Source organism: Synechococcus sp. N19 (assembly GCF_900474045.1).
Classification (GTDB): Bacteria; Cyanobacteriota; Cyanobacteriia; order PCC-6307; family Cyanobiaceae; genus Parasynechococcus.
Genome location: NZ_UCNR01000009.1, coordinates 53,865 through 108,014, shown reverse-complemented (window position 1 = coordinate 108,014; position 54,150 = coordinate 53,865). Strand labels below are relative to the sequence as shown.

60 protein-coding genes, 1 tRNA gene and 3 pseudogenes (2 of these 64 running past the window's edge) are annotated in these 54,150 nt (G+C 60.1%); 36 read left to right on the top strand and 28 right to left on the bottom strand.

Annotated elements, in window-relative coordinates; all coding sequences use genetic code 11:
• The 5 genes in view from era to larB are tightly spaced (at most 48 nt apart) and all read left to right on the top strand, a layout consistent with a single transcriptional unit that may run on beyond the window.
• On the top strand, positions 1-249 hold the end of the coding sequence (era, locus tag DXY02_RS05640; RefSeq protein WP_114988415.1) for a GTPase Era. The gene continues 687 nt to the left of window position 1, outside the view; 249 of the gene's 936 nt are visible here — the last part of the coding sequence; the start codon falls outside the window, past its left edge; its stop codon occupies positions 247-249.
• Between the two features lie 37 nt (positions 250-286).
• A complete protein-coding gene (locus DXY02_RS05635) occupies positions 287-748 on the top strand; it encodes a phycobiliprotein lyase (protein ID WP_114988414.1) in 462 nt (153 codons plus the stop codon).
• 6 nt (positions 749-754) lie between these two features.
• Positions 755-1,960, top strand: coding sequence for a tRNA (guanosine(37)-N1)-methyltransferase TrmD (trmD, locus tag DXY02_RS05630; RefSeq protein ID WP_114988413.1), 1,206 nt, complete (start codon positions 755-757; stop codon positions 1,958-1,960).
• Positions 1,961-2,008: 48 nt separating this feature from the next.
• A complete protein-coding gene (locus DXY02_RS05625) occupies positions 2,009-2,404 on the top strand; it encodes a TIGR03792 family protein (protein WP_244276167.1) in 396 nt (131 codons plus the stop codon).
• Positions 2,401-3,075 carry a nickel pincer cofactor biosynthesis protein LarB gene (gene larB / locus DXY02_RS05620; protein ID WP_114988411.1) on the top strand — a complete coding sequence of 225 codons (675 nt, stop codon included), beginning with the start codon at positions 2,401-2,403 and terminating at the stop codon, positions 3,073-3,075. Before DXY02_RS05625 ends, larB begins: the two co-directional genes overlap by 4 nt.
• Before the next feature lie 4 nt (positions 3,076-3,079).
• Here the strand turns inward: larB and DXY02_RS12455 are convergent, their stop codons facing one another.
• The 5 genes from DXY02_RS12455 to DXY02_RS05600 all read right to left on the bottom strand — a co-directional run bounded on the left by DXY02_RS12455 (position 3,080) and on the right by DXY02_RS05600 (position 6,656).
• The gene (locus DXY02_RS12455; RefSeq protein ID WP_170951347.1) at positions 3,080-3,238 is read right to left on the bottom strand and encodes a hypothetical protein; all 159 of its coding nucleotides are present in this window, start codon (positions 3,236-3,238) and stop codon (positions 3,080-3,082) included.
• Between the two features lie 98 nt (positions 3,239-3,336).
• Positions 3,337-4,281 carry a DUF1517 domain-containing protein gene (locus DXY02_RS05615; protein ID WP_114988410.1) on the bottom strand — a complete coding sequence of 315 codons (945 nt, stop codon included), beginning with the start codon at positions 4,279-4,281 and terminating at the stop codon, positions 3,337-3,339.
• A gap of 18 nt (positions 4,282-4,299) precedes the next feature.
• A complete protein-coding gene (gene thiS / locus DXY02_RS05610) occupies positions 4,300-4,518 on the bottom strand; it encodes a sulfur carrier protein ThiS (protein WP_114988409.1) in 219 nt (72 codons plus the stop codon).
• 3 nt (positions 4,519-4,521) lie between these two features.
• The gene (locus DXY02_RS05605) at positions 4,522-5,580 is read right to left on the bottom strand and encodes a thiamine phosphate synthase (protein WP_114988408.1); all 1,059 of its coding nucleotides are present in this window, start codon (positions 5,578-5,580) and stop codon (positions 4,522-4,524) included.
• A gap of 134 nt (positions 5,581-5,714) precedes the next feature.
• The gene (locus DXY02_RS05600) at positions 5,715-6,656 is read right to left on the bottom strand and encodes a bifunctional riboflavin kinase/FAD synthetase (protein WP_114988407.1); all 942 of its coding nucleotides are present in this window, start codon (positions 6,654-6,656) and stop codon (positions 5,715-5,717) included.
• 54 nt (positions 6,657-6,710) lie between these two features.
• Here DXY02_RS05600 and DXY02_RS05595 point away from each other — a divergent pair, with 54 nt between their 5' ends.
• Positions 6,711-7,271, top strand: a complete 561-nt coding sequence (locus DXY02_RS05595; protein WP_114988406.1) for a DUF3611 family protein — start codon at positions 6,711-6,713, stop codon at positions 7,269-7,271.
• Here the strand turns inward: DXY02_RS05595 and surE are convergent.
• A complete protein-coding gene (surE, locus tag DXY02_RS05590) occupies positions 7,256-8,065 on the bottom strand; it encodes a 5'/3'-nucleotidase SurE (RefSeq protein ID WP_114988405.1) in 810 nt (269 codons plus the stop codon). The genes DXY02_RS05595 and surE overlap by 16 nt on opposite strands.
• A gap of 71 nt (positions 8,066-8,136) precedes the next feature.
• Between surE and pheS the strand changes: the two genes are divergently transcribed.
• The 4 genes from pheS (at position 8,137) to DXY02_RS05570 (ending at position 11,265) form a co-directional block, all read left to right on the top strand.
• Positions 8,137-9,144, top strand: a complete 1,008-nt coding sequence (pheS, locus tag DXY02_RS05585) for a phenylalanine--tRNA ligase subunit alpha (protein WP_114988404.1) — start codon at positions 8,137-8,139, stop codon at positions 9,142-9,144.
• A gap of 88 nt (positions 9,145-9,232) precedes the next feature.
• Positions 9,233-10,141 carry an NAD(+) kinase gene (locus DXY02_RS05580; RefSeq protein ID WP_006851915.1) on the top strand — a complete coding sequence of 303 codons (909 nt, stop codon included), beginning with the start codon at positions 9,233-9,235 and terminating at the stop codon, positions 10,139-10,141.
• A complete protein-coding gene (locus DXY02_RS05575) occupies positions 10,138-10,815 on the top strand; it encodes a winged helix-turn-helix domain-containing protein (RefSeq protein ID WP_114988403.1) in 678 nt (225 codons plus the stop codon). Before DXY02_RS05580 ends, DXY02_RS05575 begins: the two co-directional genes overlap by 4 nt.
• Positions 10,816-10,821: 6 nt before the next feature.
• Positions 10,822-11,265: a DUF192 domain-containing protein gene (locus DXY02_RS05570; protein WP_114988402.1), complete on the top strand. Its 444-nt coding sequence runs from the start codon at positions 10,822-10,824 to the stop codon at positions 11,263-11,265.
• On the opposite strand, the gene cbiE is transcribed toward DXY02_RS05570, so the two are convergent.
• Positions 11,249-12,532, bottom strand: a complete 1,284-nt coding sequence (cbiE, locus tag DXY02_RS05565; RefSeq protein WP_114988401.1) for a precorrin-6y C5,15-methyltransferase (decarboxylating) subunit CbiE — start codon at positions 12,530-12,532, stop codon at positions 11,249-11,251. The genes DXY02_RS05570 and cbiE overlap by 17 nt on opposite strands.
• 32 nt (positions 12,533-12,564) lie before the next feature.
• On the opposite strand from cbiE, the gene DXY02_RS05560 reads away from it, so the two are divergent.
• The 3 genes from DXY02_RS05560 to DXY02_RS05550 all read left to right on the top strand — a co-directional run bounded on the left by DXY02_RS05560 (position 12,565) and on the right by DXY02_RS05550 (position 16,463).
• The gene (locus tag DXY02_RS05560; protein ID WP_114988400.1) at positions 12,565-13,638 is read left to right on the top strand and encodes a sulfotransferase; all 1,074 of its coding nucleotides are present in this window, start codon (positions 12,565-12,567) and stop codon (positions 13,636-13,638) included.
• A complete protein-coding gene (locus tag DXY02_RS05555) occupies positions 13,635-13,877 on the top strand; it encodes a hypothetical protein (protein WP_114988399.1) in 243 nt (80 codons plus the stop codon). Before DXY02_RS05560 ends, DXY02_RS05555 begins: the two co-directional genes overlap by 4 nt.
• 87 nt (positions 13,878-13,964) lie before the next feature.
• The gene (locus DXY02_RS05550; RefSeq protein WP_114988398.1) at positions 13,965-16,463 is read left to right on the top strand and encodes a GH116 family glycosyl hydrolase; all 2,499 of its coding nucleotides are present in this window, start codon (positions 13,965-13,967) and stop codon (positions 16,461-16,463) included.
• Here the strand turns inward: DXY02_RS05550 and DXY02_RS05545 are convergent.
• Complete coding sequence (locus DXY02_RS05545; RefSeq protein WP_137024418.1) at positions 16,382-17,224, bottom strand: helix-turn-helix domain-containing protein; 843 nt, start codon at positions 17,222-17,224, stop codon at positions 16,382-16,384. The two genes, DXY02_RS05550 and DXY02_RS05545, sit on opposite strands and share 82 nt — an antisense overlap.
• Positions 17,225-17,432: 208 nt before the next feature.
• Here DXY02_RS05545 and DXY02_RS05535 point away from each other — a divergent pair, with 208 nt between their 5' ends.
• Both DXY02_RS05535 and ribD read left to right on the top strand, forming a co-directional pair.
• Positions 17,433-17,921 carry a DUF3122 domain-containing protein gene (locus DXY02_RS05535; RefSeq protein WP_114988395.1) on the top strand — a complete coding sequence of 163 codons (489 nt, stop codon included), beginning with the start codon at positions 17,433-17,435 and terminating at the stop codon, positions 17,919-17,921.
• Entirely contained in the window at positions 17,921-18,985 is a 1,065-nt protein-coding gene (ribD, locus tag DXY02_RS05530; RefSeq protein WP_114988394.1) for a bifunctional diaminohydroxyphosphoribosylaminopyrimidine deaminase/5-amino-6-(5-phosphoribosylamino)uracil reductase RibD, read from the top strand. The genes DXY02_RS05535 and ribD overlap by 1 nt, the downstream gene beginning before the upstream one ends.
• A 2-nt stretch (positions 18,986-18,987) precedes the next feature.
• Here the strand turns inward: ribD and DXY02_RS05525 are convergent.
• Positions 18,988-19,149: pseudogene (locus tag DXY02_RS05525) on the bottom strand (ion channel); the annotation flags it as partial.
• 132 nt (positions 19,150-19,281) lie between these two features.
• Positions 19,282-19,938 carry an SOS response-associated peptidase gene (locus DXY02_RS05520; RefSeq protein WP_114988393.1) on the bottom strand — a complete coding sequence of 219 codons (657 nt, stop codon included), beginning with the start codon at positions 19,936-19,938 and terminating at the stop codon, positions 19,282-19,284.
• An 84-nt stretch (positions 19,939-20,022) separates the two neighbouring features.
• Between DXY02_RS05520 and ftsH the strand changes: the two genes are divergently transcribed.
• From ftsH to DXY02_RS12925, 8 genes and pseudogenes are all read left to right on the top strand, one after another.
• A complete protein-coding gene (gene ftsH / locus DXY02_RS05515) occupies positions 20,023-21,897 on the top strand; it encodes an ATP-dependent zinc metalloprotease FtsH (protein ID WP_114988392.1) in 1,875 nt (624 codons plus the stop codon).
• Positions 21,898-21,942: 45 nt separating this feature from the next.
• Positions 21,943-22,899 (top strand): ornithine carbamoyltransferase, encoded by a 957-nt coding sequence (argF, locus tag DXY02_RS05510; protein WP_114988391.1) that lies wholly within the window; start codon positions 21,943-21,945, stop codon positions 22,897-22,899.
• A gap of 2 nt (positions 22,900-22,901) precedes the next feature.
• The gene (locus tag DXY02_RS05505; RefSeq protein WP_244276165.1) at positions 22,902-23,219 is read left to right on the top strand and encodes a hypothetical protein; all 318 of its coding nucleotides are present in this window, start codon (positions 22,902-22,904) and stop codon (positions 23,217-23,219) included.
• 11 nt (positions 23,220-23,230) lie between these two features.
• The gene (locus DXY02_RS05500) at positions 23,231-23,455 is read left to right on the top strand and encodes a hypothetical protein (protein ID WP_114988389.1); all 225 of its coding nucleotides are present in this window, start codon (positions 23,231-23,233) and stop codon (positions 23,453-23,455) included.
• Between the two features lie 67 nt (positions 23,456-23,522).
• Positions 23,523-24,146, top strand: a complete 624-nt coding sequence (gene lexA, locus DXY02_RS05495; RefSeq protein WP_114988630.1) for a transcriptional repressor LexA — start codon at positions 23,523-23,525, stop codon at positions 24,144-24,146.
• 60 nt (positions 24,147-24,206) lie between these two features.
• Positions 24,207-24,279 (top strand) — tRNA-Ala (locus DXY02_RS05490).
• Between the two features lie 395 nt (positions 24,280-24,674).
• On the top strand, positions 24,675-24,893 hold the full coding sequence (locus DXY02_RS05485) for a hypothetical protein (protein WP_114988388.1): 219 nt from the start codon (positions 24,675-24,677) through the stop codon (positions 24,891-24,893).
• Positions 24,894-24,896: 3 nt separating this feature from the next.
• Positions 24,897-26,102, top strand: a pseudogene (locus tag DXY02_RS12925) (VapE domain-containing protein).
• Positions 26,103-27,440: 1,338 nt separating this feature from the next.
• On the opposite strand, the gene DXY02_RS05465 reads toward DXY02_RS12925, so the two are convergent.
• On the bottom strand, positions 27,441-27,692 hold the full coding sequence (locus tag DXY02_RS05465) for a DUF1651 domain-containing protein (RefSeq protein ID WP_244276191.1): 252 nt from the start codon (positions 27,690-27,692) through the stop codon (positions 27,441-27,443).
• 468 nt (positions 27,693-28,160) lie between these two features.
• Here DXY02_RS05465 and DXY02_RS05460 point away from each other — a divergent pair, with 468 nt between their 5' ends.
• Complete coding sequence (locus DXY02_RS05460; RefSeq protein ID WP_114988383.1) at positions 28,161-28,733, top strand: phage major capsid protein; 573 nt, start codon at positions 28,161-28,163, stop codon at positions 28,731-28,733.
• Positions 28,734-28,815: 82 nt separating this feature from the next.
• Positions 28,816-29,133 carry a DUF3303 domain-containing protein gene (locus DXY02_RS05455; protein WP_114988629.1) on the top strand — a complete coding sequence of 106 codons (318 nt, stop codon included), beginning with the start codon at positions 28,816-28,818 and terminating at the stop codon, positions 29,131-29,133.
• A 781-nt stretch (positions 29,134-29,914) separates the two neighbouring features.
• On the opposite strand, the gene DXY02_RS05445 is transcribed toward DXY02_RS05455, so the two are convergent.
• On the bottom strand, positions 29,915-30,610 hold the full coding sequence (locus DXY02_RS05445) for a ParA family protein (protein ID WP_114988381.1): 696 nt from the start codon (positions 30,608-30,610) through the stop codon (positions 29,915-29,917).
• 3,589 nt (positions 30,611-34,199) lie between these two features.
• Here DXY02_RS05445 and DXY02_RS12450 point away from each other — a divergent pair.
• Positions 34,200-34,427, top strand: a complete 228-nt coding sequence (locus DXY02_RS12450) for a hypothetical protein (RefSeq protein ID WP_170951489.1) — start codon at positions 34,200-34,202, stop codon at positions 34,425-34,427.
• 358 nt (positions 34,428-34,785) lie between these two features.
• Here DXY02_RS12450 and DXY02_RS12825 read toward each other — a convergent pair whose 3' ends face one another.
• Complete coding sequence (locus tag DXY02_RS12825; RefSeq protein WP_114988375.1) at positions 34,786-35,073, bottom strand: hypothetical protein; 288 nt, start codon at positions 35,071-35,073, stop codon at positions 34,786-34,788.
• 99 nt (positions 35,074-35,172) lie between these two features.
• On the opposite strand from DXY02_RS12825, the gene DXY02_RS05410 reads away from it, so the two are divergent.
• Positions 35,173-35,445, top strand: a complete 273-nt coding sequence (locus tag DXY02_RS05410; RefSeq protein WP_114988374.1) for a DUF1651 domain-containing protein — start codon at positions 35,173-35,175, stop codon at positions 35,443-35,445.
• Between the two features lie 39 nt (positions 35,446-35,484).
• Here DXY02_RS05410 and DXY02_RS13195 read toward each other — a convergent pair whose 3' ends face one another.
• The 3 genes and pseudogenes from DXY02_RS13195 to DXY02_RS13190 form a co-directional block, all read right to left on the bottom strand.
• Entirely contained in the window at positions 35,485-35,649 is a 165-nt protein-coding gene (locus DXY02_RS13195; RefSeq protein ID WP_114988373.1) for a DUF4278 domain-containing protein, read from the bottom strand.
• A gap of 828 nt (positions 35,650-36,477) precedes the next feature.
• A complete protein-coding gene (locus tag DXY02_RS12445; RefSeq protein WP_170951488.1) occupies positions 36,478-36,621 on the bottom strand; it encodes a hypothetical protein in 144 nt (47 codons plus the stop codon).
• A gap of 439 nt (positions 36,622-37,060) precedes the next feature.
• A pseudogene (locus DXY02_RS13190) lies at positions 37,061-37,305 on the bottom strand (DUF3104 domain-containing protein).
• A gap of 371 nt (positions 37,306-37,676) precedes the next feature.
• Between DXY02_RS13190 and DXY02_RS05395 the strand changes: the two are divergent.
• The gene (locus DXY02_RS05395) at positions 37,677-37,835 is read left to right on the top strand and encodes a metallothionein (protein ID WP_114988628.1); all 159 of its coding nucleotides are present in this window, start codon (positions 37,677-37,679) and stop codon (positions 37,833-37,835) included.
• A gap of 629 nt (positions 37,836-38,464) precedes the next feature.
• Here the strand turns inward: DXY02_RS05395 and DXY02_RS12440 are convergent.
• The gene (locus DXY02_RS12440) at positions 38,465-38,878 is read right to left on the bottom strand and encodes a hypothetical protein (RefSeq protein WP_170951487.1); all 414 of its coding nucleotides are present in this window, start codon (positions 38,876-38,878) and stop codon (positions 38,465-38,467) included.
• A gap of 27 nt (positions 38,879-38,905) precedes the next feature.
• Between DXY02_RS12440 and DXY02_RS05385 the strand changes: the two genes are divergently transcribed.
• The 4 genes from DXY02_RS05385 to DXY02_RS05365 all read left to right on the top strand — a co-directional run bounded on the left by DXY02_RS05385 (position 38,906) and on the right by DXY02_RS05365 (position 42,297).
• Positions 38,906-39,757: an AAA family ATPase gene (locus DXY02_RS05385; protein ID WP_170951486.1), complete on the top strand. Its 852-nt coding sequence runs from the start codon at positions 38,906-38,908 to the stop codon at positions 39,755-39,757.
• A gap of 749 nt (positions 39,758-40,506) precedes the next feature.
• Positions 40,507-40,980, top strand: coding sequence for a hypothetical protein (locus tag DXY02_RS12130; protein WP_137024412.1), 474 nt, complete (start codon positions 40,507-40,509; stop codon positions 40,978-40,980).
• Positions 40,980-41,603: a hypothetical protein gene (locus tag DXY02_RS05370; RefSeq protein ID WP_206749628.1), complete on the top strand. Its 624-nt coding sequence runs from the start codon at positions 40,980-40,982 to the stop codon at positions 41,601-41,603. The genes DXY02_RS12130 and DXY02_RS05370 overlap by 1 nt, the downstream gene beginning before the upstream one ends.
• A gap of 490 nt (positions 41,604-42,093) precedes the next feature.
• Positions 42,094-42,297, top strand: a complete 204-nt coding sequence (locus DXY02_RS05365) for a hypothetical protein (protein WP_114988367.1) — start codon at positions 42,094-42,096, stop codon at positions 42,295-42,297.
• A gap of 1,089 nt (positions 42,298-43,386) precedes the next feature.
• Here the strand turns inward: DXY02_RS05365 and DXY02_RS12435 are convergent.
• The 3 genes from DXY02_RS12435 to DXY02_RS05350 all read right to left on the bottom strand — a co-directional run bounded on the left by DXY02_RS12435 (position 43,387) and on the right by DXY02_RS05350 (position 45,386).
• Complete coding sequence (locus DXY02_RS12435; protein WP_170951485.1) at positions 43,387-43,560, bottom strand: hypothetical protein; 174 nt, start codon at positions 43,558-43,560, stop codon at positions 43,387-43,389.
• A gap of 41 nt (positions 43,561-43,601) precedes the next feature.
• Positions 43,602-43,832, bottom strand: a complete 231-nt coding sequence (locus DXY02_RS05355; protein WP_244276162.1) for a DUF3104 domain-containing protein — start codon at positions 43,830-43,832, stop codon at positions 43,602-43,604.
• A 447-nt stretch (positions 43,833-44,279) separates the two neighbouring features.
• Complete coding sequence (locus tag DXY02_RS05350) at positions 44,280-45,386, bottom strand: site-specific integrase (RefSeq protein ID WP_206749627.1); 1,107 nt, start codon at positions 45,384-45,386, stop codon at positions 44,280-44,282.
• A gap of 661 nt (positions 45,387-46,047) precedes the next feature.
• On the opposite strand from DXY02_RS05350, the gene DXY02_RS05340 reads away from it, so the two are divergent.
• Positions 46,048-46,239, top strand: a complete 192-nt coding sequence (locus tag DXY02_RS05340; RefSeq protein ID WP_114988364.1) for a hypothetical protein — start codon at positions 46,048-46,050, stop codon at positions 46,237-46,239.
• Between the two features lie 361 nt (positions 46,240-46,600).
• On the opposite strand, the gene DXY02_RS05335 is transcribed toward DXY02_RS05340, so the two are convergent.
• The 5 genes from DXY02_RS05335 to gloB form a co-directional block, all read right to left on the bottom strand.
• Complete coding sequence (locus DXY02_RS05335; protein WP_114988363.1) at positions 46,601-46,843, bottom strand: hypothetical protein; 243 nt, start codon at positions 46,841-46,843, stop codon at positions 46,601-46,603.
• An 18-nt stretch (positions 46,844-46,861) separates the two neighbouring features.
• A complete protein-coding gene (locus tag DXY02_RS05330; protein WP_114988362.1) occupies positions 46,862-47,068 on the bottom strand; it encodes a hypothetical protein in 207 nt (68 codons plus the stop codon).
• 274 nt (positions 47,069-47,342) lie between these two features.
• Complete coding sequence (locus tag DXY02_RS05325) at positions 47,343-47,570, bottom strand: DUF3136 domain-containing protein (protein ID WP_006850228.1); 228 nt, start codon at positions 47,568-47,570, stop codon at positions 47,343-47,345.
• A 45-nt stretch (positions 47,571-47,615) separates the two neighbouring features.
• Complete coding sequence (locus tag DXY02_RS05320) at positions 47,616-48,041, bottom strand: RidA family protein (RefSeq protein ID WP_244276161.1); 426 nt, start codon at positions 48,039-48,041, stop codon at positions 47,616-47,618.
• 31 nt (positions 48,042-48,072) lie between these two features.
• Entirely contained in the window at positions 48,073-48,822 is a 750-nt protein-coding gene (gene gloB / locus DXY02_RS05315) for a hydroxyacylglutathione hydrolase (protein WP_114988361.1), read from the bottom strand.
• 40 nt (positions 48,823-48,862) lie between these two features.
• On the opposite strand from gloB, the gene hisG reads away from it, so the two are divergent.
• From hisG to DXY02_RS05300, 3 genes are read left to right on the top strand one after another with little or no spacing between them, the layout of a single operon-like run.
• Positions 48,863-49,513 carry an ATP phosphoribosyltransferase gene (hisG, locus tag DXY02_RS05310; RefSeq protein ID WP_114988360.1) on the top strand — a complete coding sequence of 217 codons (651 nt, stop codon included), beginning with the start codon at positions 48,863-48,865 and terminating at the stop codon, positions 49,511-49,513.
• Positions 49,513-51,291 carry an ABC transporter ATP-binding protein gene (locus DXY02_RS05305; RefSeq protein ID WP_114988359.1) on the top strand — a complete coding sequence of 593 codons (1,779 nt, stop codon included), beginning with the start codon at positions 49,513-49,515 and terminating at the stop codon, positions 51,289-51,291. The genes hisG and DXY02_RS05305 overlap by 1 nt, the downstream gene beginning before the upstream one ends.
• 14 nt (positions 51,292-51,305) lie before the next feature.
• On the top strand, positions 51,306-51,791 hold the full coding sequence (locus DXY02_RS05300) for a GNAT family N-acetyltransferase (protein ID WP_114988625.1): 486 nt from the start codon (positions 51,306-51,308) through the stop codon (positions 51,789-51,791).
• Positions 51,792-51,800: 9 nt separating this feature from the next.
• On the opposite strand, the gene DXY02_RS05295 is transcribed toward DXY02_RS05300, so the two are convergent.
• The 3 genes in view from DXY02_RS05295 to DXY02_RS05285 are tightly spaced (at most 1 nt apart) and all read right to left on the bottom strand, a layout consistent with a single transcriptional unit that may run on beyond the window.
• A complete protein-coding gene (locus DXY02_RS05295) occupies positions 51,801-52,490 on the bottom strand; it encodes a TIGR04283 family arsenosugar biosynthesis glycosyltransferase (protein WP_114988358.1) in 690 nt (229 codons plus the stop codon).
• Complete coding sequence (locus tag DXY02_RS05290) at positions 52,478-53,119, bottom strand: TIGR04282 family arsenosugar biosynthesis glycosyltransferase (RefSeq protein WP_114988357.1); 642 nt, start codon at positions 53,117-53,119, stop codon at positions 52,478-52,480. The genes DXY02_RS05295 and DXY02_RS05290 overlap by 13 nt, the downstream gene beginning before the upstream one ends.
• Before the next feature lies 1 nt (position 53,120).
• A protein-coding gene (locus DXY02_RS05285) for a trypsin-like peptidase domain-containing protein (RefSeq protein ID WP_244276189.1) crosses the window boundary here: on the bottom strand, positions 53,121-54,150 show its 3' portion. The gene runs 98 nt beyond the window's last position; the window shows 1,030 of its 1,128 coding nt (coding positions 99-1,128); the start codon falls outside the window, past its right edge; its stop codon occupies positions 53,121-53,123.

Here is a 54,150-nt window from a genome sequence, read left to right as displayed (position 1 = left end):
CCGGCCAAGGGCAAGGGTGCGGGACGCACGGCCGTCTTGGCCACGGTTCTGGTGGAACGGAAGAGTCAAAAGGGGATCCTGATCGGCAAAGGCGGAGCGATGCTCAAGACGATCGGCCAGGGGGCGCGGCTGCAGATGCAGGTGCTGATTGATGGGCCGGTGTATCTGGAGCTGTTCGTCAAGGTGGTGCCTGATTGGCGCAGCAAACCGGCCCGATTGGCGGAGCTGGGTTACACAGGGGATCAATAACAAGAAGCGCCTGCCCCACGGCTGAGAGGATGGGTGCATGAGTGAACAAGCCTTTCCCCCGGAAGACCCTGGCTCCTTTCTGAGCCTCTGCGACGGGGAGTGGATGAGCCTGCGCAGTTGCTTTGAGCTGGCTGCCGGTGGTGATGACGAGTGGCACAGCAGTGAACGGGGTGAACTCACCGTTCGCTGCGTGAGCGAGCAGGGGGCTCTCGGCCAACTGCAGGTGCAGGCCCCTGGTGGAACCAGCAGCACCCTCACCTTCGCCGCTGATGGACAGCTGATCCTCGATGGTGATTCCCCAGGCAACTGGAGGTTCTGGCCTGACGGCAGCATGGAGCTGAACCTCAACCGGGCTGACGGCGTGCAGGTTCAGGAGCGGATCTGGTTCACGCGGGCGAATCTGCGCCTGCGCAGCACCACGGCGGTGGATGCTCAGGGAACACCGGTGCAGGGCAGTTTCTGCACGGACATCCGCAGGGTGTCCAAACCCGCGGCCTGAGGCGGCATGGCCCCCTACCGCCTTGATGTGGTGAGCCTGGCGCCGCAGGCGTTTGCTCCTCTGCTGGAGCTGGGGGTGATCGGTCGTGCCTTCAACGCGGGCATTGCCGAGTTGCATCTGCACAACCCCAGGGACTTCGCCACGGATCGCCATCGCAAGGTGGACGACGAGCCTTACGGGGGCGGTGCCGGCATGGTGCTCAAGCCCGAGCCGGTGTTCGCCGCGATGGAGGCGATTCCCCGCAGTCCCCGCAGCCGGGTGCTGTTGATGTCACCGCAGGGGCGTCCCCTGCAGCAGGCGGATCTGCAGCGTTGGTCCAGTGACCACGATCAACTGGTTTTCCTCTGCGGTCACTACGAGGGCTTCGACGAGCGGATTCGCGGCCTGGCCGATGAGGAGGTGTCGATGGGTGATTTCGTCCTCACCGGTGGTGAGCTGCCGGCGATGACGGTGATCAACGGTGTTGTGCGCCTGCTGCCCGGCACGGTGGGGACCGCCGATTCCCTGGTGGAGGAAAGCCACAGTGCACTCCTCCTGGAACACCCGCATTACACCCGCCCCGCCGACTTCCGCGGCATGACCGTTCCGGATGTGCTGCGCAGTGGCGACCACGGTGCCATCGCCCGATGGCGCCAGGAGCAGCGGGAGCAGCGCACCCGCGAGCGGCGGCCCGATCTGTTTGCCCGCTGGCAGACCGCGACAATGGATGCCCCTTCAGATCCCGGCATGGAGCTGCGCATCGGCAACGGATACGACATCCATCGGCTGGTGCCCGGACGGGCCCTCATCCTCGGGGGTGTGACCCTGGACCATCCCGATGGTCTTGGCCTAGATGGCCACAGCGATGCCGATGTGCTTGTGCATGCGGTGATGGATGCGCTGCTCGGGGCCCTCGCCCTCGGTGACATCGGCAAGTATTTCCCCCCCACCGATCCCCAATGGCAAGGGGCCGACAGCTTGAAGCTGCTGGATCAGGTGGTGACGCTGGTGAAGGAGCGCGGCTGGTCGGTGGTGAACATCGATGCGGTGGTGATCGCTGAGCGCCCCAAGCTCAAGCCGCACATCACCGAGATGAGCAGCCGAATGGCGTCTGCGATCGGCATCGCCCCCGATGCCGTGGGTGTAAAGGCCACCACCAATGAAGGCATGGGTCCGGAGGGACGGGAAGAGGGCATTAGTTGCCAGGCTGTGGCCCTGTTGCAGCGGAGCTGAACCGTGCATCGCCTCCGGTCTGTTCTGCCTAGGGTCATCGCACCTTGTTTGGCGCTGGTTCTCTTGTTGGGCGGGCTTTCGGAGACAGAGGTGCGGGCAGAGTGCGACCCGACACGTGGTGACGTGGTGGCTGTGGTGGAGCACCTGAGGCTGCAGGTCCCCCGGGAGAGCCGTGAGCAGTGGATGGCGGCGGAACGCGGCAGCTGGGAGCCTTGGCTGAAGCAACAGCCGGGTTTTCTGGGCCGTGATCTGTTCTGGGATCCGGCCACTGAAGAGGGAACGTTGCTGATTCGTTGGAGCAGTCGTAAGGCATGGAAATCGATCTCCATGGCCGAGGTGGAGACTGTTCAGGAGCGCTTTGAGACCTTGGCCCGCGAGCAAACAGGACAGCGCCAGGGCAACCCATTCCCGCTGGTGTTTGAAGGGGAACTGTTGCCGCAGTGACCACCCCGGATGCTCGCCTCGATCTGCGGCGCCGTCAGCGCTTGGGCATGGTCGAGGCCGTGTGGGGGGAACACAAGACAGCCGATCAGATCATCGCCATCCTTGAAAGCTTTGCCGCTGCAGGAGAACTGGGTCTGGTGACCCGGGTGGATCCCGAAAAGGCGGCACGGGTGTGTGAGGCGTTACCAGCGGTGGAGCTGCATGCCGACGCTCGCTGCCTCACCCTGGGTGCATTGCCTCCTGTGCCTGCGTCACCGGCTGCGGTGGCGGTGCTCAGCGGAGGCAGCAGTGATCGCACGGTGGTGGCGGAGGTCAGCTTGGCCCTGCGTTGCCACGGCATCGGCGTGGATTCTGTGATGGATGTGGGGGTGGCTGGATTGCACCGCTTGTTGGATCAACTGCCCCGTCTGGCCACGGCGCGGATCCTGATCGCCTGCGCGGGAATGGAGGGTGCGTTGCCGACGGTGCTGGCTGGTCTGGTGCCGCAGCCGGTGATCGGCGTCCCGGTTTCGGTTGGCTATGGAATCAGTGCAGGGGGACGAACCGCTTTGGAAGGCATGCTCGCCAGCTGTGCCCCAGGCTTGACGGTGGTGAATATCGACAACGGCTACGGCGCAGCCATGGCTGCATTGCGGATGCTCCGCGGCTGTGCCCCGGACACTTCAAGCTGAGGCTTCAAGCCGCAGCGGAAGGATCGATCTGGCCGAGACGCTGCAGCTCAGCACTGTTGTGATCGCACTCCACCTGCTGAAGCGCATGCACAAGAGCATCCAGATCAGCCCGAGCCAGCTCACCGTCCTGTTGCCATTGCATGGAGCGGGGGTCGGGAGCCAACGCTGTAGGTGCGCAATCTGATAAGGCCAAGTTAGGCCTGATTGCTGGGGAGAAATACTCAGAAAACCTGTAGATGAGCCACGAATGGCTCTGGCATCTCAGAGGTGTTGGAGGTTGGGGTAAGCCGTCACCAGGTCGTTGGCGCTCAGCACATCTCCGCGACCTTCCGGTTGCCAGATCACTTCGAGGGCCATGAGTTCACTGGAGGCTGTGGAACCAAGAATGCGCAGGGTCTGGCGCAGATCTTCTCCGGTGTCGACTCCGGCGAGCTTGGCCGATGCCGTGGAGGCCACCAGCAAGGTCACAACGATGAATTCGTTGGTGGCATCAGCGTCTCCAGTGCTGTTGCTCGTGTCCGTGGTCCGCTGTCCGCCGACGTTGCTGGTGAGCTCAGCGTCCAGCTTGCTGCGCTCGTTCATCGAGAGGCGATTGAACGTCGATTCAGCCGAACTGAAGGGAACACTGCCGCTCTCGGCATTGGCGTAAACCCAGAGGTCCGGTTGGCGCAGCAGGGCCAGGGTTGTCTCCTGCAGCAGTCTTTGCAGACCGGCGGAACTGCTGGTGTCTGAAGAGGCGGCCAAGGAGCGCAGATCGTCCTGCAGGGATTTGGCACTGGCCAGCAGGCCCACCTGCACCTGAATCATGTTCACGTTGCGCGGCATGGCCGGCGCTGCAGCAGCACCACCGATCGAGGGGGCATTGCCAACGCCACGAATGGCGTTCACCAGCACGCCTGCGACCGCCATCAGGATCAGCAGACCAAACAGCCCGCCCCCACCGAAGCCGAAGATGGGGATGAGGAAGGGAAAGCCCATCCCGCCGCCGCGGTAGCCACCGCCGTAGCTGCCACCCCGGTAACTCCCACCGGATCGCGGCATCGAAGGAGCGCGGAAACTGCCCCCTCCCATGCGCCCACCGCGGGCGGCATCAGCCGGCTGTGCCTGGAACAGGCAGAGCCCCACAATCACCAGCGGCAACAGGAGCGATGCGAGCAGTCGTCGGGATCGTGTCAACAGTCGGGGAGTGGCCACAGCAGCGCCCACAGCATTGTCCTGGCGACTCTAGGAACCACCACCAACGATGGTGACGATCTCAAGGGTGTCGTCATCCTTCACCACGATGCTGTCCCAGCGGCTGCGGGGTGCGATCACACCGTTGTGCTCGGCCACCACCAGCTGGGGGTTGTTGGCCAGCAAGGCAACAACCGCCGCCAGGCTGGCGGGATCCGGTGCTGGATCCAGCACGCGGGTTTCACCGTTGACCATCAGGGTGAGAGGCATGGCTCAGAACGTGGCGTGGTCCAGCTGCTGGAGCAGTTGCCGCGAGGCCAGACCGCTGTCATCTGCGTGCATGATCGCGCCGATCACTGCCGCGCGCTGGCCACCTGCCGTGAGCAGTGCGGGCAGGTTGGCCGAGGTGATTCCTCCGATGGCGAAGACGGGGCGTTGGCTGATCGCAGTGGCCTGCGCCAGGAGCTCCATACCAACAGGCTTCCGCTCGGGTTTGACGGCCGTGCAATGGATCGGGCCAAATCCGAGATAGTCGATTGGCTCCTGCTGAGCCTGATGAACCTGATCGATGCTGTGGGTGCTGCGGCCCAGCAGACGACCAACGCCCAACAGATCGCGGGCCACCTCGCTGGGCATGTCGTCCTGGCCCAGGTGCACCCCATCCGCATCCACCGCCAGGGCCAGGTCCACACGGTCATTGATGAACAACAGCGCCCCGAAGCGGTTGCAGAGCTGCCTGAGCTGCTGAGCTTCCCGCAGGCGTTCGCGGTCGTTCCCCGCTTTGCAGCGGTACTGCACCATCCCAACGCCGTTCCGCAGGGCGGCCTCCACCCGATCGGTCAGGTCATCGCAGGGGGTCGTGATCAGGCAGAGGCGAGCGTCCTTGAGTTTGTTGCGTCGCCGTGCTCCCAGGGTGGCGTTGAGGCAGGTCACCTCCAGGTCGTAAAGCCCGTAGCGGATCGCTGCGGCTTCAGCAGCCAGCGCAGGATCGATGGTGCGGCCGTACTCCTCCAGCACCCGCAACGCCTCCTGCACCCGGGCGCAGTTGGCCGCCACCACGTGGTCGGGGCTGTGGCGATCGAGTTGGGCCGGATGCTCCAGTCCGGCGCCGGTGTCGGTGCTGGTGGAGCGGGCCTGCTTGTAGCTGTCGTGATGCAGTCGCCCCAGCCGTTGACGCCAGTCCTTGAGGCGCACCACCAGATCCTGTTGCTCCAGCCCGAAGCGGCACCAGTCCTCAACCACCCTCAGGCCTTCCCGGGCACGGTCGAGGTTGGCGTCGATCAGGCGTGCCACCCGTGGATCCAGGGATGTCTCGCTTGGGGTTGGATTCATGGCACCCTGTGGGCAACGGTTTCGGCGTCGGTCATGGAGAACGGTGGTTCTGAGAGCACCATGCACGTTCTGGTCTGGGGAATCGTCCTTCTCGGCGGCATCGGCGTGTTCATCGTCTGGGGTCTGGTGAATGCCTATCCGACCGTGGCCTGAGAGCCGGTCTGAAGAATCTCGCGGGCCTGGGCTGCGTCGCGGCCTATCTGGCTGCTGAGCTCTTCGAGGCCGCTGAATTTGGTCTGGCCGCGCAAGCGCTGCACCGGCTCGACGCCCAGCTCCCGGCCTTCCAGTTCCAGGCTCTGATCAAGCAGGTGCACCTCCACGGCTGAAGGGGACGTGGGGTCGATCGTGGGTTGGGGCCCGAGGTTCATCACGGCTGGCAGCCGATCGCCATCCCCATCCAGTTGGGCCCAGGCGGCGTAGACGCCAAGCCCTGGCAAGGCCTTACGGCCATCCACCTGGAGATTGGCGGTGGGCCAGCCCAGTTCACGCCCCAGGCCTCGGCCCCGCACCACCCGTCCCTGAAAGCGGTAGGCCCGGCCCAGCAAGGCTTTGGCGGTAGTGAGGTCAGCCTGGTCGAGGGCCGCGCGGATGCGGCTGCTGCTCATCCGGCCCTCTTGGTCTTCAACGATCGGCACCACCTTCACCTCAACGCCGCTGCGAGCCGCCAGCCGTTCCAGCATCTCGGCGTCACCGCGCCGCTGATGACCGAAGCGGAAGTTGGTGCCCACGGCAATGCGCCGGGCCTGAAGTGTGTTCAGCAGCACGCTGGTGACGAAGTCCTCCGCACTCAGTTGAGCCAGCTCGCGGGTGAAGGGCACCAGCACGAGCTGCTGGATCCCCAGGGGTTCGAGCAGAGCGAGTTTTTCGCTGGGTAGATCCAGCCTCAGGCGTGCCTCCCCGAACAGCACTTCACGGGGATGCGGCCAGAAGCTCACCACCGAGGCAACGGCATCGTCCGGGCTGTCCTGGATGGCCTCGGCGATCACGTGGCGATGGCCGGCATGCAGGCCATCGAAACTCCCCAGCGCCAGGGCAGTGGGCCGACGGGCTTCCTCTGGAGAGCAGAGCGGAATCAAAGAGGTGCAGGAGGGGCGCTTTGGTGGCAAGTTTGAACGACCGAGCACCAGGGCATGCCAGACCGCCTCGATTTCCAGAAGTTGTCGTTCGGCGTGCGTCGGATGGGATGGATCCGGTTCTGGATCCAGGTGGTTCTCGGCATTGTTGTGGTGGGCGTTCTGCTGTTCAACAACATCGGCGGCAGCCTGGCCCGTAATTCCGAACGTGCCGTGGGTCTGGGGCCTGGCCTTTCGCTCACATCCCTGGCCTTCCTCGTGCTGCTGTTCAGCCTCTGGCAGGGCTGGCTGATCGTTCGGACCGGTCGGGCCATCGACAGCGCGGCCCGTCCCAGTCGGGGCGAGGTGGCGCGGCTGATCAAACGGGGGCTGTTGGCGGATCTTCTGGGTCTCACCTTCGCCACCATCGGCTATCAGGCCCTCGCCGGCAGCCTATTCGTGCAGGCCTCAATGCAGACTCCCGGCATTGCCATCGGCGGCCGCGGCATGGCCGACAACCTGGCAATCACCTCTCTGGAAATGCTGTCTGTGCTCAGCAACACCCAGGTGCTGTTCGCCCACATGATCGGGGTGTTGTTCTCCCTCTGGTTGTTGCAGCGGGTTTACCGCACCAGTTGATCCTTGAGCTTGAGCTGTGGCAGTCCGCTGAGGGGGCCCCGCCAGAACAGGTCGGGCTGGATCGGTGTGAGTGAGGGGGAATTGGCATGGATCTGGGCCACATCACTGGGCCAGTCCCGGGGGCCTTCACCGGCTGATTCCAGATCCTGAACGGCTTCTCCGGCCAGCCAGTAGTAGGCGCGGCCACGGGGGTCTTCCCGACGGCTGAATTGCTCGTCGTAGCGCCGGATCGAGAGACGGGTCCAGCGCAGGGCTCCCATCTCCTCCCGGGCACAGGGGGGGATGTTGAGGTTGAGCAGCAGGTTGTCGGGCCACTGGTCGGCGATGGCCTGTTCACTCACCTCAAGGGCAAGGTCGGCGGCCGCCTGGAACTGACGCCACTGGAAGCAGGCGCTGCTCACCGCCAGGGAACGAATGCCCTCAAGGGTGCCTTCCATGGCTGCGGCAACGGTGCCGGAGCAGAACACATCTGTTCCCAGGTTGGGGCCGTGATTGATGCCGGAGAGCACCAGGTCTGGCTTCTCTTTCACCAGTTCGAACAGGGCCAGCTTCATGCAGTCGGCGGGGGTGCCACTGCAGGCCCAGGCGGTGACCCCTGGGGCGAACAGTTCATCGGCCCGCTCGGCGCGGATGGGGGTCTGCAGGGTGAGGCCATGGCCTGTTGCCGACCGTTCCTGATCCGGGCAGACCACCGTCACCTGATGGCCGCGGGCTGCCGCTGCGGCGGCCAGGGTTCGGATGCCGTCGGCGAAGACCCCATCGTCATTGCTGATCAGGATCCGCAGCGGGGCCATGGGGTCATACGCACTGAGGTGAACCTAAGCGGCACGGCTGCTTACAGTCGGTAGGTATCTGTTCCATCCCTGTGAGCGCACCGGTCACCCTGCAGCAGCTCACCGATCAACTCGATGCCCTCGAGCAGCAGGCCGCGGCGGAGATCGCGGAGGCGTCCGATGCCGCTGCGCTGGAGCAACTGCGGGTCGGGCTGCTGGGCAAGAAGGGCCGCATCTCCGGTGTGCTCGGGGCGATGGGCAAGTTGCCCGGTCAGGAGCGTCCCCTGGTGGGTCAGCGCGCCAACGTGCTGAAAACGCAGGTGCAGTCGCTGTTGGGAGAGCGGCTGCAGGCCGTGAAGCAGGCGGCCATGGCGGAGCGCATCGCCAGGGAAAGCCTCGATGTCACCGCCCCGGCTTCCGGGGTGCCGATGGGGCATCGCCATCCCCTGATCACCACCACTGAGGAGATCGTTGATCTGTTCCTGGGCCTCGGCTACAGCGTGGCCGAGGGGCCTGAGGTGGAGCGGGACCACTACAACTTCACTGCGCTGAACATCCCCGAGGACCATCCAGCCCGGGACATGCAGGACACCTTTTATCTCGGTGGTGACCTGCTGATGCGGACCCACACCTCCCCGGTGCAGATCCGTCACCTCGAAGAGAACCCGCCGCCGGTGCGGATCGTGGCTCCCGGACGGGTATATCGCCGTGATGCCGTTGATGCCACCCACTCGCCGGTGTTCCACCAGGTGGAGGTGCTGGCCATTGATGAAGGGCTCGATTTCAGCCACCTGCGGGGCACGGTGATGGCCTTCCTCAAGGCTTTCTTCGGTGACCTGCCGGTGCGTTTCCGGGCCAGTTATTTCCCCTTCACCGAGCCCTCCGCTGAGGTGGATGTGCAGTGGCGCGGCCGCTGGCTTGAGGTGATGGGCTGTGGCATGGTCGATCCCGCCGTGCTGGAAGGGCTGGGTCTCGATCCGGAGCGCTACAGCGGTTTCGCCGCGGGCCTGGGGGTGGAGCGCTTTTGCATGGTGCGCCATGGCATCGACGACATCCGCCGGCTGTACACCAGCGATCTGCGTTTCCTTGAGCAGTTCTGATCGGGAACCTTCATTACTTCGTTACTGAGCGTCGTTCAGTTCTCGCGCGTCCCATAGGCTGAGGCTGACCTCTACCCGTCGTGGATCAGTGCCCCGGATCGGACTGATCGTCAATGACGGCAAGCCGCTGGCGGTGCAGACGGCGGACACGATTCAGCAGCGCCTGGAGGCTGCCGGCCATGCCGTGGAGCGGGCCAGCAGTTCCGGGGGCATGGTGGGCTTTGCCAACCCCGATCAGCACCTGCGGCTGCGCGGCTACAGCGCCTGTGTGCCCAAGGGCTTCGATCAATCGATGGTGTTGGCCATCGTGCTGGGGGGTGACGGCACGGTGCTTTCCGCCGCGCGGCAGACCGCCCCTGTGGGGATTCCGATTCTCACGATCAACACCGGCCACCTGGGATTCCTGGCCGAGGCCTATCTCGATGATCTGGATCGCGCCCTCGATGTGGTGCTCACCCAGCAATGGACGATCGAGGAACGCAGCAACCTTGTGGTGAGCGTGATGCGGGGCGATCAGCGACGCTGGGAGGCGCTGTCCCTCAACGAGATGGCCCTGCACCGTGAGCCGCTCACGAGCATGTGCCACTTCGAGATCGCCATCGGCCGCCACGCCCCTGTGGACATCGCCGCCGATGGTGTGATCCTCTCCACGCCGACGGGATCAACGGCCTACGCCCTCAGCTCCGGTGGGCCGGTGATCACGCCGGATTGTCCGGTGCTGCAACTCACCCCGATCGCGCCCCATTCCCTGGCCTCCCGCGCCCTGGTGTTCAGCGACCGTGAACCCGTCACGATTTTTCCAGCCACGCCGGAGCGGCTGATGATGGTGGTGGACGGCAGTGCCGGTTGCTACGTCTGGCCGGAAGATCGGGTGCTGATCCGTCGCAGCGATCACCCCGTGCGCTTTGTGCGCCTCGCCGACCATGAGTTCTTCCAGGTGCTGCGCAACAAACTGGGTTGGGGCCTGCCCCACATTGCCAAGCCCGAGCGGGAATGAACGCTGATCTCCTGTTGCTGTTGGCAGGCCCTTCGGCGGTGTCGCTGGCGCCCCGTCTCGCTGCATCGGGCTACGCCACCCTCGATTGGCTCAGTGCCGGGCCCTCGGCCCATGCCCCTGAACCGGGTGAATCTCCAGTAGCCGCTGTGCTGGCGGCCGATCAGGCCGCATTGATTCAAGACCTGCGCAGCCGTTTCGGGGCCATGCCGATCCTGTTGGATCTGGAACGCGACAGCGTTGAGGCTCGCGCCGCCTGCCTGGGAAGCGGTGCCGATGATTTCTGGCTCTCGGAGATCGGGCCCAGCGATCTGTTGTTGCGTCTGCGCCTGCACCGCACGATTCAACAGCGCTCGGGGCAGCGACCGGCGCTGCTTGAGCTGGAAGATCTCAGTGTCGATCCCGCCAACCGAACAGTGCGGCGGGGAGACCGTGTCGTGGCGTTGACGGCCAGGGAATTCATGCTGTTGCAGGTGCTCTTGCGGCGGCGCGGCCAGGTGTTGAGCCGCGAGCTGCTGCTTCAGGAGGTGTGGCAGGGGGAGCGTTCCAGCAGCAATGTTGTGGAGGTGTACGTGCGATATCTCCGCCAGAAGCTGGAGGCCGGTGGAGAACGCCGTTTGCTGCACACCGTGCGCGGCCGGGGCTATCGCCTCGGGCAGGTGTTGCCGGAGGCTTGAGCGGCCATGGATGCTCTGCCCCCTGAGTCACCGCCGCAATGGCTGCCGGTTGAGGCCCGCTGGTGCGTGGCCCAGCAGCGTTGCATTGATCTCGAGGTGGCCCGCAGTCTGGAGCAGCAGCGGCTGGGCTTGATGCAGAGGCCGGCTCTGCCGCCCTTGCGCGGGATGTGGTTTCCCTTTGCCACCCCCCAGCCGCAGCGCTTCTGGATGTTCAACACCCTCGCGCCTCTGGACATGATCTTTGTGCGCGATGGGCGGGTGCTCGATCTGGTGCCTGCCGTTCCCAACTGTGCTGCTCTGCCCTGTCGCTCCTACGCCGCCGATGCCGATGGCAATGGACGGGCTGATTTCGTTGATGCGGTGATTGAGATCGGTGCCGGTGAGGCGCAGCGGCTTGGCATTGGCATCGGCGATCCGGTTCGGATCACCCCGCTCAAGTCTTCCCCGTGAAGCCGGCTTGAGCCGGCTTCGTTCCCGTCACGATCAAGGTGGGGTTCATCGGAGCCAGGCGGGTACCATCCCCCAACGGTTGTCCACGCCAGGCTTGCAGTTGCTGCACGCGCACGGCCAACCCAGCGTTCTCGAGCAGCGGCCGAACGCTGGCCAAGGCCTCGATGCTCGCCAGGGGGATCACCACAACACCTCCAGATCGCAGTCGCGTCAGCACCTCCTGCAGCAGGCGCTCCCGTTGGGTGCCCCCGCCCCCGAGCAGAACCCGGTCGGGCTGGCTGAGCTGGCTCGGGAGCCCGCCGTTCAGCACCGTGGTGGCGTCGGCCTCCAGCACCGCCGCAGGGCTGACGCCGAGCCGTTGTGCATTGCGTTGGATCAGTTGCGCGCCACCGGCGCGGCGTTCCACCGCCAGCAGTTGCAGCCCTGGGCGCAGGCGCAGCGCCTCGAGACCAACGCTGCCGGTGCCGGCCCCCAGATCCCAGAGCACGCCCTGCGGCGGCAAGGCGAGTTCGGCCAGGAGTTGGATGCGCACCTCCCGCTTGGTCATCAATCCGGGGTGATCGCTGTGCTGCAGGTAGAGCCCGTCATCGAGCCCGAACAAGGGCAGTTGCTGCGGATCCGGTGCGGCCGGTTCGCGGGCGATCAGCAGTGCAATCAGCAGCGGCTGCAGATCTGTTGGTAGTGCGGCGTGTGGGGCGATCAGCTGCACCCGTTCATCGGGGTGGCCGAGGTTTTCGCAGAGCCACAGGTCCGTGCTGGCCTCCAGCCCGCTGCTGCGCAATATCTGCTGCACGGTGATGGCGCCCCCTTGGTTCGGGTCCGTCAGCACCGCCAGGGCCGCCGGTCGCTTCTGCAGGGTGCTGGCCAGGATTTCGGGGTCCCGTCCGTGCAGGCTCACCCAGTCGGCGTCCTGCCAGGGGCGCCCGATGCGGGAGAAGGCCAGCTGCAGCGATGTGGGGGCGGGATGAAACCGCAGCCGCTCTGCCCCGATGCGGTCGCAAAGGATGCGCCCCAGGCCGAACCAGAGCGGATCGCCGCTGGCCAGCACCACTACAGGCTTTTCCGCAGGCCGGGATTGCAGGCTGTCCACCAGAGCCCGTGGGTCATCGCTGTTGAGCAGCTCGGGCTTGGCGTTCCCCAGCCAGTCCTGCAGAGCGGCCTGCAACCGCTGCGGTGCTGCAATCACGGTGGCCGCCCGCAGTAATGTCTGCTGTGGAGCGGGCAACGAGGCGGGCGCCCCGGCGTCGGTGCCGATCACATCGATCATCCCGTCATTCTGATGTGAGGGTTTGTGGGGCCATGGCAGGGGGTGATCTGCTGGTGGATCGCTTGGTGGCTAGGGGCTTCCTGCATCCTGCGGTGCTGCTTCGAGGCTTGCAGCTGCGTCGCTCGGCCCTCTCCTGCTGGAGGGTGGGCTTTTTGATGGGACTCAGTGGCCTGCTGGTGGAGCCCCTGGCTTGGCTGCAGTCGTGGCTGTGGGCTCGCCGCTTGCGGAAGGCTGAACTGCCGGACGATCCGATTGTGGTGATTGGTCACTGGCGCAGTGGCACCACCTATCTGCATCAGTTGCTGGCCTGTGACCCCACGCTGGCCACGGCGCGCAATTCGCTCACCACGGCGCCGCAGGTGGCCTTGCTGCTCAAACCCTGGATTCGCTGGGCACTTCAAGCGTGGATGACGCGGAAGCGGCCGATCGACGCGGTGCCCTGGGGTCCGAATGACCCCCAGGAGGATGAGCTTGGTCTGGCCCGACTCAGCATCGACACCAACATGGCGGGCATGGCCTTCCCCCTGGCCTATCCCTGGTTTTTCCGGCGCAATGTTCTGGGTTCCTCCGCTGCCTTCGAGCGGCAGTGGCTGCACTTCACCAAGCTCACCTGGCTCCATGATGGGTATGGGAAGGCGGGACTTCTTATTAAGAACAGCGCTCATTCCGCCCGGGTGGAGTTGGTGCTGCGCCACTTCCCCAGGGCGCGCTTTGTGCTCCTGCGGCGTGATCGGCAGGATTCGATCCGCTCGCTGGTTCAGGTGAAGCAGCGGTTGGGTTCACTGGTGGGGCTTCAGCCCCTTCCCGATGCCGTCACCCAGGTGGAGGAAACGGTGGCTGCCCATCGCAAGCTGCTTGAGGCCTTTGAGGCGTCTCGGCACCGGATTCCTGCGGGGCAGTTGGTTGAATTGCCTTGTGAGGAGTTGATCCGACACCCCCTCGCTGCGCTGAAACGGATCTATGACGAACTCGGGCTCAGCAGCTGGCCAGTGGCGCAGGCCCCGCTGTCGGCTCGGATTGCCCAGGCCCGCAGCTACACCGCTGATCCGCTGACCCTGCCCTTGGCGGCGGAACAGCGCCTGAACGACCTGATGGAGGAGGCATGACCCCAGCCCACGATCGTCGCCAACGCTTGCACGAGCTTGTGATTGCCTTGATTGCTCAGCAGGACGATCTGCCCCTGCTTGATCCCGATCAGCCCGACCTGGAGGGGACGGCCCCTGGCCGTTGGCTGGATCAGAACCGCCGCAGCCTGCATCGCTATCAAGCCTTGGTCCGCACGGCGGTCACTTTGGATGCCTTGCTGGATGCCGAAGATAATCCCTCACCACTGTCTGCAGGTTGATGTCTGCGGGCTGATGTCTGCAGGCTGATCGCAACGGCTGGCTGAACGCGTCAAACCTGGCAATCTGGGGCGACTCTCGGCCCCTGCATGGCTTCGTTCGGTTGGTCCGCTCTGAACTCCCTGCTGGGTCGCGGCAAGCAAGCCAAGGGCTGGCAGCCACCGGAGGCCTCCTGGAGCCGATCCTTCGGCCTGGGCTGGGTCAAGCCCTACACGGTTCGCTATGCCAGCAACCTCGACGACGGCCCCAACCACGGCATGCCGCTGGGGGGCTTTGGAGCTGGATGCTTCGGGCGGGCGCCCGACGGCAACATCAATCTCTGGCACCTCGATGGCGGCGAGCACTGGTTTGGGGTGCTTCCCGATTGCCAGTTCGCTCTGTTTGAAGGGAATGGCCGCGGCAAGCGCGCCCACGCCCTGGCGGTTCAGCCGGATCGGGATGCCTCGCGGCCGGAGGCTGGCCAGCCGCTGAATGCCTGGGAGTGGTACCCGGCCAGTACGTCGGATCACAGCACCGGCACCTATTCCGCCCGTTATCCCCTCAGCTGGACCAGCTATGAGGGTGTGTACAACGCAGAGGTGCGTTGTGAGGCCTTCAGCCCGATCCTGCCGGGTGATTACCAGCGCACCAGCTACCCGGTGGCGGTGTTCGTCTGGACGCTGCGCAATCCCACGGATCAGCCTCTTGATTTGTCGTTGCTGCTGAGTTGGCGCAACACCACCGGCTGGTTCACCAACACCGATGCCTCGGCGGAGGTTCACTTCCGCGATGACGGCAGCCCCGAGCACAACTACGCCCCGGCTATCGGCAACACCACCGGCCAGCGCAACCGTTGCATTGACGATGGCTCCCTCAAGGGAGTGGTGCTGGAGGGCAACGTCTCCAACCCCGTTGCCGAAGGTGAGGGCCAGTGGTGCATTGCCACAGCCGAGCAGCCCGGTGTCACGATCCAGCGCTGCAGTCGCTGGAATCCCAGCGGTGATGGGCGTGAGCTGTGGGACAGCTTCAGTGCTGATGGCTCCATCCCTGAAAGCAACAACGACCGACGCAGTGGATCCGACGATCCCCTCAGTGCTGCGCTGGCGGTGCAGTGTCAGCTGGCCCCCTGGCAGAGCATTGAGATTCCGCTGGTGATCAGCTGGGATCTGCCTGTGACGGCTTTTGCCACCGGCAGCCAGGCGCTGCGCCGCTACACCGATTTCTTCGCTGCGGATGCCAACCAGGCGGTTGCCATTGCCGCTGAAGCGCTGCGTGACTGGCGCAGTTGGCGACAGCAGATCGAGGCCTGGCAGCAGCCGGTGCTGCAACGCCAGGACCTGCCGGAACCGCTGCGGATGGCTCTGTTCAATGAGCTCTACGACCTCTGCAGTGGCGGCAGTCTCTGGAGTGCGGCATCACCGGAGGATCCCTACGGTCGTTTCGGCGTTCTCGAGTGCCTCGACTACGCCTGGTACGAAAGTCTTGACGTTCGTCTCTACGGATCCCTGGCCCTGCTGCAGCTCTGGCCGGAACTCGACAAGGGCGTGCTGCGCAGCTTTGCCCGGGCGATTCCAGCCGCAGATGCCACCCAGCGCCCGATCGGTTGGTACTTCACCCAGGGCAAGGGCCGGGTGGAGGCTGACCGCAAGGTGAAAGGAGCCACCCCCCACGACCTGGGGGCTCCCAACGAGATCCCCTGGGATGCGACCAACTACACCGCTTATCAGGACTGCAACCTCTGGAAGGACCTCGGCAGTGATTTTGTGCTGCAGGTGTGGCGCACGTTCAAGCTCGCCCCCAGTGGTGAAGACATCCGCTTCCTCGCCGATTGCTGGCCGGCGGCCGTGGAGGCGCTGCGCTACCTCAAGACGTTCGACGTGAACAACGACGGCCTGCCCGACAACGGCGGTGCTCCGGATCAGACCTTCGACGACTGGCCCCTCAAAGGGGTAAGTGCCTACTGCGGTGCCCTCTGGATTGCTGCGCTTGAGGCAGCCCTGGCCATTGCTCAGACGCTTCAGCTCAGCACCGGGATCGACACCTCCGCTGAGCAACGTGAATTCAGCGGTTGGCTGGAGCAATCCCGGGGCAACTTCGACAAGCTGCTCTGGAACGGCGAGTACTACGACATTGATGCCGAGAGCGGCACGCCGGTGGTAATGGCAGATCAGCTCTGCGGCGATTTCTACGCACGGCTCCTGGGCCTGCCGCCGGTGGTGAGTGACAACAACAGCCGCAGCACCTTGAAGGCCGTGAAGGAGGCCTGCTTCGAGGCTTTCGATGGTGGATCCCTCGGTGTGGCCAACGGCCTGCGCCGCGATGGAACGCCCTTGGATCCCAATGGCACCCACCCGCTCGAGGTGTGGACGGGGATCAACTTCGGGATCGCCAGCTACTACCGCCTGATGGGAGACAAGCAGACGGCGCAAGCGATCTGCTCAGCGGTTGTCGAGCAGGTGTATTCCGGTGGTCTGCAGTTCCGCACCCCTGAGGCGATCACGGCGGTGAACACCTTCCGGGCCTGTCACTACCTCAGGGCCATGGCCATCTGGGGGCTCTGGGCCACGGAGACCGACTGGACGCTCATCCCCGGAGCGGATGCCCGTTGAAGCGTGGCGCTGGGGGATTCACCGAACTGATTGCGGTTATCCCTGGCGAAGTGATTGCGGCTCTGGAAGCCGTAATGGCAGGCAATTTCATGCACGGTGTTGCTGCCAATGGTCTGCTGCACCTCCGGGGAGCTGGGGGCGTGATGCACCTGGCTGAGCCGGATCTGTTTCAGCAACGCCATAGGGCCGGTGCTGAAGCTCTGGAGGCAGTGGTGAACGATCGAAGAACGCGAGGCGAAGATCGTGGCGCTGAGATCGTTGAGCGTGATCGCTTGGCCGGTGTTCTTGAACCCCCACGCCACCAGATCCTTCATCAGTCCTGCCCCCACCCCGAGTTCACCACTGGCTGTTCCCTGCAGCTGATGGGGTGACAACGCCTCCAGTACCGCTACTTCCACCAGATCCTCCTGGCCCCCTCCCATCAGCTGGGCCTGGATCAAGGCGCTGAGCTCCTCAAACCGCTGGGGGTGGAGGTTGGCGGAGTTGGACCTGTGGATCACCTCGAGCGTCTGGTGATCACCGGTGGAGGTGGCGAGCTGTTCAAATCGTGTCTGGGAGACGAGGGCAACCTGGATGTGGGCCCCTGCCGCAAGCTGAACAAAAGCGTCGCTCAGGCCGGCATGAAAACCATGCAGTGAGCAGCGTTGTATTTCCTTCCCGCGAACCACCGGCAGCTGATCGGTGGTGTTCAAGCTGAGGGGCAACACCCCAGGGTGTCGGTTGCCCTGAAGAAGCAGGTCTTGATTGGTCTGGATGGACAACACTGGCAGCTGCCGTGAACCACCCAGCCGGAAGCTCCCTTCGAGCCGGCCCCGCTCAATTGGGCCACATCCATCTCGAAGCCCACCGCCTGCAGGCTCGTGCTGAGGCCCGGAGCCGAGTGAAATGCAACCTCCATGGGTTGATTGTTGGCGTGAATCGCCTTCTTTTCGGGTTTGTTGTGAGAATTCATTGATTCACCGCTTCCCCATGCGCCGTTTGCTCTGCTGTTTGTTGGCCGCTCTCGGGCTGCTGCTGCTCACGCCTGGCCTGGCCTGGGCCCAAGTGCATCAGCACGAGAACGAGGCCGGTGTGGCCATGGTGCGTTCGTTGGAGAGCCTGCGGGACCTCGATTACGACAGCTGGCAGGCGGTGGCCTACCGCGAGGGCCCTCCCGGCCAGCCGGTGGTGCTGCGTGTGGTGGGCTATCCCGGAAAACTGCGGCTCGATCATCCGGTGAGCCTCCAGGTGTTGGCGGGTCGGCGCGAATGGCAGCTGGACGACATCACCCTGGCCAATCCGGTGCTGGCCACCGATGGCCGTGACGCAGCAGCTGAATTTGCCCTCGATCCTCTGCTGGACGATCTCAGCAACAACCGACCGCTGCGCTTGGCCTTGCCGGGTGTCTTCACCGAGTTGCCAATCCCTCCCTACGTCGTCGGTGAATGGCGCTCGCTGCAGGAGCTCCCCCTAAAGTGATGTGGGAGCTCTGGATGCGGCGGGCCCTGGCCCTGGCCGCCCTTGCTGAAGGTCACACCAGCCCCAACCCTCTGGTGGGGGCCGTGGTTCTCGATGACGTAGGGCGCCTTGTGGGCGAAGGCTTTCATGCGCGGGCCGGAGACGCCCATGCTGAGGTGGGTGCGTTGCGGCAGGCCGGGGATGCGGCCCGAGGCGGAACCCTTGTGGTCACCCTTGAACCCTGCTGCCATCACGGCCGCACGCCCCCCTGCAGTGAGGCGGTGCTGCGCGCGGGAATTGGCCGCGTTGTGATCGCCCTGGAGGATCCCGATCCCCGGGTGGACGGGGGCGGCATCCGTCAGCTGAGGCAGGCGGGGCTGGAGGTGATCAGTGGTGTGCTGCGCGAGGAGGCCCGCCAGCAGAACCGGGCTTTTCTGCACCGCGTTCGCACCGGCCGCCCGTTCGGGGTTCTGAAGTGGGCCATGAGCCTCGATGGCCGCACTGCTTTGCCCAATGGCGCCAGCCAATGGATCAGCGGTCCGCCCGCCCGCGACTGGGTGCATCGGCTACGCAGCGGAATGGATGCCGTGATCGTGGGAGGCGGCACGGTTCGCGGCGATGATCCGCTGCTCACCAGCCGGGGCCGGCGTTCACCGGAACCGCTGCGGGTCGTGCTGAGCCGCAGTTTGGATCTGCCGGACCAGGCCCAGCTCTGGGATGTCGCGATGGCGCCGACCCTGGTGGCGTACGGCCCCGAGGCCGACCCCCGGCGTTTTCCATCCAGTCCTGAGGCACTTGGGCTTTCGGCCTGTGAACCGATGCAGCTGATGGAGGCCCTCGCGGAACGGGGGTGCAACCAGGTGCTTTGGGAATGCGGCCCTGAGCTGGCGGCCGCGGCGATTCGGCAAGGCTGCGTGCAGGAGATTGCAGCGGTGGTGGCTCCGAAGCTGATGGGGGGCATGGCGGCCCGCACCCCCCTTGGAGATCTGAACTTCAGCGCCATGGATCAGGTGCTGCAGGGCCAGTGGCATCAGTCGTCTGCGTTGGGGGGCGACTGGTTGCTGCGTTGGCGCAACGGCAGCTGAGCTCAGCGGTCCCGGCTTTGCCGATCGAGGCTGCTGGCGAAGCGGCCGATCAGCACCCCCATCACGGCAGCGAGGTAGAGCGGTCCGGCAACGCTGGTGGCCACACTCACCATCCGTGACAGGGTGAGCATCGGGCTGATGTCCCCGAAGCCCACGGTGGCAATCACAGTGCAGAGCAGCAGCAGCTTCAGCTGTGTGTAATCCCGCCGCAGGAGCCGCTGAACCAGTCCCACCAGCACCTTGGCCACTGTCGCTGGCCCCAGGTTCGGCAGTGAGCCACGGCTATCAAGTCTTGCTCAATTGAGCAAGGAGAGCTGCTGGTGCTTGTTGGCGGGGGCAGTTGGCTTGAGTGCTTGGCAGTCCCATGGCTCCGCTGGCGCTGGCGTGAGCATCGGCTCGAGGGCGCGTCGGTGGGCTCCATCACCCGGTTCCAGCCAGATGCTCTCCAATCCCTCGGGAATGATCACCGGCATTCGATCGTGCAATGGGGCCACCAGGCTGTTGGGTTGCGTCGTGATCACGCAGCAGGTCTCCACTTCACTGCCATCGGGACCGATCCAGCGGTCCCAGACACCTGCCAGCCAGAACATCTGCCGGTCTTTGCGCTGGATCAGATGCCCCTTTTCAAAAAAGCCCGTGCTGGGCAGAAGGCAGCGGTGATGACGCCATGGCCCGCGAAAGGAGGCTTTCTCCGCAATGGTTTCGGCGCGGGCATTGATCGGTCGCGGCGCTTGCAGCGGGTCCTTGACCCAGCCCGGTAGAAGGCCCCAGAGCATGTGGGAGAGACGGTCTTCACCGTGCTCACGCCGCACCGCCAGCACCGGTTCGTGGGGGCGGATCAGCTCGCGGGGGGCGTAATGCTCCAGCCAAGCGCTGTCCTCCGGCCGCAACCAGCTGCGCAGCAGCTGCTGCAATTCCGCGCGAGGCGTGTCGAGGCAGTAGCGACCACACATGGGCAGAAGCTAGGCGCCGTTCGGTTCTCACACCCGTTGTTTGCCTGAGATCCCACGTAGCGTGTCTGGACTTTCGGGCCCTCCATGCCGATCCGCCAGGACGACAACCAGCCGAACCGTCGCTTCGGGATCATCAACCTGGTGCTGATTGGCTTCGGGGTGTTGCTGCTGGTCAGCAGCTTCCTCCCCAGCAACGGCATGCAGCAGGTCCCACGGGTTCCCTACTCCCTGTTCATCGACCAGGTGAATGACGGTGCGGTGAAGCGGGCCTTCATCACGCAAGACCAGATTCGCTACGAGCTGAGCGATCCCGAGGAGGGCACGCCTCCGGTGCTGGCGACCACGCCTATCTTCGACATGGATCTGCCCCAACGCCTCGAAACCAAGGGCGTTGAATTCGCGGCTGCTCCCCCGAAGAAGCCGAACATCTTCACCACCATCCTCAGCTGGGTGGTGCCGCCCCTGATCTTCATCCTGGTGCTGCAGTTCTTTGCTCGCCGCTCGATGGGCGGTGGTGCTCAGGGGGCGTTGAGCTTCACCAAGAGCAAGGCCAAGGTGTATGTGCCCGATGAGGAGTCGCGGATCACCTTCGCCGACGTGGCGGGCGTGGATGAGGCGAAGCAGGAACTCACGGAGATCGTCGACTTCCTCAAGCGCCCTGAGCGCTATGCCGAGATCGGTGCGCGCATTCCTAAAGGTGTGCTGTTGGTTGGCCCCCCAGGCACCGGTAAGACCCTGCTGTCCAAGGCCGTGGCCGGCGAAGCCGAGGTGCCCTTCTTCATCATTTCCGGCTCGGAGTTCGTGGAACTCTTCGTTGGTGCCGGTGCCGCTCGCGTGCGCGACCTGTTTGAAGAAGCGAAGAAAAAAGCGCCCTGCATCATTTTCATCGACGAACTGGACGCCATCGGCAAGAGCCGTTCAGGCTCCATGGGCGTCGTCGGTGGCAACGACGAACGGGAGCAGACCCTCAACCAGCTGCTCACCGAGATGGATGGCTTCACCGCCCAGGACAAGCCGGTGATCGTTCTGGCGGCCACCAACCAGCCCGAGGTTCTCGATGCAGCCCTGCTTCGTCCCGGCCGTTTCGACCGGCAAGTGCTGGTGGATCGTCCGGACCTCTCTGGCCGCAAGACCATCCTCGAGATCTACGCCAAGAAGGTGAAGCTCGCTGCAGGTGTTGACCTCGACAGCGTCGCCCAGGCCACCAGTGGTTTTGCCGGAGCTGATCTCGCCAACCTGGTGAATGAAGCTGCCCTGCTCGCAGCGCGTGCCCAGCGCACCAGCGTTGAGCAGCAGGACCTTGGTGAAGCGATCGAGCGGGTTGTGGCTGGTTTGGAGAAGAAGAGCCGCGTCCTTCAGGACGATGAAAAGAAGGTGGTGGCGTATCACGAGGTGGGCCACGCGATCGTGGGCCATCTCATGCCTGGCGGCAGCAAGGTGGCCAAGATCTCGATCGTGCCCCGTGGCATGAGCGCCCTGGGCTACACCCTGCAGCTGCCCACCGAAGAGCGCTTCCTCAATTCCAAGGAAGAACTCCAGGGCCAGATCGCCACTCTTCTGGGCGGTCGCTCGGCTGAGGAGATCGTCTTCGGCAAGATCACCACGGGTGCTGCCAACGATCTGCAGCGGGCCACCGATCTGGCTGAGCAGATGGTGGGCACCTATGGCATGAGCGACACCCTGGGGCCCTTGGCCTACGACAAGCAGGGCGGTGGCCGTTTCCTTGGTGGAGGCAACAACCCACGCCGCTCGGTGAGTGATGCCACGGCTCAGGCCATTGATAAGGAGGTGCGCGGGCTGGTGGACCAGGCCCATGACGACGCCCTCGCGATCCTGCGAGAGAACATGGCGCTGCTCGAGACGATCGCCCAGAAGATCCTCGAAAAAGAGGTGATCGAGGGTGATGACCTCAAGCAGATGCTCGAGGCGAGTGTGCTGCCGTCCGGTGTGACCGCTTGACGGCAGCGGGCCTCATCCCCGATAACAGTCCTTTGAACCGTCGCGATGGCTACCGCTTCTGCGGGCGTTGCTGCTGTCCTCTCTCCGCTCTGCGGACGTGACTTTCTTTCCTCAGCGGATTGCTCCGCCGTGGAAACAGCAGCGTTGCTGAATCTGGCTGCACAACTGAAGAGCGGCGATCGTCGGATTGATCTGGGAAACCGTGTGCTGGGCCTGATCTTCAGCAAGGCCTCCACCCGAACCCGTGTGAGTTTTCAGGTGGCCATGGCCCGCCTCGGCGGCCAGACGGTGGATCTCAATCCTTCCGTCACCCAGCTGGGCCGCGGCGAGCCGCTGGAAGACACGGCCCGGGTTCTGAGCCGTTACTGCGATGTGTTGGCGATTCGCACCTTCGCTCAGCAGGAACTGGTGGACTACGCCCACTGGGCCTCGGTGCCGGTGATAAATGCCCTCACCGATCTCGAGCATCCCTGTCAGGCCCTGGCCGACTTCCTCACCATGCAGGAAGCCCATGGCGCCCTTCCTGGTCAGACCCTCGCCTACGTGGGCGATGGCAACAACGTGGCCCACTCCCTGATGCTCTGCGGTGCGTTGCTGGGGGTGAATGTGCGGATCGGCTGCCCCGAGGGCTTCGAGCCCTTGCCGGGTGTGTTGGAACAAGCCCGATCCCTGGCCCAGCACGGTGCCTCGATTGAGGTGGTGACTGACCCCCGTGAGGCGGTGGCGGGTGCCCAGGCCGTTTACACCGACGTTTGGGCCTCCATGGGCCAAGAGGCCGAACAGGCGCAGCGGGAGCAGGCCTTTGCTGGATTCTGTGTGGATCAAGCCCTGATGGAGCAGGCGGCAGCCGATTCGATCGTTCTGCACTGCCTGCCGGCCCACCGGGGTGAAGAAATCAGTGCTGATGTGATGGAGGGCAAGGCAAGCCGCATCTTTGATCAGGCCGAAAACCGCCTGCATGCGCAGCAGGCTCTGTTGGCGGTGTTGATGGGTGGTCTGTGACGGTGATCCACCGCTGGTTGGTGCCGTTGATCGTCACCGCCCATGCGGTGGCAGCGTCAGCGGATCAGGCCACCGATAAACAACAGCAGAGCACCATCGCCCGATGGACGGCCGAGAAAATCTGTGAAATGGGTGTGGATGCTTTTTACGCCTTGCCGGATCCTGAGCTCAAAACCATGTTTGAGCGCGACAACTCGATGCGTTACGAGGATGTTCCCAACGCACCAACCGATCAGGAAAAGTCCCGTATTACCGGGCAATTGATGGGATATCTGATGGCGGCCTGTCCGCAACAGCTTGAGTCCTACAAAAACCGCTGAAGAGCATCGCGATGCGTAAGGAACGCTGCTGGGTTTGGTTCAAAGGAGGCCTCAAGGAGGAGGGTCACTGGATGTCGGGCTGGGTGGCCAGCACAACCGAGCAGCCGGGGCTGCTGATTGAGCATCCCGGCTATGTCTCCTGCCGGGTTCCGGAATGGCGTGTGGTGTTTAAGGAGCCCAAAGACCTGAACCTGGCGCCGAGCATTCCCGAAGCTGCGGTGTGGAAGCTGGTTTGAACTGAGCCAGCGCTTGCGGCACACGGCAAGGAACGGTACAAATGTATTGCCCAAACTTTTTCTTGCGGTGACCCGTGCCCCCCAAGAGCCCCTCACCACTGCTCAGCAAGAGCTTTACGACTGGCTGGCGGACTACATCGGCACCCATCGCCACAGTCCTTCGATTCGCCAGATGATGCAGGCGATGGGACTGCGCTCTCCTGCGCCGATCCAGAGCAGGTTGCGCCATCTTCAGCAGAAGGGATGGATCACCTGGCAGGAAGGCCAGGCGCGGACCTTGCAGCTCCTTGGAGACATGGTCGGTGCCGCCGGGATTCCCGTGCTTGGTGCCGTTGCCGCCGGTGGCCTGGTGACGGCTTTCGATGATGTTCAGGAGCATCTCGACCTGGCGCCGGTGCTGGAGACCCGTGGCCTGTTTGCCCTGACGGTGAATGGTGACTCGATGGTCGACTCCCACATCGCCGATGGGGATGTGGTGTTGATGGAGCCGGTGCAGGATCCGCAGAGGCTGCGCAACGGCACGGTGGTGAGTGCTCTGGTGGCTGGCAGTGGCACCACGCTCAAGCATTTCCATCGCCAGGGGCCGACGGTGGTGCTGGAAGCTGCCAACCCTGCCTATCAACCGATTGAGCTTCCCGCCGAACAGGTGGAGGTGCAGGGTCGCTTGGTTGCTGTCTGGCGGCAGGTCTGAGGCTCTCGCGGTGTAAGATGTCACACGACGAAGGCGGTTCTGAAGCCACCACGTCGACATGGGGCCATAGCTCAGCTGGTAGAGCACCTGCATGGCATGCAGGGGGTCAGGAGTTCGAGTCTCCTTGGCTCCATTGAGATCTCAGACACCGTCTCACGACGGTGAGTCTGATTTCCGCATTGAGTCCCATTGGCTCATGCGGATCGATCACACCAGGTGTGGCTAAGAGCCGACGCTTGCTGTGGCTAGACGCTGCGTGTAGCGTTTAACCAAGCGAACTCTGGTTCTCCTCCAAAGTGACTCGTTCGGCCAAGGCTTAGTGCTCACCCACTCCTTGGTCACCTAAAGCAAACCCTGGCAAGCGGATTGTGATGGGGTTTCGCCAGGTGAGTGGTTAGTGGACAACCGCGCTACGGGATAAAGGCTGCTCACCTCCCGGGCATCTAGAGCATGGAGGAGTGAAAGGGATCAACCAACCGGCTTAGGACAAGGGGGCGGTGGCTGGAGTCGCGAAACCACAGACATGTCATGTCTTGGATGCGTACGGGCGATGCCGCCCATCACTTAGGGATCAGCACGGACACCCTGAAGCGAAAGATGGAATCCAAGGGTGGATTCTTAGAAAACACAGTCCACTACAACCTGGGCCCCAGCAAGAACAGCGCCATCCTCTGGGACGTTGATCGCATTCGTGCTGCGTTCAATCAGCGTGGCCTTCAGGCTCGCTCTCAGCAAGTGGTGGCTTGAGCGATGAGACATCTCACTAAAGCCCTGGTGCCTTGCGTTGAAGCCAAGAAGCGTCTGTTGAAGCCTGCTGAACTATGTGTGATTTGGCGAAAAGCCACGTATCAGCTGGCCTTCAATGAGCTGACTCAGGAGGTTGAGCTTGATGGCAGGCCTCTACCGGTTCCGGACATTGAGGAGGCGTACATCGGCCTGTCTGAGGTTGGTTATGAGGCCAATCCCAAAACAGCTGCTGACACAGTTCTGAAAGTTGCGCGGGAGGGTCGCTATCACCCGGTGCAGAGGTATTTCGAGGACCTCGAACAGGACGAATCAATTCGACCTGTCGACCTGTCGACCTTCTCGGCGGATTACTTCGGGACTTCAGACCCGCTGTATGACGCGATGTGGGCCGCGGTATTGCGTGGCGCTGTCTGGAGGGTGTTTGAACCAGGGTGTCAGTTCGACTTTGTTCTGACGCTGAAGGGGGATCAAGGGATCCGTAAAAGCTCAAGCTTCCAGGCGCTTGTACCTGACCCTGATTGGTTTTCTTCCTCTACGCATGATCAGCCGAAAGACATGACTGTGGCTTTGCACCGTGTCTTGATCACGGAGCTTGCAGAGCTGGAACACATCACGGGCAAGAGATCGACAGGGGCTCTCAAGAACCACATCACCACCAGGACAGACCTCTGACGTGTGCCTTACGGGAGGACCTATGAGCGCCTTAAGAGACGTTCAATCATGGTCGCCTCCGTCAACGGTGATGAGTTCCTCAAGGACCAAATGGGCGATCGCAGGTTTTGGGTTGTTGATGTTGGTCGTCATGTCATCGACACCCACAAGCTGAGCCACGATCGGGATCGCATCTGGAAGGCTGCCATTGCCCAATACAGGGCAGGGAAGCGTCCTTGCTTGCAGCAGGCTGAGCAAGCCTTGAGCGATCAGCGGAATCAAGCCTTCCGCAGCGAGAATATCTACCTCTCAGCGGTGGAGGAGAGATGCCTCGGGAAGCTCAAGGCAAGCTCAAGTGGTTTCGTCACTCGCTACGCCCTTGATGAGTCAGGGGTCTTCGAAGGTCGCCCGGCTGGGCAACGGGAGATGCGACAGATGGCTCAATGCCTCAGGGAGTTGGGCTTTGTCCAGGAGCGAAATGCCACCAGAGGCCCTGGCTTAAGTCGAACTCGTAAATGGCGCTGGTCTGGCACGGGAGACACAGGCGCCGCCAGGTAAGCCTGTGTCGACCTTGCCCTTTCAAGGCAGGGGTTTTGAGCGACTTGGCACTCAGCACATGTGTTTTCGCAAATGTGCTGAGTTTTCTCTGAATGTGAGTAAGGGAAGCTGGATTTCTGGTGTGTTGGTGTGCCGCCCAAAAGATCTATGACCCTGTCTCGCTGGCCAAGCAAATCGAAACCAACATCGGATGGTTCGGGCTTTAAAGGCAATGAGCGTTAAGGCTGATTGCCTGGTGCGTTCCCGCTGACGAGAGTTAGTCCATCGAGATCGGAGGAGCCAATGACGGCCGACACTCCACCTGAGCAAACCGTAGAAGTCGCCTGACTTTTAGGTCCCTGCTCCAACAGTTTCCACCCAACCGTGGGCTACTCGTCTGTGACGACACTGCAGTACGTCAGAACAGTCGACTCTCCTCTGCACCGTTCGTAGGTGCCCCGCAGGAGACCAGCCCAACACCTGGACGTAATGGCCCCAGGAACCTGAAAGCCCGACACTTCGCCCGACGCCAGCAATGGCATACGGCATGGCCCCTGTTCTGCCACTACAGGGGTGTCGGAAGCGAGCAATAGGAGAGGTCACCCCATTCCTGTCGTAGGTGGGCTGGCCTCTCAACCCCTGATCACATCACGGGTTTAAAGATGTACAAGCGAGCGAGCTAGGCCGTCTCTTCCACCTGGGAGGGGCGGCCTCCTCCTTTGTTGAAGTGCAGGTGAGCAGTTCCCTAGGACGCCTTGTTGTTTTTGCAGGGGCGTTCACCTCGCTTCAACTTGAGCCACATCGCTTTCTCAAGTGCTGTCAGCTTTGGAGACGTTTCATGTAATGCAGCTTCGGCACGTCGCCTGGCGGCAATGATGAAACGGTCTGTCTTGTCTACTCCGTCGAATCCCATGTCCCTGAAGAGGACGACACTCGCAACGTAGACATACGAATCGTGTGTGCATCGAATGCAAGTGAGCCCTCACTTCAAGCGATGGCAAGAGGTGAATAGGACTGCAATCACCCAACCAAATCTTGGCCGCCGCGAGCGATTGCTTCACGCCGATACCTGTTTCGTCGTGTCCTCGAGGACATCTTGCTGAAGCTGTTGAACTGCGCATAGAGCTTCATGCGCAGGCCACCCATGAACATCCATTAACTCCTTAACCAGAGCATCAGGGGCCTGAGTGATCGAGGAGCGAATGGCATTGACAACCTTGTAGTCCCTCGCGAGTGCAGACAGCCGCAGAGCCCGTAGTTGTTGAGTGTTCGGCTGTTTCATGACAGCACTCTGGACCACTGCTGGTTTTGCTTTAGTTGCCAACTGCCTTAACGGACTTGGCTATCTCGTTGACTGCCCTATCGAAGTGGACCGGCGCATCTCCTCCAACCCATGGACTTGAGTGCATTCCATTTCTCCAGCGCCTCTTGTCTTGTCATCAGTTGACTCCCCTGAGGGATCGGGTCGTCAGGTGGTCGCCAATGGAAGCTGCGCATGACGATCAACTCGCCTTGAGAGCCATCCTTGGAAGCGGTGAATTGGTAGTAGAGCTGCTGTGGTTCGTTGGCAAGCCATGCACCAACTGACTTGTAGGAGAGTTCTTCAGTGATGAGTTCGCTCCATAGGAGAGGAGTCTGATCGATCAGTCAGACGGCTTTTTTCGTAGGTGAGCTGACGGAGCTTTTCGATGTGCTGCTGATGCTCACCGCTGCTCCAGTGCTGTGGGAAGGCGACTCGGGCTTGAAGTTCCGAGATTTGGTTGTTGAGTTCTCTCGTTGGGTCCTCGGACCAAGGTCTTCTCCACAGTGGATCATCGACACCCCCCTACTGGCGGGTGAGAAGTGAATCTCCTAAATCACTACTGATGCGCTTCTTGGGACAGGTCGTCTTCCCTTCAGGAAGGAACGCCATCTCTCTGTCTGAGATTTAGGCATTAAGCCTTAGCCATCGGCCAGAGAAAAAACAGCAGACTCCTACAACCCGCAGATGCAGCATGAAGGGACTCCACACGAACGTTGCCTACTTCGGTGGCACCGTCGCGATTGCAGTCCTTGTCATGACTATCGTCTTCAAAGCACCTGCCTGAAAGTTTCCAGTCGAAATCTGAGTATTGGCTCGAGCGTGAGCGCCGACTCGGTCGATCTGGCAGCAGCAGCCAATCCACCGGCATCCTGCAAACGTCAGGCATTGGCTCGGTAGCTGTCGGCACAAACGGTTTGACCCCGACGCTTGATCATCTCCTCGACCTCAAGAAAGAGGTTGCTGTAGATAACGCTGAGGTTGCCACCTGTGGCTTCCTTACGAACGCAAAAGTCGAGTCCGTTCTGGCAAAAGCCAAGGACTCGCAAAACCAGTACCTCCTCAGCCCTAATGGAACTGAACTTGGCCGTAGCCAGATTGCAGGGCGGCGTTTTGAGGTCAGCAACAACGTCCCCTCAAACCTCACGAAGGGCTCAGGGACCAACCTCTCGGCTGTCATCTACGGGAACTTTGCAGACCTGCTGATCGGCCTCTACGGGACGCTGGAGATCCTTGTGGACCCCTACACCGACTTCGCCAAAGGCACGACAGGTGTACGGGCTCTGCAGACAATTGACATTGCAGTTCGCCATGCCGAATCGTTTGCGGCCATGCAGGACGCGATCGCGTGATCCTCCTGTCACGAGCTGAGCACGTGAACAGTTGCAAACCTTGGGGATGGCTACGACATGGCTGTCCCCTTTCTCACTTTTTGTGCAGCACTACCTAATCGTTTGGAGCTTCCCCACTGTTGAAGGCGCATGGGAGTCATGTCCAGGTTTTGCCGACTACATCAATGCTGGAGGGCCTGGCGACAAGTTTGACGGATTTGAACTGAGGTACCGAGTTTGTGAGCCAGTGAGCGGAAGTGGTGTGGCAATTGCTGAGGCAAGTGATATCGGGAAGGTTTGGGCTCATCTTGGCCCTTGGATTAAGGGATATGGGATTGAATTTGACGTGACTGCTGTTGTCTCTGATGCTCAGTTTGCAGCAATGTGGCCTGGTGTTGAAGCGGCTGCAGCAGTTGAATAAGACCTACAATTAACTTGGTTCAGATCGGGGTCACCTGTTGGGGGTTGGCCCTTTTTCTATGTCGTACTTCCGTGTCAGGACAAGCTTTCTGCCCGTTCCGCTGCAGTAGCTGCAGACGTGCATATAGCCGTCATACCTGCTCTTCTTGTAACCACTACCTCCGCAGTGCTTACACCTGTGACTTGTGATCTTGGTGTTGAACAAAGGCAGCGCCATTTGTAGTGCTGTTGCTTCTGAAGTCATGTGTTAGTTCCATCGACAACTCACCACTAACTCTGGTCAATCAGCCATTTCAATAGACATAGACTTAGTAATAACTATCAGTGTCAACAGTGCAGCTTATTGATGGCGATTCCCCGAAGGTGCCGAACCCGGCTGATGACTCACTGAGCAGTCCTCAGTCACGTCGCTATTGGCGCGAATAGGGTCCTTCTAGGCCAAATCAACGTGGGTCATCCGAAGGCGCGTTGATCCTCTAGACAGTAGTTGTCAAAACATTGGACACTTAGAGACATCGGGAGAGAGAGCAATGCAACTCATGAGTGTGAGTGCCGCTGCCAGGCACCTCGGATATAAAAGCCGTTCGCAGCTGTACAAGTTGATGAATGACGGCTGGCTAGATGCCCACGTGCATGTGCAGATGCCTAATGGGCAGCGTTTACTTGACGTTGATGGATTACAGAAGACTCTGCAGGGCTTATGTCAGTGGCGCGTCGATAGTGTCTTTCTTAGGAATAGCTAGCCCGTACAAGATCAGTATCACACTTAACAACAATAGTGCTTACGCCGCATTGTGTTGTTCCATGGGTGTGAAGTCCCATCCGATTGGTGACTGACTCTGATTCAGTCTGTGGTGCTCCTCGAACAGACTTTCAATCTCTTTGCAGGCCGAACTGTATGCAGTCCATCCCATCATTCTGCGAGGATTCGCGCGTCCACGCTTGTCAATAGCCTGATCAACTGTGACTCCTTCTGTTTCTGCCTGTTCAAAGGCGCTAAGCAGTGGGATTTGAGCTGTAAGAACTTTGATATCAAATTCCTTGAGTAATTCTGTGGCTTGCTTTGCTGCAGTTTCTTTGCGTGAATCTACTTTCACCAAAAGTGCTGCATAGGGGATTTTGTATTGTCTCAGCATTTGCGACATCTCGACCGTCAATTCGATTGATCTGCTTTGCGTAGTCGTAGGCAGCAGTATGAAATCAGCCCCCTCCACTAAGTTTTTCATTTCTTCTTCGTTGCTGCTTGCCTGCCCATCTGTGATCACGATCTCTGCTAATCGAGAGGCTTTGGCTGCCGCCTCAATTGGCACCACAGGACAAGGTAAGAGTCCTCTGGCACCATAAGCAGTTGCTGAGCGGTTGCGGTCGGCATCAACAAGCACTACTCGTTTTTTCTGGTTGCTCCAGCACGCTGCTATGTGCACACTGCTACATGTTTTGGCGACACCACCCTTCTGACCAAAAACAGTGAGGAACATTAGGTAGCTACTCAAGGCTTCCCTTTAGGATCGCGTTCTTTCTCGGTAAGGCAATACGTGTTTTGTTACTTTTTTAGCTATGAAAGGTCGGTGGGCTACGGCTCTCCAGCTTATTTGTAGACGGGGTGATTCCCGGTTTCAAAGTAGTTTGCGCTAGCCAAGTCCACCAACTCCTATTGGGGATCACGCTCTGCTGCGCTCATAATCCTCCTGCCCTCTTCGAGCCCCGATAAGAGTGTGGCTCTGATCGTCGTAATCGCTGATCAGGCAGATGGCGCCCTCAGCATTACTCATGCGATGAGGGGTCTGCCGTGACGAACGATCGAGGTCACTTCATTAGTGGTCGCGTCAACCACCATGTAAGTGCACATCAGCGCCTTCGACTTTGTGCGGGCACACAGGTAAGCCCTGAATTCCGTTTGGAAGTAAAGCTCCTTTACCCAACGGTCGGGAGCTTCTTGCTTGACGACGTTGTACACGGCTATTGCCTGGACCCTTGCTCTAGCAATGCCTTTGATGCGTCAGCCCAATGCACGGAATTTCCGCTGTTTAGGCACCAGCACTTATCCAACGAGTCGGTCATCTTCAGCCAGGATCGCTTTCCCTTTTGAAATTCTCAGCACCTCACCTGAGTTGCCGGGACTTTCGTACATGACTCGATAGAGCCCGAAAGTATTCAGCGATTTGGCTCGGGCGTTGGTGAAAGCCTTGAACTCAGTCTCGAAGCACTGCTCTTGAACCCAAATGTCGGGCCCATCGTTTCGTTGAACGCAGAACATCATCTGTATCCCTTGGGGTTCTCAGCTTGGAGAGGGCAGAGCTGCTCGCTTGCTATCTCCAAATGAGCTTCGGGATCATGTCTTCAGTTGGCGACCACTGAGCAAGGGACTCAGTCAGCCTTACGAGCCGTGCTCGTCAATGGCACATGATGTCCTTTGGCTAAGGATTCCCAGTGATTACCGTGTCGAAATCGCTGTTCACCTGGAAGACGGCAGGCATCCTGACGGTCATGAAGCTCGCGACGCTGGCACTCGTAATTGGGCTAGCTCGCGCAGGACTTCTTCCCCAGTGGTTTCCTCATTGGGGCTAGCCCGCTTCGGAGGCCAGCCCATCTCCTTCTGCCACGTTGGCGCCCAGAGCTTGCACTTCTTCTTCAGGTGCTGACCATGCAGCATTTGGCGATTAATCCGTACGACGAACCTCCATTGGATCCACCTCAAACAGGACTGATCCGCTCTCGCTGAGCACCCTGGTTCGCCTTCCAATCATCCTGGCGATCCGCTTCGCTTCAGATGAGGCGACCTCCAATGACGCTGCTGACGTGTGGAGATGCCACTCCTGGAAAGGGTTGAGTTCTTCCACTCGGAACTGCCTTTCTGCCATGCCCCTCAGTATCAGCCGAACCCTGAAGGTCTCCCCGCAACCTAAATCCCAATCCAGTAAAAATCGCTGCCGCTATCCATATGGCGGGTGCCTACAACCTCAAAAAGGTGTTGCCCCACCATGTCTTATAGAGACGCCAACCACCTCAAATCAACTTTTTAGCGGGAACTTTGGAGTGAAGCGGGGACTTGGTTGCTGGAGAGGACGTAAACCCTTTGGGATGACGGGATGCCCGATGAAGCATCGGCGCTCTACTCAGAGTTCTCAAGGCGTCCTGCTCTAAGCGTATGACTTTGTACCTGTGCGATACAGAAAGCGGTAGTTCCGCTCATGCCTTGGTGCTCTGAATCGCTTTAGAACAGGAATGAGGTCAGAGACCGAACAGGACGGAAAACCAGGTCTCAAAGACCTTCAGGGGGGTGTCTGCTCACCCCCCTTCTTAATGAGCGGTTCTACCGATGGCGGCAGGGTTTGTAACGAAGCGAACATAAAAGAGCATCGTCCGTAAGAGATGAATGCGTCGAACAGAGCAGAGGGTGGGACCTCTGCTTTTTCTTGGCTTGCTGACCTCAGTAGTCGTTTGGTCGTAACCGCGACGACCAGTTGGTGAACCCCGCGTAATCCTTCGGTTGCTTCTTCGGTGAAGTGGCGATGCGTCGAACTGAGAGGGGGTGGGACCCCTCTTTTTTGGCAGTTCGTAAACGGCACCCACGGCACCACTGACTGCCTTAAGAGGGTGGTGCCGCTGGAAAGAGTCCAGCGTTTTCGACGCGTTCGTCCCCTTGTTGCTGGCGGCACTCCCTGCCGCCCTTTCTTAATGCTTGCGGGCGACCGAATCAGGAACGGTCGTCACTACCTTCTCTGACGGTTCTCCCACTCCTCACGGCAGAGCACCTAGAGCACTCTGAAGAGGCCACAGGGAAGAGAACACCTGACCTCTGGGGATGAGATCCCAGGGGTCTTTTCTTGTCAGCCGAACCTAGGCAACGCGATCTAGGTGTTCTAGGAATGATATGACGAGTGTTCGCTCGCAGTAGTGGGCAATACAAAAAGAACGTCGCTCAGTCGTTTTTCAGGGAATTGAAAAATCGCTGCAAGGCTCCCGAACTTCCCCCATATTTGGTGTCCAGATGGTGTCACCTATCACCGTCTTGGCAGCACGGGAGAGCGACCCGTTGGCTGGCAGTCAAAGCGACCCTTGGCACGAGCGATTGTCAGGGGTGGCTTTCTGCGCTTTTCAAAAATCGGAAGAAATTTGTACCTTTTGAGACGAAGGTTTGTATACCGAGGAACGTGTTTAAGCGGATACCGCATCGCTCGGGGAGAACGTCGTTCTCCTCGCGGTTCCGTGGCCTCACAACATTGATTCGGTAAGGCTGTTGGAAGTCAGACCGACCGATGGAAGGGGCTGCAGAGCCGAGAGCTGATTGCTATCTGGTTTGGTTGCGATTTATTGGGTCAGCTGCTTTGTGGTGATGACTCGAGTCCTTCGTGACCAGTGGGCACCGATGGCGATTGCAGGAGCATCACTTGTGGCGTTGGTGTGGCTTGAAGCCTTTGTTTGGTGAGTCGGCTGGGCAGCCTGAAGAAAACAGAGGGCTTAAGTAGAGCGCTCAAGTGGCAGGCGCATCTTGAACCTGCAGCCCGAGGGGGTCTGCACTTGGGAGTCGAGGACCACTTGGCCTCCTCCCTATTAACCGGGGAATCGAGGACCGTATGGACTCTTCCCCACACCATTCCAAGCCGTCAGCTCAAAAGCTGGTGGAAATTCACCGCACGTAGCGGGCATAACTGGGCAGTCGTTTCAATCGAATCTGAGTCGAATAACCCGTCGGCGTGATGATGTTCACCACTTCAGGGGCAGGGCTATTCAGCGTGTAGCCACGTTGGGTCAACTTCTCCCAGGATTGTTTGATTAATTCAGTGTCCATAAGTTTTCGATAACACATCTCATCAAGCTTCCGCCAGTTTTGATCGGTATGTGCCACTTGATGCAATTTTGAACCCCAAGGGTTTTTAGCTTTGTGATGCCCCTAGCTACTACTGGTTTTGGCATTCGACGAACTCGATAGGACAACCAGGTATATCCGTGATGCAAAGGCTCGCGCGCTAGAAGTGCTGAATGAAGCCTCCCCCAAGCTCACCGCACTTGAGAAGGCCATGTGGATGAAGTTGAAGCGAGGGGAACGCCCCTGCAAAAACAGCAATGGCCAATATCCCCGTAGACAGCATTGACGCAGAGACTGCCAGTTGTCTTCAATATGTGGCACTTGATGCATTTAACGACGAGGAATTAACGGACCATCAGGAAAAGCAGAAGAGAGATGATCCAAGAATTCAGCATGATTTCTCGGCCGCCGCCGATGGTGCATCAGCTTGGCGACAAACGCTTTGTTGTCTGTGTGTCGAGTGGGCTGTGCTTGGAATTTGCTGACCGATGGGATGCCGAATGCTGCCTGAAGAGCCTTCAAGGCTGCCAGTATTTTGCCTAAGCAGTAAGGCTGCACGACGCCTCGGATACAAGTCCAGATCTCAGCTCTACAGACTTATCAACGACGGCTACCTGCATGAGCATGCCCATGTGCAGCAGCACACGGGACAGCGTTTGGTTGACATAGAGGGGCTGAGGGAGAAGCTGCAGTGCATCTGCCAGTGGCGCCTGGACAGCGTGTTCCTAAGGAAGCCTCTTTAACGCCTGCGCCTTGCTTTGACCTTTAAGGCGCGCTTGTTGCGCCATACGGCGAGATAACCCCCAAGCCCTAAGCCAAACAGCAGAAGAAGAGGACTCATCTTCAGTAGCAGCTCATGGCTTCATAGTCGTCTAGTACTCGATCTACTCGTGGGGCGTATTTCTCGACAACTGACTCTCTCGCTAATACTCCTTCTGCCTCGAAGGGAGCCATTCTCCTCGCCATGCAGTTAAGGACTTCATCGTTGACAAATTCTGCATGGCATCTTTCCTTGGCTTTCTCCATTGCAGGTAGGACGATTGCGTTTTGACTCGCTAGGGCTTCGGTATCCATAGCGGCCTTTAAGCGTGCAGCAGCCCTTTGTATGACTTCGCATTGGACGTAATCCATAGCTTGAGAGCCAGGCGCCAGGCAGAGAAGCGAAATCAGTAGTAGCCGTTTCAAAGCAAAAGTCTCGGCTTGCCATCCAGTCTGGCTAGCAATTGAGGTATGCCCAACAAGGACCGCAGCTTTCACGAGGCGCCACAGAAGGCTGGTGGTGAGGGGTGGCTGTACTCCGAGCAGCAGCAAAAGCTCTGTCACTTCAAGCCCGACACGGCGACAGTTCACGTGCAGTGGGTAGCCATCAGGACCTACAGCTACGTTCCGCCCCGTCCACCAGAGCCGATGACTCGTCGGCGGTTGCTGCGGCACAACGCCATTGAGGCTTGGCAGACGATGCAGAAGATGGGCTGGAGGCGCTGCCCCCCGCCTGTGCGTTGAAGCCATTAAGGGCGGAAGCATCCGCCCCATCCACTTGACTTAGTTGGAGTAGCTGACCCCGCGGTATGTGAGAGCTGCCACAGCGCGAGAGGCATTGCTCATTGATGCTTGGTAAGCCTTGCCCATGTACTTAAGCTGAACAACTGATTTCTCCTTTGGCTCATTGCTTTTGGTGTACTTGTTGCCGAGAAAAGAGAGTTCCATTGAGGGCAAGGCGGAAGCAATTAGATTTCACCCAAAGAGTCCACTGCGAACAATGTTCCAACGGATACTTCATGTTTTAGTGATAATTTTTTGTTGACTAGTTGATACATTCATTTGCCTGAGTGTGTCGCCATGCACGCTTTTTTGCTAAGAGCCCTGCTTTTTCATCTTGATTCAAAGATGAAGTGAAGTGACTACTGCTGTTGCCTCAGCGATTTAGGCCGTTTGGACAGGCTTGCTGTCACCTTCATATGGCTTGAAGTAGGCCCCCGCCCCTATTTCCACGCAGGGGGATCTAGTCAGCCGTCGAGCAGATCCCCCGAGCCAAGACCGCCGTTCCCTCGGCTATCTCGTCTCATCACTACCCCTAGCCACGGATCATTAATCGCGACTACATCGACTGGCTGGAGACGCTGCCCTTCAACCGCAAGCCGCAGAAGGTGAACGCGTGGATGGGTGAATGGGCGCCACTGCTTGAACACGTTGATCTGCCCCGCTACGAGGAGATTCAGCAGGAGTGGAATCAGCATGATTGCTCCGACGGTGTGATGTCTCGCCTGTGGCGTTGGATCGGGTGAAGTACGGGAAGCCGATCGGCGGCTCGGAGCATTACGTCCGTAGACCGTTCAAAGATTTTGCCCAGTTATGACAATTGATCTGTCAGGCGGAGCCCCCATCGGCTCCGTGATTTTGGAAGGCAAGCACGCACCTTTCCGTGCTCTCGCCTGTCTATTGCACGCCATAACAACGGGCTCAGATGACTCTCCTTTGGATTCAGCTCAAAGCCGCCGCGCACGACGCGCTTAAAGATTCACTAGCGGAGCAACCTCAGGCAGCCTCTGAAGATCCAGCTCCATCGTCGGGGAAGGCCCAAGGCTCTTCAGCTTCTTTTGCACTGCGCTTCTGCCAAGCCTCAAAGCTGTCCTCTTCTTGCTGCTCAAGGAGCGGTTGATCGGCTGGATGGATGCCCATGTCGGCACCCTATGAGATTTCTTCGGTCGTAGAAAAAGTCTCAACTCGCCTCAGGAGCCCAGCCCATCTCCTTCTGCCACGTCGGCATCTGAGTCGCTGGGTCAGACGCTGAATAAAAAAAGAGGCAGGCCCCTCAGCCTTACCTCCCATGCTTGACGCATTGAAGGCACCACTGCCACGTCTTGGGAGATGAAAGCCAGCGGGTTCCCTCGCCCGCGTCTCCTTCAAGCTTCAACTTCAGTCTTTTCGTTAGCCATCCCAGGAGCCTTTGTGGAGGTTTCCTAAGGTGGATCGGCGTTGTGATGGCAAGCGTTCGCGACGTTGGCGAAGGCAGCCATGACCATGATCGCGATGATCACGGTGCCACCGAAGAAGGCAATGTTCGGATGACGGTTCACGAGAGGAAGGCCTTTGCGTCTGGGGTCCCTATCGGCTCAACTCAGACTCTGGGAACGATGTGAGTCACAAGTCAGCGTTAACCCAGTTGATGACGCCAGTGTCCACGTCTGCCACCTGAAACAGGGTGGGGACCTTGGGGTTTCTGGCGCCACCATCCACCCAGATCACGTCAGCCATCCGCCAGTCGCTGCCGTCATCAATGATCACCGTCATGCCTGCCCTGACGTGCAAAAAGACAGGATCCGCTTTGTGTGCTGCAACACCGCTCACATGATCAACCGACATACTATCTACGCAAGTACGCCTGCACTAATTCTGCTAGTACGACGGGGTCAAGTCACCCGTAATAAGCGCGGACTGACCTCCCACTGAAGAAGAGAAGCCAGTGCAATACCGACGCCCCAATGGCAAGGGTTTGAAGCCACTGGATGGAGGTCTTTTAGGTCTCCAAAGACAACATCGCCCCTGTCGTGGGCTGGCCCTGTTCCGATGAGGCGATGGCAGCGGCCAAATGATCCGCGTCAACGTTCCGACGAGTTCAAGGGGGAGGGGGTTAGTAAGGCTGCAGACGCTGTCCCCCGCCTGTCAGGTGAAGTTCAACTGGATGCACTGGTTGTTTGTTCGACCTAAAAAGAAGGGAGTTGATCGACGAATCCATGCCAATCGCAAATCAGAAATGCGCGTGTGAGCCCTGCGGCTGCGTTGTTTCCCCTCAAAAAGCCGTCGAGAGAGAAGGAAAAATTTATTGCTCCCAATCATGTGCTGATGGTCATGCCGATGATGACCAATGTTGCTCTAGTTGTGATTGCTGCTGATTAGTCGCAGCAGCCGCCTTGTTGCAGGGGGACCACTGTTACCCCGCTGACGACATTTGCATCCATAAGCACCCGTACTTGAACGCCGCCACTGGCGTCTTCAGCCAATTCCACAGCGAGCCCAACCAATTCGTCTCCGTTGGCTTTCGTGTAGTTCAGAAGCTCAACGCGTTGAAGTTCTTTTGGAGTGGACACAGGTAACAAAGCGATGTTGAGAGTTTTCTAACGCTGAACTGACTCCCCGACCGGAAAGAAAGGGAGTCAGCTTCTGATCAGCGCCCAATGGCATTGCCTAACCATTGGGTGGAAGTGCCCAGCAAAGGAACCTCCGAAGAAACGATCGCCTCTGCCATTGCTGTAGTGCCGTCCTTATGTGGCGACAGCGGCGACCAAATGAGTCGCTGAAAGGTTTCGGAAACTGAAATCGCTGATCTGACTCCCCCCGTTCAGAAGAGGAGTCAGGCCGTTGCTTGCTGTGTCGGCGTGAAACGAACGCTGACACTCAGCGCCCAATGGTTCCTACAAAAACCATGGGATAGAGGTCTTGGGGACTCCGAAGACAAGATCGCCCCTGTCGTGGGCTGTGCTCCTTTCAGATGAGGTGTTGGCAGCGATCAAATGAGCGGCAACTACTGCTGCATTTGCTGCATCTGCTGCTGACGCTTGGTCAGTGACGCGGTGAGCTTGGCGTTGGCGGCACCAAAGGCAGCATCGAGGCCATCCTCATCAGTCCATTGACCGTAGTGCTTCATGTGGGTGCGCACGTCGTGGCCCATTGATGCGGCGAGCTGTCTGAGAGGTATGCCGGCCAATGCTCCTCGGTAGGCGTAGCCATGCCGAAGGCTGTAGGGGGAGAGCCCAGGATTGGCCTTCACCAGCGCAGCCCAATAGGGATGGCGATCGAGGTATTGCCGGAAGGTGTGCCCGCAGGTTTTGAAGTCTTGAGCGTTCAGGATGCCGACTGGCAGCTTGACCAGCCCACTGCTGAGCTGATCCATGGCCAGAACCATCACGCGTTTGAGCGAAATACGGTACGCCGTCAAATTCGTGCCGCTACAGCAGCGAAAGAAATGGGTGTTTCAGTCACTCCTCAGAACACCAGAGCAACGCTTCAGCAGCTTCAGCGTGCATTGCTGACAGGTGACGAAGAAAAAGGCACCAAAGGTGGCGAGAAGGCTCGGTTTAAGCCCAAGGAGTATTTGATTGACGGGTTGATCGCCAAGCGGTCTCTCACTAGCATCGCTGCGTTCAACAAGGTTGGGAAAACGAAGCTGGCAGCAGAGCTGGTGGCTTCGCTGATCTTCCAGCAACCCTTCATGGGCAACCCCGACTGGAGTCCGGCACCAGCACCGCAAGGCGGCCACAAGTTCATTCTCTGGTGGGTGGATCAACCTGGCGCTGACTCCTCGGGCTACCTCCAAGCCAGGGGTTTGATGGAGGCAGATGGAACCCTCCATCCGCAGATCGTTGCTCTCTACACAGAGGAGGACGACTTGGCTTGGGATAACCAGGGCATGGACCGCTTGATTCAGGACACTTCAAACAACCCTGGCGCGATCCTGATCACCGACTCTTTCTTTGCCTGCACCCAAAGGGTCCATGGCAATGACCAGGAACCTGAGGCTGGCGGTGCTTTGATTGATATCCAAACGCTCCTCAGTCAGAGCGAGACAACTCATATCTGCCTGTTCCACTCCTCCAAGGAAACAGGCCTGCTGGGCATCCAGGCGATTCGTGGTCATTCCTCTGCTGGTGGTGCTGTGTCCGGTGCGATCTCCATGCACTTCCTAGAGAAGAAGGATTCGCAGACCGGCAAGTGGGGTGCAGACAAGGACAACCCTCACCGCCGCATGGTGTTTGAGGGCCGTGGTCCATACGTTGACCTTCTGATTCGCGGAGACTGGGAGCGCGGCACCTTCTAGGTGCTCGGCAACTATCAGAAGCAACTCGGTGAGCTGACCGCAGATGAATGCAAGGCATCAACGATTGATGGCCTGACTGATGGGCAGCGAGAGACGTTGGAGAGGGTGGGAACTGCCGAAGGCCTTTGGAAAGAAGCGCATGGTGTCAGTGCTGCCCAGGCGGCTAACGCAATGACTCATCCCAGGCAGGCCAGCAGGTCAGTACTGGAGACAACGAGGAAGCGGCTTGATGCTTTGGCGAAAGCTGGGCTGCTGAGTAAGTCCAGGCATGGACCAAGCAACAGATACAGCTAACGGTCCGAAAGTGGCTGATCGGGTTGGATCTCAGTCAGTTACTGGGATCTTGTGGCTGGGTCCAACCGTTGGTGCCAACAATCAAACTCCTGTCCAGAACAGGGGTTCAACCAGATCAACTGTTTTCAGTGACTCCCCTTATAGGGGTTGAGAAGACACTTAGGGACCTATGTGTGTAGGACCTGCATACTTTCAGGGTCCTCACCGCGTGTCGGCGTGTGGGTTAAGTCGGGCCTCGCCTAAAAATTAGCGTCAAATTAGTGAGAACTAATTTTGTGTTGTAGTGATAAGTGCCGTGTGAGTTTGCGATGTCCTGCCGAGGGTGTTGGCTAGACGCTGAGGGTTAATGCTGCTAGGTTCAAAATGTCTAAGGAGACATCCCCGTCAAGGCGGGTCCGAGGACATTCGCACTAACCCGAACACCCCGTGCCGTCCTACAGGCGGATTGATTTCTAATGCGCAAACAACTTGGTTCCAATGGTCTCGGTGCAACCGATAGCCATTCTGCTCGCACTTTTTCGCCTACTCGCTTGAGCGGCATCCTGCTTATCCCTTGTCTTGCACTGTCTGCAATCGTGCTGCACCAGAGCGAGGGTCAAGCTCAATCCTTCCTGCAACGCCGCATTCAAGAGCGAATGCAAGAACGACGATTGCAAGAAGAAGCGAAGCTGACTGAAAGTCAAAAGCAGCAGCTCTTCCAAGTGAGGCGCGAATGGTTGCTCAGTAGCCATGACCAGAGGCTTGCTTTGCTCCAGTCAACACAGGCATGCCTAAAGGATGCTCAGACTTTTCAAGACGGTAAGGAGTGCAGGTCAAAGCGACGTCAAGCTGGGCGAAAGCTACTTCAAGAAGGTCGCCAAATCGTTAATGCCGAGCGTCAGCGTTTAGGTCTTTCGCCTTTGCCTACTGACCTGACATTTTCATTCTGATGGGAGGCAATCCTCTCTCTGATGGGATTGGTACAGGCGAGAGCCAACTGGATTGGACCCCATGGTCCGTCACAGAGGATGTCGCTCTTGACGGGACTTGTTCAAAGCGAAAGCGGGCTTTTTTCAAATCAGCCTTGCCACGCCTTTTGACATTTCTAGAAAGATCCGCTCGTCATGCTCATCCCAAGCCAGCGCCATGGCACATCACCACTGGCGTTTGTACTGCGGATGAGGTCGTTGACCATGTGATGGAGATGAACTGGTCTGGTTGGTGGTTCCGCCATATGTGCCGAGCCGCCGACATCCTCAAGCTTCCTTGTCCTGATCAGCGTTTCATGGATGATCAACGTCCTTGGAACACTTGGGGGCAAGCTATTGACCTCAAGCTGGAGCACCAAAATGCTCGGCCAGATGCGGATGGTGAGGAGCTGATTTCACGAGATTGGGAGTTGCCGCCCTTTTTTCTTGGAAATCGCTTCCCTCGTAAAAAAGAGAATGTCTTCGAATGCAGCATTCCCCTTCCAGAGGAATCAGATGCTCTCGCGCAGCTTGCTGAACAAGCCAGCCAGTGCGACTCACCAGAGGACTTGGAGATTCCTGCTGTCTTGCAGAAGTACTTCTGAAGGCAAATAGGTCGGACTAATCACCAGAGGGTTGAGGCTCAGAAGTAAACGCACTCAAAGTCTCCTTAGCTGGCTTCGTGGGCCCAACCCATCTCCTTCTGCGAAGTCGGCGCTGACTCGTAGGCAAAAAGAAACCCCCGCCGAAGGCAGGGGCTTCAAAACGTCTCTCGGGAGTGTGACCTTGTTTCCACCCCGTGAGGCGTTTTTCCTCACAAAACAAGCATCTCTAGCCAACTGGCACTGTGACAGTCGTGGGTGGACGGCTTGTCGCTTGTCCTTAGCCAGTTTCTTGAGCTCAGCCCATCTCCATGACTCTTCCTCAGTGGCTGGTTTCATGCCTCTTTCAGTAGCTAAAGGGGCCTCTTCCCATTTCCATACAAGGTGACCTGCCGAGTGAAGCAGATCACCCGAGACCCCCTCTCTCGTTGCCGAGGTCTCACTTTTATTCAACCGTCAATCATTCTCCTCGCGTGTCTCCTGCGTCACATTAATGAATCGCGGCTACATCAACTGGCTGGAGACGCTGCCCTGCAATCGCAAGCCGCAGAAGGTGAACGCGTGGATGAGCGAATGGGCGCCACTGCCTGAACACGTTGATCTGCCCCGCTACGAGGAGATCCAACAGGAGTGGAATCAGCGTGATTGCCACGTCGGCGTGATGTCTCGCCTGTGGCGTTGGGTCAGTAGCCAATAAGGACTCATACGCCGATTCTCTGTAGCTCTCGCTACGGGCTTATAAGACTTTCATGGAAGAAATCCTTGATCCCAAAGGTCTCCGAAAAATGGTGTGCGAAAGCACGGGCGATTCCCTATCAAGGAGACCTGCGACACTTCCTCTTACGGCTGAGTGAGTTATCGCGGCAGCACGGGAGAGCGACCCGTTAGCTGGCAGACAATCCAGTCCCAGTACACGGCAAGCGTGATGGGGCTGGCTTTCTGCGCTTAACCCCGTCTTCCAATAACGGGAAAGATTCAGTGCATTGCACTTGATTGCACAACGCCTGGTCAGCGTTATGGAGCGGTCCGCATCGCTCGGGGCGAACAAGTTTCTCCTCGCGGTTCCGTAGTCCCGCATCTTTGATTCGGTAACGGCTGTTGGAAGTCAGCCCCGCCGATAGAGGGGGCTGCCTTCACGCAATTAGCCCGCCTCAGGAGCCCAGACCTCAGACGCTCGGAACTATATCGTTCACGAGGTCAGCATTGACCCAGTTGATGACGCCAGTCCTACGTCCGCCACCTGGAACGATATGGCTACTTAAGGGTTCTGAGGTGCGTCTCCGTAGACGATTTGAGCCACCACCAGGACCAAGCCAACGACGGGCAGAACGAATGGAACCATTCCCATTTAAACCACTACATGTTTCTTAGGGGGCTTGGGTGCGAGTGGATCGCACTGGCACATGCCACTTTTTGAAAGTTCATTTGGAGGCTTCGGATAGGTACTTCACATCGTGGCGATGCATCTCTCGTGCACTCAGCCATCCCGCCTCAGGAGCCCAGCCCATCTCCTTATGCCACGTTGGCGTCTGAGTCGCTGGGTCAGACGCTAAACAACAAGGAGGCAGGTCCCTCAGCCTCACCTCCCATGCTTGACGCATTGAAGGCACCACAGCCTTCTCTTCAAAACTGGCGGGTCAGGTGCCGATTTGTAACCACTTGAACGTCAAATAGGCATTAAGCCTCATTGAGCTCATTAAGAGCTGGTTGAAGAATTGGCTTGACGCGCGCACCACTGTCACGTCTTTGGAGATGAAGAGCGCGGGTTCCCTCGCCCGCGTCTCCCTCAAACTTCAACCTCAGTCTTTTCGTCAGCCTTCCGAGGAGCCTCTGTTGAGGTTTGCTCGGCTGTCTCTGCATTGTGATGGCAAGCGTTGGCGACGTTGGAGAACGCAGCCATGACCATGATCGCGATGATCACGGTGCCACCGAAGAAGGCAATGTTCGGATGACGGTTCACGAGAGGCAGACCTAAGAGTCTGCGGACCCTATCGGCTCAATTCAGACTCTGGGGACTGTGTGGGTCACGAGGTCAGCATTGACCCAGTTGATGACGCCGGTGTCCACGTCTGCCACCTGAAACAGCGTGGGGACCTTTGGGTTTCTGGCACCGCCATCCACCCAGATCACGTCAGCCAGCCGCCATTCGCTGCCGTCATCAACGATCACCGTCATGCCTGCCCTGACATGCAGAAAGACAGGATCCGACTTGTGTGCTGCAACACCGCACAAATAGTGAGCTGACTAGGTCACTAGAGCGTTCTTTTTATGTATTGGTAGATATGTGCAGTGGGTTTGAAATTGATTGTATTTTTAGACTTATGTCCTTAATTTATGGCATACGAATCCAAGAGGTGAGGATGACTCTCGGATCCGCAGCCGTGGACTTGCTCAGCCACTCGACTTGACACTTATAAGCTACTGACAAAGGGGATGTGACTGTAGTCACGATTTAAAGACGAATAAATACGACTGCTGACATAGGTCATCAGTCGTATGTGCTGTCTTGAGGAGACCAAAACTCAAAGACACTCTTTTTTAAGGTTTTTTTTGGCAAATTCAAGTCTTGAAAGCTGTGCTGTGTTGAGATTCAGACTCGTCGCGTTACTTGCTCCCTAAGTGGTTGGGCTCATCTGCAAGAGCTCCATTGGTTTTCCCCTTCCATCTCCAGTCCATTCACTACTGCTGTTGCTGCGCCTGCTGCTGAAGCTTTGTAAGTGATTCCGGCTGTGAGACCAGTACCCCTTCCCACTGCGCCACTCGGGCCTCCAAGGTCGTTTCGTCAATCCACTGGGCGTAGTGCTTGATGTGGGTCTTGGCGTCGTGCCCCATCAGGTTTGCTGCGGTGAAGACGTCCATCCCCTCTCCGCACTTGTGGGCGCGGAACGCGTAGCCGTGTCTCAATCCGTTGGCGGTCAGGCCCTTGGTTTCCTTGTGGAGCGACTTCCAGACGTGGTTGCCCTCAGCATTTTTAAAGCGGGTGAGTTGCTGTGTGAACTCATCGCCGATTGGCTTCATTGCGCCGATGACCTTTCCCTCGGCATCCACGCACTTCGCGATTTGAGTTCGGATCGCCTGCGGCAGCTTGACGAGACCGCTCTCAAACAGGCGCAGATATCGCATGCCATGTCCCTCTCTTCCCTTGATGTCCAGGGGAAGAACACGCCTGCGGGGTTTTACCGAGCCCGACTTCATCGTCCGGAGATTCCTTTTGGCTCCGCCCCCGACGTAGAGGCATCCGTCCTCAACGGTCAGTAGGCCTAGTTCTGCTTGCCTTAGGCCAAAGAGTCCGATGAGCCCTACTGCAAGCTCAAGCTCTTTCGCCCCAGCATCTTTCAGTTCGTCCAGCAACCTGGCGAGCTGCTCCGGCTTCAAAGGGATCGTCGCCCCTTTGTCCCCGTAGTCGGCATGTCCGACGAGCTCGGTTTTGTCTTCCCCGTCCAAAGGAGCCCAGCGATCTGGGGCGCCATGACGCTTGATGGCATGCCGCAGTAACGCGGCCAAGTCATTCAGATGGGTCACGCGACCTGATCCACCAGCAGCGCAATCTTTGAAGTGCTGCTTGGCGTAGGCACGCATCAGGCTCGCCCCGTCCTTTGGCTTTGGTCGGCTATGGAGTGTTTCCAGGGCCAAGGTCACATGACGCGCTTTCTGCTTGTAGGTCGTCGCCCGCCGGTCACCCATGGAGCTGAGGAACGTCTCGGCAACGGCGTCCCAATCCACCGCCTCACTGCCAAGCACCAGGGAAAGCTTCTTCTCGTCGTCATCCAGCCGTTGAGGGAACAACGTCTGGCAGGCCTCCCCGATGGGAACGCTGGGGTCTTTCTCCATGAAGTGAAGGATCTTCGTGACTGCCTGCTGAATCGCCGAGGCGTTGGATACCCCCCAGGTGACTGGGATGGTTCCGGTCTGCCGTGATCCGTCTTCAAATCGGATGGTGAGCTGAGTGCTGCCACGCATCTCTCGCAGGCTCAGTCCACTCCCGTGCTCGCGCTTGATCTGCGAACGGAGCTCTACGTCCCAAGTCTTTTTCTTCGGCATTGCGGAGGGGTTATTCGCTGAACACCTGCATCAGTTGCAGGGGGTCAATGGGTTGCGCGCATTTCTGCGCGCAGAAGTGGGATAGCAGGCTGTAGCTAGCTGTCTCACGGTCTTTGATCTTGCCCGCAAAAGCTACCTTGGACTGGGAAGTTTGCCCATATTCTCTAGAGACTCAGAACTCTTGACCTGCTGGATGGTATGCAGGGGGTCAAGAGTTCGAGTCTCCTTGGCTCCATTCAACAGAAGCCCAGCCTTTGGTTGGGTTTTTTGTTGCCAATGCGCGGCGATGATCCCGCTCGATGCCCCGTGTTGGTGCAAAAAGATGAAGTGGTGCAAGCTCTGGGCGCCCACCTAGCCAAAGGAGCTGGGCTGGGCATCTGAGGTTGGGTGAGGGCAGGATGGATGGATGGGCAAGACATCCAAGAAGTCAAAGAATGCGAAGAAGGCGAAGCAGACCTGCTCTGTCCTGCTTTTGCATAAGACGACCATCAAGCGGATCCGACAACGCTTTGGTCTGAGCAAATACCAAATGCTGTGGATCACCTTCGGCAAAGGTCTGCTGATCGGCTACGTCCTGGCATTCCTGGCTCATCGCTGAATGGACTCCACCCAGAAGCTCGTGGAGAAACTGGTTGAGAGGCGGATGCGGGTCACTGGAGAGTCGCAGGCAGTAGCCACTGCCAACGTGATGGCAGCTTTCAGGAAGCTGAGGAAAGACAAGGAGTAGCCAGACCCGCTTAAAGCTTTGGGCTCCAGAAGCGAGCTCGATCGGGCTGCACCTTGGCGGCATAAGAAAGCCGGGTGCTGTCTCCAATCGCAACCCGGCTGACGCATTCACCTTGATGAAGCTGGTCTTAGCCCGTCCAGTAGAACCTCAGTTATGGCTCAACTGTTCAGCTCGATACATGAGCTGACTGGCGCATTGACTCAGGGCCCCGGCGGCACCGTGGGCTGGCTGATCAAAAACCGCGGCCGTCGCGCTCCCGCATTTCGAGGCGGAGTTGCTGGTAGCGAAGCAAGGCCCGCTCCTCATCCAACTGAGGAAACAACAAACGGGCCTCCTCCAGGCTCGGCGGCTCCAAGAGCCAGTCATCAGAGCGATCCGGGGCCACTTGCTCAGGCTTGCGTTCCCACAGCTGACGTCCTGGTGCGACCCAGCCAAACCAGCGACGAAAACGATCGAACAGCTCGAGTGGTTGCACCTGATCACCCTAAGGAGATCACGAATCCAATCGTTGGGACTCCTGCATGGCGTACGCCTCCGCGCGATCAGAAACAACAGACTCGTTCTGTGGCATCAGGCTCTGCGGCTTCCGCTGCCTGGGATCCTCCCCATTGCGCCAGGGGGTGAACATTAGGAAATTTCCGGCCACCAGCCCTGCCGTCACGATCACTGCGGCAATCTGCTCGAGCTGTTCGATCTCCATCCCTGCATTGTCTCGCGTTCTCCCAGCAGGGTTGTCCGCTGCATCGTCGAGGGCTTGGGATTCAGCTCGCTCTGCAGTTCCAGGCAAAGGGCCGCTCCCAGCATCACCGTGATCACCCCAAGCCCCTCACTCAGCTTGAGTTGCCTTTTGGGCTTGCGAAAAATACAGCGGGTCATGCCAAGCCCTTGCTTCTCAGCCTGGTTTAACGCGTGTTTTCAGTTCAAATTGAAGCGTTGGCCACGAGAACGCTGGGAAAACGCTGAGACAACCGCTCTCAATCCTCTTTTGGGTTCTCCAGGTCGCGGCGGATCAGGGCCAGCAAGTAGGAGGGCGATTTGTAGCGGGTGGGCAGGCAGCGGTTCAGCGTTTCGAGATGCCCCCAGCAGACGGTTCGTTCAATGTCTTGAACGGTTTTTCCCTGCTGGAGGAGACGCCGCAGCGCCTTGCAATACATCGGATAGCCCGCCTCTAATTCACCGATGGTGAGTTTCGCCTGAGGCATAGGACCACTGAAGCCAATTCCAACCTATGCCCCCGCGGGCCAGGCTCAGCTGCCGAGCCAGGCGACGCAGTCGATTTCCACCCGTGCTCCCTTGGGGAGGGCTGCCACCTGAACGCAAGCGCGGGCTGGGCTGACCCCCTCGCCGAACACCTCGGCGTAGATGCCATTTACGGTTGCGAAATCGCCCAGGTCTGCCAGGAACACCGTGGTGCGCACCACCTGAGCCGGGGTGGCGCCAGCTTCTTTCAGCACAGCACAGAGGTTTTTCAGCACCTGATGTGTTTCCGCCGCCACATCACCGTTCCCCACCATCTCGCCGGTGGCTGGATCCAATGGAATCTGCCCGGAGCAATAGAGCCACTCGCCGGCCAGCACTGCTTGGTTGTAAGGCCCAACCGGTGCAGGGGCGTCTTGAGTGGTGATGGCCTTGGCGCTCATGGGTTGGTTCTCAACAGCAGTCGCCACGATCATCGCCGTTGGTGATCCCCTGCTTCGCCATCGCTCATGCCGGCCGCCACTGGTCCTTGTGCTGGCGCAGCTCGGCCAACTCCGCGGCTGAACCGGCCTGCATGAACAGGTTGGTGCGGCGTTCCATGCCGATGCTGCTGGGCAGGCTGAGCTCTCCTTGGGCACGGAGCCAACGCACCTCCCCGTAGCGCTCAGCCAGAACTGCGTCGCTGGGGCGTTGCTCCACGGCCCATTGCAGGTTGGCCTCGGTGTACTCGTGAGCACAACAAACCCTTGTGGCCTCGGGCAGTTCCGCCAGCTTCTGCAGGGCCTGATGCATCTGTTCAGCGCTGCCTTCAAACAGTCGGCCACAGCCCCCGCTGAACAGGGTGTCTCCGCAGAACAACAGGGGCTCTATCTGGCCGCCCTCCGGGTTCGGGATGAAAAAGGCGATGTGGGCCCGGGTGTGGGCCGCCACATCCAGCACCTCCACCGCGTGACCAAGAACAGTGATCAGGTCCCCATCCCGCACCGGCATCGTCTGAAACGGAATCCGCTCCCGGTCCTCAGCGGCGGCAATCACCGCAGCCGCGGGCCAGCGTTTCAGCAACTCCGGTGTGCCGCCGATGTGGTCGGCGTGGTGATGGGTCTGCAGCACGGCGGCCAGGCTCAACTGCCGTTCTTCCAGCCACTCCCGCACCGGCGGTGCCACGGCGGGGTCGATCACCACGGCCTCCGCACCCCTCACCCAGATCCAGATCACGTTGTCCTGCAGCACCGGCAGGGCATGAAGTGAGGAATGCATCGTTAAAGTCCTGCCTGGTTAACCGGTCAGCGCTGGACCCATGATCACCGTCGCGTTGGCCAAAGGAGCGCTGCTCAAAGACTCGGTGGCCCGCTTTGCGGCGGCTGGTCTTGATTTCTCCGCTGTCCTGGACAAGAACAACCGCCAGTTGATGGTGCCCACCCCTTGCGGGCGCGCCCGGGCCCTGCTGGTTCGCAACGGCGATGTGCCCACCTACGTGGCCTACGGCCAGGCTCAGCTGGGGGTGGTGGGTTACGACGTGCTCAAAGAGCATCAACTCCCCGTTGCTCAACTGGTGGACCTGGGCTTTGGCGGCTGCCGCATGGCTGTGGCGGTTCAGGAGAGCAGTGGTTACACCCGGGCCGCTGATCTGCCCGCCCACTGCCGCGTCGCCAGCAAATTCACCCACTGCGCCCGGGAATATTTCGATGCCCTCGACCTTCCCGTTGAGTTGGTTCACCTCAATGGCTCCGTGGAGCTGGGGCCAATCACCGGTATGTCAGAAGCGATTGTCGACCTGGTGGCCACCGGTCGCACCCTGCGGGAGAATGGCCTGATCGCCATCGAAGACCTGTTCCACTCAACAGCTCGACTGGTGGGGCACCCCCTGTCGGTTCGCCTCGATCACGGCCCCTTGGCCTACATAGTTGATGCGATCCGCGCAGCAACACCCGTCGGGAGCTCCAGCTGATGGGGGCCGTCGCCGACTGGCGCCGGGTCCGTCGTCTCGGTCGTTATCTCGTGCGGGATCGCCGGCGGCTGCTGGTGGCCCTGCTGTTGCTGCTGCCTTTGGCCTTTGCCGGAGCATTGCAGCCCGTTCTGCTGGGGCAGGCCGTCAGCGTCCTGCGCGGAGAGCCCAGTCTTCCCTTCCTTTCGGGGTTGAGCCTCTCTGCCTCGATCCGCGTGATCATCGGGCTCTACTTCGTTTCCGTGCTGCTGCGGCTCGGCCTGCAGGGGGTGCAGCAATTCAGCATCCTGGCCGTCGGACAACGGCTCACCGCGCGCATCCGCGACGATCTGTTTGAACATGCGTTGTCGCTGTCCCTGCGGTTTCACGACCGCATGCCGGTGGGCAAGTTGCTCACACGGCTCACCAGCGATGTAGATGCCCTTGCCGAGGTGTTCGGCAGTGGTGCCGTGGGGGTGCTCAATGATCTGGTGAGCCTGCTGGTGCTGGCCTCAACGATGTTGTTCATCGAGTGGAGGCTGGGGCTGCTGCTGTTGTTCACGCAGGTGCCCGTCACCCTGGCCGTGCTTTGGCTGCAGCGCCGTTACCGCAAGGCCAATTACCGCGTGCGCGAGGAGCTCTCCCAGCTCAATGCCGATTTCCAGGAGAACCTCCAGGGCCTCGAGGTGGTTCAGATGTATGGCCGTGAAACGGTCAACAGCGCCCGCTTCCTGCGCACTGGCATGCACTACCGGAGAGCTGTAAACGGAACGATCTTTTTCGACAGCAGCATCTCAGCCTTCCTGGAATGGGTGGCTCTGGCTGCGATTGCCCTGGTTCTCGCCCTTGGCGGCTTGATGGTGACCAATGGCGCCATGGGTCTGGGCACCCTCACCACCTTCATCCTTGCCTCCCAGCGTCTGTTCGATCCGCTGCGTCAGCTGGCGGAGCGTTTCACCCAGATCCAGGGTGGGCTGACAGCGGTCGAACGCATCGGCGAGTTGATGGAGGAGCCCCTCGAGATCGCTGAGGCGAAGGGCGTTCTCCCCCATGTGAGTGGTGGTGGCGGTGAGGTGATCTTTGAGAACGTGAGCTTTGCCTATCGGCCGGACGATCCGATCCTTCGCAATCTCTCCTTCCGCATCGCCCCCGGAGAACATGTCGCCCTGGTGGGCCCCACTGGGTCGGGCAAAAGCACGATCATCCGCCTGCTCTGCCGCCTGTACGAACCCCAGCAGGGACGCATCCTTCTCGATGGACGGGACATCCGCACGATCCCGATGGCGGATCTCCGGCGTGAGTTGGGTGTCGTGCTTCAAGACACGTTCCTGTTCAGCGGCAATGTGGCCGACAACCTTCGGCTCAATGCATCGGTGAGCGATCGAGAGCTGGCTCAGGTCTGCGCTGAGCTTGGTCTCAACGAGCTGCTGGCCAAGCTCCCCAACGGGCTGGAGACGGAGCTGCGCGAGCGGGGCGGCAACCTCTCTTCAGGCGAGCGCCAACTGCTGGCGGTGGCCCGGGTGGCGATCCGCAAGCCAACGGTGTTGGTGATGGATGAAGCCACCGCCTTCATGGATCCTTCAACGGAGGCAACGCTGCAGGCTGATCTTGATCGGCTTCTGCAAAAGCGCACCGCCATCGTCATTGCCCATCGCCTGGCCACGGTGGAAGCCTCGGACCGCATTCTTGTGCTGCGCCGCGGTGAACTGATCGAGCAGGGAACCCATCGCGAGCTAAGGGCCCGTGGCGGGCTCTACGCCCAGCTGGCTGATCTGCAGGAGCGGGGGTTGGCGCGTCTGTGATCGCTCCTCTTCCCATGCCTGCTCATCCTCTGTTGGAGCAGTACGGCCAGGGAGCGCGTCTCTGCCCCTGCGCCAATGACCAGATCACCTTGGTGTTCAGCCAGGAGTACCCCTTCGATCTGGTGGAACTCGAGCAGTTGCTGGAAGCGGTGGGCTGGAGCCGCCGGCCGATTCGCCGGGTGCGCAAAGCCCTCAGCCACAGCCTGCTCAAAGTTGGCCTCTGGCGGCACGACCCACGGGTGCCCCGTCTGGTGGGATTTGCGCGCTGCACCGGGGATGGTGTTTTCGAAGCCACCGTCTGGGACGTGGCCGTGCATCCCCTGTACCAGGGCAATGGTCTGGGCAAGCAGATGATGGCTTACATCCTCGAGGCCCTTGATCAGATGGGAACCGAGCGGGTCAGCCTGTTCGCCGATCCGGGCGTCGTCAGCTTCTATGAGGGCCAGGGCTGGGATCTCGAGCCCCAGGGCCATCGCTGTGCCTTCTGGTACGCCAACTGATCGGATCCTTCAGCGCCGGTAGAGCCGCAACAGCTGCTCCGTTGATCGCCCCTGCCGCCACAGCCAGCGCAGTCGGGCATTGCGCCAGGCCTGCATCAGCACGCTTCGCTTCTGCCAGCGCTCTGCGCTGGTGAGCAGGGCATAGTTCAGAGTACGGAGGGGAGCGACCTGGCTCAGGCGTTCCACCAGGTCCAGGTCTTCCATCAGCGCCAAGGGCCGGTAGCCGCCCACGCGCTCATACAGCTGGCGCTGAATCAACAGGCCCTGATCGCCGTAAGGGCGTTGCAGCCAACGGCTGCGCAGGTTCACCAACCGCTCCAGCAGCCACAGCATCGGCCGCCCATGCGCCTCCACCTTGAAGTCGAAGCACCAGGCGCTGAGTTGGCCCTCCGGGCTGCTCAGAATCTGCTCCACCTTGTGGTGCCAGGTGTCTGGCAAGCGGCTGTCGGCGTGCAGCACCAGCACCCAGGCATGGGAGCTGTGGCCAACGCCCCAGCGCAGCTGTGGACCCCGCCCGGCGGTGCGGCTGTCGAGCACGGTGGCGCCGGCCAGCTGAGCCACCGCCCGGGTGTGATCCCTGCTGCCGCCATCCGAGACGATCACCTCCAACTCCCCAGGCCATCGCTGCAGATCCGCCAGCAGCAGCGGCAGCCTGCTGGCTTCATCCAGGGTTGGAATCACAACGCTCAGCCCTGCCATGGCATCAGATCGCTCCAGTGATCCAGATCATTTCGTTGGGCCACGAGGGCCGATGAGAGCTGCCGCCTGCGCGCCGCCTCCAGCGTTGCCTCCAGCACCCTGGGGCCGCCCCAGGGAATGCCGATCAGCGGCCAGTGCTGCGGGCTGCGGATCAGGGATGCGCCGATACCCAGCAGCCAGTAGCCCCCATCGGAGGCTGGCCCCAGCACCAGGTCATGCTGCTCCAATTGCTCAACGGCCTGCCTCAAATCATCGGGATTGAGTTCGGGCAGATCCGTGCCGACCACGAGGCAGGGCCTGTTGTGGCGATGGCCGTGCATCAATTGCCGTCGCAATCGGGTGCCGAGTTGCCCCCTCCCCTGCAGCCGCACCTGCCTCAGCCCCAGCTGTTGCCCCCAGCGATCGGCCGCACGGGTGCCGAGTCCGCTCACCGCCAGCACCGGCTCGATCTCCATGGTGCACGCGAGGCTCCGCACCACCGCTGCGGTGTGCTGCGTGAGCCGCCGTTGGATCCTTGTGGCGCGTTCGCTGCTGTCGGCCAAGCCCAGCTCATGGTTGAGATCGCGGCTCAAGCGGCGTTTGCATCGGCCCGGTGATGGCCAGCGGGCCATTACAACGATCTTCACCATCTCAATTGTTGCGGGGCAGTTCCCGCGGGCGCACCTGCACGATCAGCTCCCTTCCGTTGCGTTGAAGGGTGAGCTGCATCGGTTCCCCCACCTGGCCGCGGTCCACGGCGAGTTGCACTTCGGGGGGGGTTTGAACGGGGTTGTCTTCCACCTTGAGGATCAGATCGCACTGGCGGATGCCGGCCGCAGCGGCCGGAGTGCCTTTCACCACCTCCTTCACCAACACGCCATTCAGCTCGGGCACCGTGCAGGCGCTGTTGGTGGCGTTGATTTCCCGCGCCAGCTGCGGCGTGAGGTTCATCAGCTGCACGCCGATGAAGGGATGGGATGCCTGGCCGGTGCGTACGATCTGTTGCGCGATCCGCTTGGCCAGGTTGATCGGAACCGCAAAACTCAAGCCGCCACCTGGGGCTGTGCGGATCGCTGTGTTGATGCCGATCACCTGACCGGCGGCATTGATCAACGGGCCGCCGCTGTTGCCGGGGTTCACCGCTGCATCGGTCTGGATGTAGGGAACCCGCTGGCCGTCACCGATCGCATTCAGGCGGCCGACGGCGCTGATGATGCCGGCCGTCACGGTGTTGTTCAGGCCGAAGGGATTGCCGATGGCAATGGCCCATTCCCCCGGCTTGAGCTGGTCGGAGTTGCCCAGGGCCGCCACCGGCAGGTTGTCGGCCACCACTTTCACCACCGCCACGTCGGTGAGGGGGTCGGTGCCGAGAACCTTGCCCTTGAAATTGCGTCCGTCCGGCAGGGTTACCGCCACCTGATCGGCACCACGCACCACGTGCTCATTGGTGAAGATCAGGCCGCTGGCCCGGGTGATGAAGCCGGAGCCCTGGCCCTGCTGCCGCTGGCTGGAGGGACCCATCCCAAAAATCCCTCCGAAGGGGTTGGAGATCTCCTTCACCACATCGATGCTCACCACCGCCGGACCGACGCGATCCACCGCCTTCACGATCACGTTGTCCCCCGGTTGCAGAGGCGCGCTGCGGGGCTGATCGTGCACCACCGGTGGCGCCGTCATCGGT

What these genes read in the sequence shown, in the direction of transcription:
- DXY02_RS05595 (WP_114988406.1), top strand. Translation starts at nt 6,711, where the DNA reads ATGCCAGACCGCCTCGATTTCCAGAAGTTGTCGTTCGGCGTGCGTCGG.
- DXY02_RS05605 (WP_114988408.1), bottom strand. Translation starts at nt 5,580, where the DNA reads ATGAATCCAACCCCAAGCGAGACATCCCTGGATCCACGGGTGGCACGC.
- DXY02_RS05320 (WP_244276161.1), bottom strand. Translation starts at nt 48,041, where the DNA reads ATGATCGTGGCGACTGCTGTTGAGAACCAACCCATGAGCGCCAAGGCC.
- DXY02_RS05635 (WP_114988414.1), top strand. Translation starts at nt 287, where the DNA reads ATGAGTGAACAAGCCTTTCCCCCGGAAGACCCTGGCTCCTTTCTGAGC.
- argF (WP_114988391.1), top strand. Translation starts at nt 21,943, where the DNA reads ATGGCTACCGCTTCTGCGGGCGTTGCTGCTGTCCTCTCTCCGCTCTGC.
- DXY02_RS05575 (WP_114988403.1), top strand. Translation starts at nt 10,138, where the DNA reads ATGAACGCTGATCTCCTGTTGCTGTTGGCAGGCCCTTCGGCGGTGTCG.
- DXY02_RS13195 (WP_114988373.1), bottom strand. Translation starts at nt 35,649, where the DNA reads ATGGAACTCTCTTTTCTCGGCAACAAGTACACCAAAAGCAATGAGCCA.
- DXY02_RS05485 (WP_114988388.1), top strand. Translation starts at nt 24,675, where the DNA reads ATGTCTTGGATGCGTACGGGCGATGCCGCCCATCACTTAGGGATCAGC.
- DXY02_RS05535 (WP_114988395.1), top strand. Translation starts at nt 17,433, where the DNA reads ATGCGCCGTTTGCTCTGCTGTTTGTTGGCCGCTCTCGGGCTGCTGCTG.
- surE (WP_114988405.1), bottom strand. Translation starts at nt 8,065, where the DNA reads ATGGCCCCGCTGCGGATCCTGATCAGCAATGACGATGGGGTCTTCGCC.
- DXY02_RS05305 (WP_114988359.1), top strand. Translation starts at nt 49,513, where the DNA reads ATGGGGGCCGTCGCCGACTGGCGCCGGGTCCGTCGTCTCGGTCGTTAT.
- DXY02_RS05340 (WP_114988364.1), top strand. Translation starts at nt 46,048, where the DNA reads ATGGGCAAGACATCCAAGAAGTCAAAGAATGCGAAGAAGGCGAAGCAG.
- DXY02_RS05395 (WP_114988628.1), top strand. Translation starts at nt 37,677, where the DNA reads ATGCCAATCGCAAATCAGAAATGCGCGTGTGAGCCCTGCGGCTGCGTT.
- trmD (WP_114988413.1), top strand. Translation starts at nt 755, where the DNA reads ATGGCCCCCTACCGCCTTGATGTGGTGAGCCTGGCGCCGCAGGCGTTT.
- DXY02_RS05365 (WP_114988367.1), top strand. Translation starts at nt 42,094, where the DNA reads ATGAATCGCGGCTACATCAACTGGCTGGAGACGCTGCCCTGCAATCGC.
- DXY02_RS05445 (WP_114988381.1), bottom strand. Translation starts at nt 30,610, where the DNA reads ATGTTCCTCACTGTTTTTGGTCAGAAGGGTGGTGTCGCCAAAACATGT.
- DXY02_RS05410 (WP_114988374.1), top strand. Translation starts at nt 35,173, where the DNA reads ATGCCCAACAAGGACCGCAGCTTTCACGAGGCGCCACAGAAGGCTGGT.
- cbiE (WP_114988401.1), bottom strand. Translation starts at nt 12,532, where the DNA reads ATGATCGATGTGATCGGCACCGACGCCGGGGCGCCCGCCTCGTTGCCC.
- hisG (WP_114988360.1), top strand. Translation starts at nt 48,863, where the DNA reads ATGATCACCGTCGCGTTGGCCAAAGGAGCGCTGCTCAAAGACTCGGTG.
- DXY02_RS05520 (WP_114988393.1), bottom strand. Translation starts at nt 19,938, where the DNA reads ATGTGTGGTCGCTACTGCCTCGACACGCCTCGCGCGGAATTGCAGCAG.
- gloB (WP_114988361.1), bottom strand. Translation starts at nt 48,822, where the DNA reads ATGCATTCCTCACTTCATGCCCTGCCGGTGCTGCAGGACAACGTGATC.
- DXY02_RS05500 (WP_114988389.1), top strand. Translation starts at nt 23,231, where the DNA reads ATGCGTAAGGAACGCTGCTGGGTTTGGTTCAAAGGAGGCCTCAAGGAG.
- DXY02_RS12450 (WP_170951489.1), top strand. Translation starts at nt 34,200, where the DNA reads ATGGCCAATATCCCCGTAGACAGCATTGACGCAGAGACTGCCAGTTGT.
- DXY02_RS05330 (WP_114988362.1), bottom strand. Translation starts at nt 47,068, where the DNA reads ATGGAGATCGAACAGCTCGAGCAGATTGCCGCAGTGATCGTGACGGCA.
- DXY02_RS05325 (WP_006850228.1), bottom strand. Translation starts at nt 47,570, where the DNA reads ATGCCTCAGGCGAAACTCACCATCGGTGAATTAGAGGCGGGCTATCCG.
- DXY02_RS05555 (WP_114988399.1), top strand. Translation starts at nt 13,635, where the DNA reads ATGACCCCAGCCCACGATCGTCGCCAACGCTTGCACGAGCTTGTGATT.
- DXY02_RS05560 (WP_114988400.1), top strand. Translation starts at nt 12,565, where the DNA reads ATGGCAGGGGGTGATCTGCTGGTGGATCGCTTGGTGGCTAGGGGCTTC.
- DXY02_RS05300 (WP_114988625.1), top strand. Translation starts at nt 51,306, where the DNA reads ATGCCTGCTCATCCTCTGTTGGAGCAGTACGGCCAGGGAGCGCGTCTC.
- DXY02_RS05570 (WP_114988402.1), top strand. Translation starts at nt 10,822, where the DNA reads ATGGATGCTCTGCCCCCTGAGTCACCGCCGCAATGGCTGCCGGTTGAG.
- DXY02_RS12825 (WP_114988375.1), bottom strand. Translation starts at nt 35,073, where the DNA reads ATGGATTACGTCCAATGCGAAGTCATACAAAGGGCTGCTGCACGCTTA.
- DXY02_RS05550 (WP_114988398.1), top strand. Translation starts at nt 13,965, where the DNA reads ATGGCTTCGTTCGGTTGGTCCGCTCTGAACTCCCTGCTGGGTCGCGGC.
- DXY02_RS05290 (WP_114988357.1), bottom strand. Translation starts at nt 53,119, where the DNA reads ATGGTGAAGATCGTTGTAATGGCCCGCTGGCCATCACCGGGCCGATGC.
- DXY02_RS05295 (WP_114988358.1), bottom strand. Translation starts at nt 52,490, where the DNA reads ATGGCAGGGCTGAGCGTTGTGATTCCAACCCTGGATGAAGCCAGCAGG.
- DXY02_RS05370 (WP_206749628.1), top strand. Translation starts at nt 40,980, where the DNA reads ATGGGAGGCAATCCTCTCTCTGATGGGATTGGTACAGGCGAGAGCCAA.
- ftsH (WP_114988392.1), top strand. Translation starts at nt 20,023, where the DNA reads ATGCCGATCCGCCAGGACGACAACCAGCCGAACCGTCGCTTCGGGATC.
- ribD (WP_114988394.1), top strand. Translation starts at nt 17,921, where the DNA reads ATGTGGGAGCTCTGGATGCGGCGGGCCCTGGCCCTGGCCGCCCTTGCT.
- thiS (WP_114988409.1), bottom strand. Translation starts at nt 4,518, where the DNA reads ATGCCTCTCACCCTGATGGTCAACGGTGAAACCCGCGTGCTGGATCCA.
- DXY02_RS12445 (WP_170951488.1), bottom strand. Translation starts at nt 36,621, where the DNA reads ATGGGCATCCATCCAGCCGATCAACCGCTCCTTGAGCAGCAAGAAGAG.
- DXY02_RS05385 (WP_170951486.1), top strand. Translation starts at nt 38,906, where the DNA reads ATGGGTGTTTCAGTCACTCCTCAGAACACCAGAGCAACGCTTCAGCAG.
- DXY02_RS12130 (WP_137024412.1), top strand. Translation starts at nt 40,507, where the DNA reads ATGCGCAAACAACTTGGTTCCAATGGTCTCGGTGCAACCGATAGCCAT.